This window comes from Microcystis flos-aquae FACHB-1344, from assembly GCF_014698375.1.
Taxonomy (GTDB): Bacteria; Cyanobacteriota; Cyanobacteriia; order Cyanobacteriales; family Microcystaceae; genus Microcystis; species Microcystis aeruginosa.
In genome coordinates this window covers 1-57,671 of the sequence record NZ_JACJSW010000094.1, presented here as the reverse complement: position 1 = coordinate 57,671, position 57,671 = coordinate 1, and the positions used below count along the sequence as shown (strand labels likewise).

The following is a 57,671-nucleotide window of genomic DNA, read 5'->3' as shown; positions in this document are numbered from 1 at the left end:
CCCGGCGATTCTACCGGATTCGAGGGCTTCAATTAAAGCCAACTCATCGATAATGCCGCCTCTGGAACAGTTAATGATGCGGACCGTGGGTTTCATCTTAGCGATGGTTTCCCGACCGATGAGATGCTGGGTTTCGGCAGTTTTCGGGACGTGGAGAGTGATAAAATCGGACTCAGCAAAGAGTAATTCTAGATCCACCAGGGTGCAACCGAGTTGATCGGCGCGTTCTTTGGAAATAAAGGGATCGTAGGCGAGAATTTTCATGCCTAGGGATCTAGCAACGGCGGCGACGTGGGAACCAATTTTACCTAAACCGACGACTCCTAGGTTCTTTTTATAAACTTCTGTGCCGATAAAGCGATTTCTTTCCCATTTATTCGCTTTTACCGACTGATTGGCATCGGGAATATGACGGGAGAGGGATAACATCATGGCCAAGGCGTGTTCGGCAGCGGCGATCGTGTTACCTTCGGGAGAGTTAACGACAATAATACCCTGACGAGTGGCCGCGGGAACATCGATATTATCGACTCCTACCCCCGCGCGGCCGATAATTTGCAGTTTGCTGCCCGCTTCGACGATTTCTTTGGTGACGCGGGTACTGGAACGGAGCATCAGTGCGTCGTATTCGGGGATAATTTGAATGATTTCCTCAGCGGATAGTCCTGTTTTCACGTCCACTTGGGCAACCTGTGACAGAATTTCTACTCCTACCGGATCGATCGAATCGGATACCAGAACTTTGGCCATAATCTTTATAACGTGCTTTATTCAGTCTACGGGCAAATGCTAGACCAATATTCGGGTCTAGCCGCAATGGCCTATTTTAGGAGCAAAGGGTGCAGTCCAGGGCAAAATTAGCGAAAAGATTTTAGGTTGTCATTCTTAATTGTCGTCCATGGTGTTGATGTCAGCCTCTTGCCGTTGTCACTGAGATATTGCTAATTTAATCACGGTGGCGATCAAGTTTTCCGCTTCTTTTTCTAGGGCCTTTTCTAGGGCTGCCATTGCTTCTGTTTGACAATTTCTAAGTAGCTGGTTATAATTAAATTAAGAATAGATTTTAGGTTCGATCCCCCCTGCCCCCCTTGATAAGGGGGGTGCCGATAGGCGGGGGGATCCCCCTTAATAAGGAGGCATCTGATAATTTTTAACGCCTACCTACTTATGATATTCACACAGTAGAGAAAAAGCCAAAAACCTCCGTTATACTTAACGGAGGCTGGTTAATTAATTAACAATTTTCAGCTACAATTTCGCCCCACATTCAGGACAGAATTTATTATTCCAACTGTTAACCGCGCCACAACTGGGACAATTGTGCATTTCACAACCCCCGGTGACAATTTTCGGTAAACCAATCATACGGGCATTACTTTGACCGGGGGCGACCATGGGATAACAATTTTCGTCCTTAGTCACGATCGCATTGACCAAAACCGGACCATCATGGGCCAACATTTCGGCAATTTTTGCGGCTAATTCATCTCGATGGCGAATAGTAATGCCTTTAATGCCGTAAGCTTGGGCTAACAGTTCCACATCCGGCATTCCCGCTTCCATATTGGAATTAGAATAACGTTCCCCATAGAAAGCTTCTTGCCATTGACGTACCATACCCTGCCAACCATTATTAATAATAATCGTCTTGGCATGAATATTAAATTGGGTTAGGGTGGCCAATTCCTGTAGATTCATTTGGAAACTGGAATCACCACTAATACAGATGACCTCCTCATCGGGAATAGCCACCTTTACCCCCATCGCAGCAGGTAAACCGAAACCCATCGTCCCCAATCCCGCGCTAGAAATCCAACGTCGGGGACCATTTTTGAGGAATTGGGCCGCCCACATCTGATGCTGGCCCACATCGGTGGTATAGTAGGCGTGGGGTGCTTGACGACCCACCTCAACGATTACTTCTTGGGGGGAAAGTCTGCCTTCCGGTAGGGGGACTTGCAGGGGATAATCTTGCCGCCAGCGCTCGATCTGGGCTAACCAAGCTTGGGTGCGATCGGAATTAGTGGGATAATCAAATTCTCTGGCTTTTTGGAGTATTTGTTCTAAAACTACCCGCACATCCCCGACAATCGGCACGTCAGGGGCGCGATTTTTGCCCACTTCCGCCGGGTCGATGTCCACATGGATTACCTTAGCTTTCGAGGCGAATTCGTCCAATTTCCCCGTTACTCGGTCATCAAAACGAGCGCCGACGGCAATTAATAAATCACACCCGGTCACGGCAAAATTAGCGTAGGCAGTGCCGTGCATTCCTAACATTCCCACCGAGAGGGGATGATGTTCATCAAAAGCACCGATACCCATTAACGTGGTGGTAACGGGTAACTGAAAACGCTCGGCAAACTCGGCAATTTGGGCGTGGGCATTAGCTGCGATCGCACCTCCGCCAACGTAAAGTAAAGGTTTTTCGGCGGTTTCCAAGAGGTGCAAAGCGGCCTCGATTTGACGGCGATTACCCTTAACCGTGGGACGATAACCGGTTAGTTTCACATCTCCCGGTTCGACGGGGATATAATCGCATAGTTCTAAACCGACATCTTTGGGAATATCGACTAAAACCGGTCCCGGTCGTCCTGTACTGGCGATGTGGAAGGCCTCAGCGACGATTCTCGCTACTTCCCGGGCATTTCTAGCCACATAGGAATGTTTAACAATCGGGAGAGTAATACCATAAATATCGGTTTCTTGGAAAGCATCGGAACCGATGGCCGCCCGGCTGACCTGACCGGTGATAATTACCATCGGGATGGAGTCCATGTGTGCGTTAGCGATGCCTGTCACCAAATTGGTCGCCCCGGGGCCGGAAGTACCGAAACAGACTCCCACTTTGCCGGTGGCCCTAGCGTAGGCATCGGCGGCATGGGCGGCCGCTTGTTCGTGGCGCACTAAAATATGTTGTAATTCTCCCCGCTCTTCAAAGCGGTAGAGTTCGTCATAGATGGGCAGGATCGCACCTCCGGGATAACCGAAGATGTGCTTAACGCCATGACGTTTGAGACTGTCCATCAAGGCATAAGCACCAGAACAACGCTGGGGAACCGTTGTTAAAGAGTTATTGGGCTTGGGAAGTGATGAAACCACAGGGCAAACCGTCCAATTTCTAACTAGAGGGATAATTGCAATTCTGTTGCCTAGGATGCAACTTGAAAAATAGCAAAATTGATAACCTTATACTTTTAGTGTATTCCATCTCACCTTTTTGGCTGCAGTTTTTTTTCTTTTTGCATCTTACCCATGCAATATCTGGGGAAGTGGGAAGTGGGGTGATGGGGGATAAGATGATAGATGCTGGTGATTTCACCTGATCTTGACTGAGCCTGGGAGTTTTATGAATAGTCTTTTGATTGCGGCTACGGATACCGATGCGGGTAAAACCGTTGTCACCACTGCTTTAGTGGCTTATTGGCAAAAATACTATCCCTCCAAGGCCTTGGGGTTGATGAAATTAATGCAAACGGGTCAAGGCGATCGAGAATGGTATGAGGGCTTATTTCAGGGTCAATTAGAAATGATCACACCGCTGCAATATCAAGCACCCTTAGCGCCTCCTGTGGCTGCTGATTTGGAAGGTCGAGATATTCCTTTAGGGACAGTGTGGCAAGCTCTGCTGAACCTACAAAAAAGCCAAGATTTGGTTTTAATTGAGGGTTTGGGGGGTTTAGGTTGTCCTGTCACTCACGAGCTAACTTTGGCGGATTTAGCGGCTCAATGGCGGTTAAAAACCCTTTTAGTGGTGCCGGTGAAATTGGGAGCGATTTCCCAAACGGTGGCTAATATTGCCCTAGCAGAGCAGAAAAAGGTCAATTTGGGCGGAATTATCCTTAATTGTCTCGAACCGCGCACGGAGACGGAGATAGAGCAGTTAACACCGATCGATTTAATTCAATCCTTGACTAATTGTCCGGTTTTAGGTGTTTTTCCCTTTATCGAAGATCGTCGGGATTTGGATAAATTGGCCTCGGTGGTAGCTAGTTGGCCAGAAATTAAGCTGCCCGCGCATTTAAATTGCTTGTTGAGATGAGGCAAAAGGCACAAGGCAAAAGGCAAAGCTGATTCCCAGCATCTTTCAATTTGACAACACCCATTGTAGGGCTAATTCATGAATTAGCCCTACAGGACATCGGGGGGGTAAGGGTAGGGTTGATTCATAGTAGGGTTGATTCATAGTAGGGTTAATTCATAGTAGGGTTGATTCATAGTAGGGTTAATTCATAGTAGGGTTGATTCATTGTAGGGTTGATTCATTGTAGGGTTGATTCATAGTAGGGTTGATTCATTGTAGGGTTGATTCATTGTAGGGTTAATTCATGAATTAGCCCTACAGGACATCGGGGGGGTAAGGGAATAAATTAGGGGAAGTCCAGATATTCTTGTTCTGTTAGGGCAAATTCTGGATCGATGATTTTTACTTCATTATAGGTGAGTTGATAGAGTTTGTAAACTAAGTGATCGATCTGCTTTTCTAATTCGCTTGTGTCAGCGTTAGGATCGTCTTTTTTTGCGGTGAGAATTTTGTCAACTAATAACTTAATTTTTATTTGATATTTGTGATCTACAATTTTAATAGGAATCGGCGAAATAAATTGTTTATTCGCTTCAAAAAAACCATTGTCTTTTGGCTTGCCAACTAATTTAAAATAAAAATTTGCAACTTTAGAGTTTAAAATACCCAATAAATATTTTATATCTACTTCATCTTCATTGATAGGTTTAATTCCATTAACTCGAACGTTATTTAAGAAAAAATCTCCTTTTTCATCAAGAAAACATTGTAAATCAGAGACAGTTTGAGCAACTCCTATTTTTGATAAAGTTTGTTTGTCAAGATTTTGGTTCCTTCCAAATTGATACCAATAATCATCATTATTAAATTTATTGTTTTCTCGACTTCTCAAAATAGCTTCATTATCTTTTAAATATCTAAAAGCTTTTGGATAATTATTTTTCAATAAATTAATGTCAAGCAAAGCAAAATTACCACTCGCTTCATAAGGATGAAGCAAATATTTATTTGTATTTGGAATTTTATACCGTTTAGCATCTGTTCCTGAAATTAGTGGTTTCATAATAGCGTCTTCAATTTCAACTTCTTTATCTAGTATTTTTGAAAAATATATTCCTTGCGAAATTTTTTGTAAATGATAAATATTGTCTGCACTTGTTTGAATCCCAACAAAAATTTGCGCTATTTCACCTAAAGGTTTTGAATTTAACTCAAGCTTTTCTTTGATTAACAAAATATGTTCTTTCCCCAAACTCCAATTATTTTCATTTAAGCTAGAAAAATAAATTTCCGAAAATCCTTCAGTCTCAAAGTTATCAGCTTCTGTTTTTAAATATCTAAAAAAAGGTCTAGGTCTTTTACTAAATTGTTGACAAGCAGTATAAATAGTTGCATCAATAAAAACTTGGGTAGAGCCAAAATCTAAAAATCTTAATAAATAATGAGATTTAATCATTAAGCTTCTTAGGGGTTTTCCGTACTCGTTATAAATCCAAAGAGAAGGCATTATAAAATCAACTATACCGTGCGAATTTAACAAGCTTAATGATTTTTCAACGAAAGGAAGATAAATATCAAAGTTACCTTTTTTTGCTGTTTGATAATTTTTAGAATAATAATCACAAACCAAAGAATTAGATTTTTTTAAATCTTGTATTGAAATATAGGGAGGATTCCCAATTACAACATCAAACCCAACAAAATCTCCGTTATCATTCAACACTTCAGGAAACTCAAACCGCCATTCCAAAGCATTCTTATACAGCTTACCGCTTTCAATATCTGCAATTTCAGCAGTTAGCTTATCAATCTCATTATTTAACTTAGTTACTTTTTTCTCCCGCGCTTTTTGCTCCGTCTTAGTCTCCTCAAACAATAAACCCTGATTTTCCAGATTATAAAGTTCCCCTTGTAATTGACGTAACTTCACTTTCTTAGGATCACTAATTAATAAATTAGCACTAAACCCAGCCTTAATCTTAGCAATCAGCGTTTCCATCTCCCGCTTTTGTTCCTTATTTTCCGCATTGCGATAAGTCTGTACCGCATTGCGATATTGCTCAATACTAAACTTCTGCTTCTGTAAAACCTGTTTAACATCCACATCCAAAGCAAAGCGACTAATCAAAGAATTACCACACTTGATATTAATATCAATATTTGGCAAAGTTTCTAAATTGCCATCCTCTCGATAATAAGCATTTTTTAAAAGCTCAATCCATAACCGCAACTGACAAATCGTCACCGAATTAGGATTAATATCCACCCCAAATAAACACCCTTCAATAATCGTCTGTTTCTCATGAAATAAGGCTTGCTGTACCCGTTGCTTTTCTTTATTATTCGGATGATAAGCAAATAAACTCCCCTCATCATCGTAAACCAATAACTTATCGTTTCGCACCTCTACCCGATAATCTTTTAGCGACTTACCCGAACTATCTAATAAAACCCGTAACTCACTCTTAATCGCGATTATCTCATTCAAAGCTGAAACTAAAAAATGTCCCGAACCCACCGCCGGATCGCAAATCTTCAGGCTATTAATAATAACATTTGCCTCTCTTTTGTCCTCAATTCGTTCATATAAATCATCTAAAGTTTGACAATTCCAGCCTTTTACTTCATTAAACTTCTGCACAATCGCTCTTCGTATCGTTTCCCGACACATATACATGGTAATAAAACTCGGCGTATAAAAAGAACCGTCCTTATAACCATTAATCTTTTCAAAAATTAACCCCAACACCGAAGCATTAATTAACTTTTCGCTATCTTCTTGAGGATTTTCTAACTCATCTCGATCGAATTTATAAGCATCCAAAAACTCAAACAAATAAGCCAACGCATTTAACTCGCCTACTCGCTTATTACCCTGATTATCTTTTAGCACCGTCGCTGTAAAAATGGGTAAAGTTCGCTCCCGCAAATTGCCAATAAAAATCGTTTGCTGTTCCGTCTCCGTTGGTTCAAATAGCGAACTATTTAAATAAGGTACATGAGCAAAAGTCGTTTTAACCTTAGCCTCGCGCTTATTTGTCTCCCTAGCTAACACATCAAAAAACAAACTATCGAGATCATCATAACTGGGAACTTTCGCCAAATTGAGAAAGGCAAAATCTCGATCGCCTTGATGATATTTAATTAACTGCGCTTCCAATAATTTGAGAAATAAAACCCGATTAATCCAATTAATTGATAACCGCAACGCCACATTATAAAGCCGTTCCTCATCCGTAGTTCCAAACTCTTCAGGATTTTTTAATTGTGCAATTTTATCTAAACTATCCAACCGACTAATCGCATTTTCAATCAGGGAACCATCACAGCGATCGCCTTCTTTCATTCGTCCGATTAACTTCTTCCCTTTATCCTTAACTTCCGTCAAACCGATAATATACAAAAGCTCATTATAAAAAGGCTTATTTAAAGTATTGCTATCATTAACAAAAGGTAACTTAAGTAAATGTTCTGGCGAAAGAATCTTGTAAATATCAAGCAAATCTAAATTTTCCAGATCTCGCAGATCAAAATGGGTAAATTTAATTTGCTCAATAACTTTAGTGATCGCTGGTTCTGCAATTTGTTGATAGAAAAAATCCGTTTTCGTACTACTCAGTCTCCCTGCTTCAAAATCGCAAAACTGGTTAACTAGAGCCTTATTAGCAAAAAACAACTCCTCAAAAATCTTCGCATCGAAAATAAACCACTCATAAATATTGGTCACGATCAAGTGTTTAATATTAAGATTTTTATCCGTCACCCTTTCGCGGAGAAAATATAAAACTAACTGCTGAAAAGCCTTAGTATTGAGATGATCCAGTCTTGGCATTTCTGCATTTATTGTCTGAGTAGGCTTCTTCGTCTCAAAAATGACCCCCACTGGACTTTTAACATCCTGGTTATTATGAATCACCAGATCAATGCGCTCTTTTGTATTGATAAAATAGCGATCAGCATAATAGGTATTTTTTAAAAAATCTATCAGCAAATTTTTATTAAACTCTTCCGACTTTTTGCTGTCACATTGGTCTAACAAGCGCGTTAAATTAGCTTGAAAAACCTGAATTGTTTCAGCATCAGGCTTGATTTTTAAGTACACCCGATTTAAGGCTTGCTTGAGTTCTCGCTTATTGACAATCATAAAAGTTTACCTCTAGGGAAACTACCGACTAATTTTATTATAAGTAGGGAGGCACAATTATTTGTAGGATGGGTTAGCGGTAGGACTTAATTAGTCGTCGCCGGCAACTTGTCGAGATGCGGACTGCCGAAAAGAACCGACGGGAACGCGCTCGCGGTAAAGCTCGATATCGAAGCCCATCTTGAGTATCTCGATAACTGCCTTGAAAAACTCAATCAAGAAATTGAGGAATTGACCCAAGCTAACCAACAATGGCCCGAGAAAGTCAAGTAATTTCTACTACTCTCGTCTCCGACTTACCAGAACTCGGTCAATTAACCGCCAAACAAATCTCTCGCTTAGTTCCTAGAGATTCACACTTTTTGTTATCTCTAATCAAGGGTTGCGCTTGCTTTGGTTTAACCTGAGCAGCTTAGCTTTTGCTGCGCTTTTTTCCGGCTTGAGATTTTGAGTTTTACGGCAACTGCTTGAGTTTTTTTGAATTCCCCCTTGACCATCAAGACAGTCGCTACACTATACTCGTTGTCAAACAGCCAAGTTATGGTTCACAATTGTGCCATTTTATGGGTAAATTCACAAAGTGTCACAACCGTTAGTGAAACTTGATCAATCTTTTTCTAACATAAAAGAAAGAGAAATAAAAATGGGGGGATTGAGATGTTTTTAAGCTATCTAGGATTTATCGGATTTTGTGTGATTTTTGGAGCCTTAGTCTTACTAGCTTTTGGAATTTTACAATGGTTGCACATCCCGTCAGGAAATTTAATCGATTGGTTGATTGGGATCGCCAGTTTTTGGTGGTTGTTAGTGATTGTGACTGTTCCTTGGAACATTTATTTTGATGCCCAGGAAGTCATCGCAGAAGCAGCAATTTCTCAAGAAAAAAATATTCCCGTAGATCGGAAACAAGTTGATTATGTTAAGACAGTAGCGCGTTGGTCAATTCGGCTCGCAATCGCCTTACATTTGCTGTCAGGAATTGGACTTTATACCTTAGCAGCAACGGGAATTAGTGCAGTAGGATATGTGAGTTCCGGTGCAACTTTATTATTGACAGCTTTACGTCCGGCGATTCGGGCTTATCAATATTTAGCCGTGCGTTTGTCAATGATTCGAGAACAGATTAAGTATCCCAGAGAGGATGTAGTAGAGTTGCGCGTTCGCGTCTCTAATTTAGAGGCTAATGTGGCAATAATTAGGGAAAAACTCGATACAGAAGCAAATATACAGCAACAAGAAGTCAAAATAACTCGCCAAGAATTAGCCCGTCTGAAAGCCTTACTAGAAAAATTAGAAGCTAAAAATCAGGTTGAACATGAAACCTTATCTCAGGAAGCACAAAATGCGATCGCACAACTGACAGAAGACAGTCAATTTCTCAATCATGTACGAGAGATTATTCGCTTTTTCAAGACAGCTTAGATGAGATTAATTTCTTAAGAGATCTAACCAAGGCTGAAACCTTTACTGTTCCCTGTTCCCTTGTCTCCACAGTTAACTTTACCTTTACCTTTAAGTGGTCGGACAAAAGTAAAGTTAACCGTGGGAGTCAGGAGTCAGGAGTCAGCAAGAATTGCCAGAATTACATTTCTTAAGACAGACGAGAGAATTTATGTCCGACTACTTATCTGATTACTTATGTCCTTTCAAGAGAAGCGAATCATCCCAATAGAAATCGTCAATCCCAACTCGCCAGCCGAACTTTTACTAGCTCTCAATCAATGGCTAGAATTAGAGTTGATTGCCGACAAAAGACTAGAATTAGCAATAAATGCGAGAGAAAATTCAGTTCAAGAAACCCTCGCTCTGACAATAACCACCAGCGTCCCTATATCTAACTTTTTAGAAGGTTTGGGGCAATGGCAGGAGCGAGGCTGGCTGACTGCTTCTCAAATCCGGGTTGTTATAAGAGTGAGAGCTTCCCATCCCTCTCTACTACAAGGTTTAGAACAATGGCTCCAATTAGGATTACTTGGGGAATCTCAAGTCAAGCAACTGTGTCGGGAAAACCTCTCCTGTGTCATGCCTATACTGACAACTGCCCCTACCAGAGAGCCGCTGCCAGACCCCATCTCCTCCCAGCCGCCTCCCCCACCCGCGCTACCTTCTCGACGGCCAGAAGCTCCCCGTAGAATCCCGCCACAGCCGCCAACATCTCCTCGACGGCAGGAAACTCCCAGCCAGTTTGGACAAATGTTACAGTCTCTGATGGCAGAATTGAGCGTCCTCTGGCTGCTGCTGTTGGGAGTCTTCATGGTGGTCATCTCCTCTGGTGTCCTCGCCGCCAACTTTTGGGAAAAATTCTCAAGCGCCGGACAGTATGGGGTTTTGTGGCTTTATACTTTAGCTTTTTGGGGAGCCAGTTTTTGGAGTAGCCAACAGCCGGGCCTGCGCCTGACCAGTCAAGCTTTGCGCCTGGTTACCCTGTTGCTAGTGCCGATGAATTTTCTGGCCATGGATAGCTTGGGCTTGTGGCGCAACCCTCTAGCCTGGTTGATTGTGGTAGTGGCTGCCCTTTCCCTTACCGCCGTAACAGTTCAACTATTCCGGGGGAGGTACGGGGGAACTGGCCCGGCAGGATTTTCTCAAAGTCTGCCGAATCATTTGGGATTGAGCTATCTGCATTGGGGATGGGCAATTGGGGGGTTTCCCTTGCTGGCAACTTACTTGGGCATGGTGGGAACAACTTTGATCTCCCTTTCCCGTCTTCCTGAAAAAGCTAGACAAGAAGGAGAATCAAGCAGAGAGAGATTAGCCCCTTTTAGCTTAAATGAGGCAATTGTCGTCTATGGGCTAGTTATCCTGCTGGTGCGGGCAATTTTTATCGCTCAGGTAGAGATTAGCCAATTGGGGCTGGCTGTGGGGATTTGCGGCTGGTTAGCCAGTTGGCAGACCAGACAATCTGTTTCCTTGTGGCAGCGTATCGGCGGTAGCTTGCTGCTGCTAGGTTGGTTACTGTCGGTGGGTGAAACACCTTGGCAAGCCCTAGCAGTGAGTGGTTTATCACTCCTGTTTTTTGCCCGACGCATCGGTTACTCCTGGCGGAAGTTCGACTTGGCAGCAGCCTTGCTGATTGGGTTGCAGGGGTTGTGGCTGGCTTGGCGCTTACTTCCAGATACTTTCAGGCAAGGGGCAATCACCTTGGGGACTGGTTTAACTGGCGCTGAAGCTACCCCTTGGGCGTTACTAAGCTTAGTTCTCTTTCCTTACCTAGTCTTAATCCTATTCCTGACAGATTGGTTCTCCCAATTGGGCAAGCGGGAATTAGCCTCTTTTACCGGCTCGATAGCCTTGTTCTGGGGAACAACCTTGACCTTTTGCTCCTTAGTCAATCCTGCCTTGAGGACGCTCAACTTGGCAGCTTCAACCCTGGCGTTAGTAATTTTCAGCCAACGGCAAGTCAAACTAGCTTCCCTTCAAGAGATTTCCCGCCGTTTTCTCTCCCTGGCCTATCTCACTCACCTAGCTGGCTTGCTCACCCTAATTTTGGCGATTGACTGGGGATGGCCAAGGCTGAGTTGGGCAGTTTGGGGCGTGATTTTAATCATGCTGGCGGTGCTGGAATTGGCATTCAGCGTGAAACAGCCCTTTCCTCCTACTTCCTTGCTCCATCTCCTACACCACACAACTTGGAAGCTGGGACTAATCTTGGCTGGGCTATCCTATGGCTTGTTTATCCTCAATCAGGTGGCAGTTTTCGCCCAGTTGACCTCTGTGTTGGAGCGCCCGCTTATGGGGCTAGAGTGGGGCTTAGTCTGGGGTTTGGCTCCCCTGGCCCTGACTGGGGTGGGAACTTGGAATCTGGCTCGGCGGGAAGTTGCCAGTTGGTTGAGTATAGACGCTTTAGCCCTGTGGCAGTGGCTTATCTTAACAGCCCGACCCCCGCAAGGGTTGGAACCAGGAATTGCCTCAATTAGCTTAGGGATAGCTACAGGATTGATGTTCGTCAATAGCCGTAACTTAGAGCAGGTAGCAGCAGCAGCGATTACCGTAGGTTTTGGCTTGAGTTGGCTGGCACTGTCTTTGTGGGATGGCAGTTTTGGTTGGGCATTGCGGCAAGAAGCAAGCTGGCTGTTGGCAGGGGTAATTACTGCGACAAGCTTGTGGATTCTCCGCCAATGCTTAAGGGCATTACCGAATAATTTGGCGAGAATTTATGCCCAGGTTAGCGATGGTTGGGCAACTTGCCTCTCGCTCCTGATGTTATTGGCGCTTTCTGGTAATGTCCTTAATGCTCCAGACGGTAGAGAAGCGATCGCCACTTGGCTGCTGATGGGGGCGACAGCTTATCGCAGTTGGCAACCCTCGCGCCAACCTAACCTAGTCATTTGGTTGAGCATCTCAGTCCTGCTAGTTGCCCAAATTCCCACCTGGGTAGGGGAAGAAACTCGTCTCGTCACCCTGGCGATCGCCACTGGGTTGATGTTCTTTCAGACTCATCGCCTACAAAAATTAGCAGCGGCTGCCATCACGGTAGGCTTGTCCTTGGGCTTGAGCGTTGCCTTACTAGAGAGATTGCCTCTCCCTGGATTAGATTGGCTGTTGGCGGGGGCAATCGCCCTTATCCCCCTCTGGCTGTTGCGCTATTGGTTGAGCCAGCGTACTTCTGCACTTGCCCTCCTCTATGCCCGCGCCTGCGATGGCTGGGCAATCACCCTCTGTAGTCTGGAGTTGTCGATTCTGGTAGCTAACACCTCGATAGTGCAGGAGCCTTTCCGTACTCTCCTCTTGTCGCTCTTGCTTATGGGAGCAACCGCCTATCGCAGTTGGCAACCTCCCCGTTTTCCCTCAGCAATCTGGTTGAGTATTGCCACCTTATCCCTAGTCCAGTTGCCCTTGCTAGGGCTGACAGGGTACAGGCTAATCGGCTTAGGAATAGCAACTGGGTTGATGCTGGTTCATGCCTATTATTTACAACAAGGGGCGGCAGTTACCCTTACCATCGGCTTCGCTCTGGCTTTGTGGGGAACTTGCCTGTGGGATGGTTGGGCGGGATGGGCTTTGCGTTCAATTGACGGCTGGTTGCTGGCAGTTGCCTTGCTCTTAGCTGTCCTCTGGATGCTGCGGAGTTGGTTCTTGCGCCGCCAGAGCCAACTTGCCGCCCTCTATACCCAGTCCCTCGATGGCTGGGCAATTGCCCTCTGTAGTCTGGAGTTAGTCGCCCTGACTCTCCATTCTCTAGCCGTTTACTGGGATTGGATGGCGGCCTCAAGCCTCTCTGTCCTAGGGGCTGCCCTGACTTTAGGGGCGATCGCCTATCGAAGCTACCTCGAGCCGAGTAACTGGGGCATCTACGGGGTAGGCTGGAGCTTGGAACTGTTCACCATCGAAGTTCTCAACCTAACTAAGCAGTCTTTAATTGCCCTAGTGATCGCCAATATTCTCTTGGGATTGCTTACCCAACTGTTGGGAGATTGGTGGCACAGAGATCACAGGCGGGAAATGCTCAATAGCTGGAATATCCTACCCTTGCTCTATGGGGCCTTAGGAGCGGCTCTGCGTTGGGGATTTTTCAGTAGTTGGACTGGCTTGAGTTCTCTGGGACTGGTACTGATTGCCATCGGAGTTGGGCGGCGCTCTCCGGCCGGGAAGCCCTTGTTGTACCTGGGAATTGGCGGGATCTCCATCTCAGCCTACGAGCTATTGTTTTATCAAATTGCCGACCTGTCCCAAGGCGATCAATTTTTGGCAATGGCAGCCCTGGCCGCCAGCTTGGTTTACGGCTATCGATTGCTCTCTCCCTGGTTGGCTGGCTACTTGCATCTGACGGCCTCAGAATTGAAGTTGGTTGCCCACCTGCACTGGGCTTTGGGCAGTTGCCTGTTACTAGGGGCTTTATTCTATCCCGTTGCAGTCAATCAACTGTTGGGATTGGCAACCGGTATCTTTTTGACTCGTTATGCTATCTGGCAAGGGCGCAACCATCCTGACCAGGCGATCGCTGAAATCTGGGTCTATCTGGGTATTCTAGAAGCCACTGGGATTGGGGTTTATGCTGCCAATACTATTCCTCCGATGGAATTCTTCTCTCAATACCTAGTTTCTTGGTTGGGAGTAATCGCCTCTGGGGTGGCTGTTTTCACCTATCTGCTCCCTTGGCGGCTTTGGGGCTGGCCGCCTCGTCCTTGGCAATTCCTCGCTCTTGTTCTTCCAGGACTCGCCCTTGGGGGCAGTTTAGACAAGCTCAATCCCCTAAGTTTGCTGGTGGTGGCTGGATTCTATGCTTGGCTGGCTTGGCTGCGGCAGCAACCCCGGTGGCGCTATCTTACCCTCTTGTTAGTGAATTGGGCGATCGCCCTTTGGCTGGCGGATTTCTCTCTGGCAACTCCCTTCGCCTACAGCAGTCTTGTCGGACTGTCTATCCTCTGTCTTGTCTGGATAGAACCTACCTGTCAGGGGAGGCAAGGCAAATCCTTGCGCCACCTGCTTCGCCTCTTGGGAACAGGCATTATTGCTAGTGCGGCTCTCTGGTTTCATCATCAGACGGGGCTCCTGCCTGGCATCCTCAGTTTAGTGGCAATTTTTGCCGGATTAGCCTTACGAATTCGCGCCTTCCTCTATCTTGGCACTTTTACTTTTGTGGCTAATGCTTTCTATCAGTTGGTAATTTTGATTTCCCTTTATCCTCTGCTTAAATGGATTATCGGATTGCTGGTGGGGGTTAGCTTGCTCTCAATTGCTGGCAATTTTGAAACTCGCCGTACTCAATTAACTAGCTTGCTGCAAAATTGGCTCAGAGACTTACAGGAGTGGGATTGACATACTCCCACCGTCACAGCCTAACTTGACGGGGGGAGTATGTCACTGTTGTAATGCTTTTAAGAAGCGTCCCATAGTGGCAAATAAACCGAACTTTTTGGCTTTATTAGCAGGATTAGAACTATCATTAGGAGTATTACTAGAAGCTTTCAGAATCAGATTTTCTAAAGCTTCGCCCATGGGTTTAGTGGATTGTTCGGAAATTAACTCGTAACCGTCTTCTTTTTCGAGCCAAACTTGCCACAAGGAAGGATAGGAACGATACACAATCGCCGATTCCAAGGGACGAAAATAATAACAACTTTCTAGGGTACTTAAAAATCTTTCTCGCAATTGTCGGGCTGCGTAACCGATACCCACTACCGATACATCTTCCAATTGGGGAATCAGAAGAACCACGGGGCGATCTTCGGCCAGGTTACAGAGTTTTTCTACGGAATTAATCTCAACCGAGGAGGGACAAACAACTAAAAACGCTTCATCTTCGGGCTTAATTTTGTTTTCGATGGGAATAAAACGACTACCTAAATCTCCCAGTTGAAAAACTGTTTCGCCCCAATCCCGTCGGGCTAACATGGCAGCCCCGGTATCGGGAAAAATCACCCTTAAACCAGAACCATAACTGTCAAAAATAGATGTAAAATCAAGGGCTAAAGCTTGCGCTTGTAGAGCAATTTCTGGGATAACTAATTCCACTTGTATGCGTCTGTCTCCCGATTCTAGAGCCAGTTGAGCGGCGGCTTTCGCTTGCAGGATCGTTTCTTCTAGGGAATTGGGTAGGGTCATTTCAGTTATCAGTTATCAGTTATCAGTTATCAGTGACTACCACTGGTCGTCGGTGGCTTAAAATCAGAAAGATTTTAATTTTTATAAAAGGTAGGGTTGATTCATGAATGAACCCTACGTCCTGTAGGGGCGAAGCATTCGGGCAATAACCTATCGGTGAAACCGTAGATTTTCTATCCGAATGCTTCGCCCGTACTTTTTGCCGCAAACCCTACTTAAGTTTAGATGAAGTATGACGGGATTTGGCATCATCCCCAGCATTAAGATAAATCCTATAAAATACCTTTAGTTTTTAACAAGAAAATTCGCTAATCGGAGAAAAGGTGAGGAGAGAAAGCTTAGGAAAGCCGATAGGAGCCGTGACGTTGGGCATAATAATCGAGAATTGCCGTCACCAGAGGGCGATCGCTTTCCTGAAAAGTCTCGGTATAGTTAATTTCTAGACTACCGATCTGACTTTGATGATAATCGAATTGTTGGAACTGCTGGGGAGTGAGATGGGTTTCCACACCCTGAACCTGTTCTAAATGGCTGGCTAACTCCCGATAGATAGCCAAGGGCATTCGCGGATAAATAATGGTTTGTTTTTGTTGAATAGCAATCGATCGCACGGGTTTTATTCTCCTGATTCGGAAATATTATAGCTGATCGAGGCTTGCGGTGCGGCGGCGGGTTCGGGGACACCATCCCCTAAACGACGGGTAATAGTTCGACCGTATTGTTCTAGGACAATATAGGGGTTATCGGGATTAGTATCGATCGCTTTAACTAAAATTAAACCATTAGAGAGGGTAGAACCGGGGATAACTCGACGTTCCGTGGCTTCTCCGGGGGCTTTCACGATCGCCATGGCAGTGGTAGGTAACTGGACGATGCCCGATACTTGCACTTCTTCCGCTTCCGTTGGTGGCGGTGGCGGCGGTGGCGCTTTAACTATCGGTCGTCTGGGAGTGGGACGATTGCCTACGGATGCGGATGGGGGTGCGGCTGCGGTAGCCGCCGGAGTCCCAGCTGGGGGTTTTTCTTCCGCTGTAATCGTAATATTTGGTTGTAGGGGAAAGGGAGCAAAGGGATCCCTGCGACCGCGATTAATTTCTGCCCGTTTTTGGTCAGGATCGGTAGCGGGAATCAATCCCGCTACCCTTGGGGGGGTTGGTTCGGTGGCCGGTTGCACAGCACCGCTAAAGGCAGGTGGTTGGGCAGCCGGGGGACTGGGAGAGGGGGTGGGGGTTTCTTGGCTGGGCGGTGGGGATTGATTAGCTTGGTTAGAAGCTGGACATCCCACCAACAATAAAGCGACACTCCCCACCGATAGGATTAGCGGCAATTTTTTCATACGGAAACAAAGACGAAATAGCCCGGTCGGATAACCTTACATACTAACATAACCTATGTTTCCCAGAAATCTCGATGATAGGGGGAAAGTCAGGAGCTTTGCCCCGCTAGTCCAGTTTTAATACTGACTACCGGATTTGCGATGACCGATGGCGGTGACACCGTTACTATCCAAAACTTGACCCCGCTCGACGGTAGCATAGACTAACCAGCGATCGCCGCAGAGTTGTCGCTCTTTGACCGTACACTCTAGATAGGCGAGACTTTCGCTTAAAATCAGACAGCCATTTTCCCCGACTTGGGTTTCTAATCCCGTAAAGACATCGCCGCCAGATTTGATGCGATTGGAAAAATGGCGGCGTAAATTGCGCCCTTCCTTGAGAATATTCAAGGTAAAGGCGGTTCCGGAGTTAATTAGGCGATCGGCGGCTTGTTCGTCAGCAACGGCGATAATTAGCCCCGGGGGGTTAAAACTGGCTTGGGATACCCAAGAGGTCAGGAAACCAGCATGATCCTCGCCCTGACGAGTGGTGAGAACAGAGAGGGAACCGACAATCCGACCAACGGCCTGGGCAGTGCGATCGATTTGTGTTTCGGTCATTCCCTGTTGGGGAACCCGCAATTTTTTGGTTTTTTTCAAGGTCTGGGCGAAGGTTTCTCCAGCTAAATAACCTGCTTGTAAACAGCTTTCTGTGGGGCTAAAACGCACGCGCAAGGATTCAAAACCGAGGCGATAATTAGCATCTTTGAGTTTAGTTTCAATTAAATCTACAGCTTCCCCACTCCAACCGTAGGAACCAAAAACCCCGGCTAATTTAGTTTTTGCTGCCGTGGAAAGAACGATTCCTAAAGCGGTTTGGATCTGGGTAGGAGCGTGACCGGCTAAGGTGGGAGAACCGATAATAAATCCGTCACAATTTTCGATCGCTTGACTAATTTCGGCGGGGGTGGCAAACTCACAATTTATTGATTCTACGGCCAGATCATTTTCTAATAATCCTCGTTCGATCGAGCGGGCCAGGGTGGCAGTATTTCCGTAGGCAGAAGCATATAATAAAGCCACTTGTAGAGGTCGAGTTTTTTGTTCTTGACACCAATAACGATAATCGTGGGCAAGACGACTAAGACTATAACGAATTATCGGACCGTGGGCAGGTGCATAATATTGGGCGGGAAATTCTTTAATTTTGTCGAGGGCTGTTTCTACCGCTTTGGATTGCACGGCATGGAGACAATCAAAATAATAACGACGATCCACATCTAATTCTTTCCAATTTTTATCCCAAAGAGCGTCACTGCACAGATGTACACTAAAGAATTTATCGCTGTATAAAATTTGGGTTTTTTGGTCAAAAGTGCAGATACCATCAGGCCAGCGGGGCGTAGGGACATTAATAAAACTTAGTTGATGACCTTGCCCTAAATCAAGGATTTCATCGCTTCGTATGCCCAAAATTTGGGCATCGGGAAAGGCATTTTTAAGGGTATTGACGGCAGATTTAGAACAGAGGATGGTGATTTGATGGGTGGCGGCTAATAAGGCCTTTAAAGTGACGATACGGTTGGGATTAACGTGACTGAGAATCAGATAATCGAGACGATGTAAGGAGATATATTGACGAATTTCTTCTAAATAAATTTCCGTGAAGGATTCTCCAGGGGGATCGATTAAGGCGGTTTTATCGCCACAGATAAGATAGGAATTAGCGGTGGTTCCCCGTTGACGAGCATATTCTATTTCAAATTTTAATCTGTCCCAAGTACGGGAGCGAAAAACCCAAGTTTTATCGGCAATTTCTGCGGTTTGAACATCGCGGGAGCGATTATTGATAGCAGGATTGGGAATTAAGGTATTAGTGGTCATAATTGTTAAGTTGGGTGTTGGGTGTTGGGTGTTGGGTGTTGGGTTTTAGGGTTTTAGGGTTTTAGGGTTTTAGTTGAAATTCCCCTATCTCCCTATTTCCCTATTCCCCCATTTCCCTATCCGGAAACTAAAACCTAATTGGTTAAGCTAAAAGCTTTGATGTGCTTAGTTTCTAACCTTCTTTTTAGGTAGGAGAATTGTCAGATTCTGTCTTTTGCCTCTTGCCTTAAGAAGCTGATAACTGACTAAATTTTGCTGTTTATTTCAGTTAATTCTTTAACTAAATGTTGACGATAACGTTCAGAAACTTTTTGTTCAGGATCGATACCTTCAAAGGTGGGAGGAAGCCAAACTCTTAACACCATTAATGTACCGAGAACTATTAGAAAAGCACAGGCAGCTAATACTTGTGTCCAATTAGTTTCTAGGACTCCTCTGACAATTAATTCTCGCAAAACCGAGACGATAGAAACTTCCACGGCAACACCGATAGAAACTCGTTTTTCTTGCAAATAAATAATCAACAATCGGAACAATTCTACTAGAATTAAGAGGAATAAAATATCGGCGGTAATAATCCGAAATTGAATCGGTGGCAGCAGAGACATAAACATTTCTCTGACTTCTAACACCATGAAGCTAAATAAACCGATACAGAGAGAAATGACAATTAAATCTTGAATCATTTCTAAGACTTGCACTACTCGCACCATCATTGGGGAAGGGTTTTTAATTGGTTCGTACATTTTATTTCTCCTAAGATTGATAGAATTGGGTGTTAGCTGTTGGGGGGATTTTTCAGTGAGCAGTAACCAGTAACCAGTGAAAAGAAAGCGGCAACTTCCTACTTAACACTATCCACTGAACAATCAAATCTGATAACTAAGTAGGTGGGTGGAATTAAATATAAGATGAACGTAGGTTGGGTTGAAGCATGAAACCCAACGCTCGATTATGTTACGCTACCGCTAACCCATCCTGCAAATAATTGTGCCTCCCTACTTAATAACTGATAACTGATAACTGATAACTGTTAATAATGGTTGCCAACTTTGCGATGATGGACAGCAGTTAAGACATCTAAACGGGCAACTCGTCCGGTATTAACGGTACAATAAACTACCCAATGATCGCCGCAATCTAAACGACTGGTGACTTCACATTCTATGTAAGCTAAGGCATCCGCTAAAATTGGTGATCCATTATTGGCAGTATAGGTTTTAATGCCTTCAAAACGATTGGCACCGGGAGAGAAACGCTTGAGGAAATGTTTCATTAATTTCTGGTAATTATCCTCAGCTAAAACATTTAAAACAAAGGTATCGCTAGGCTGTAAAAAGGATACCATTGCCCGATCTTTGGCCACTGCAATCGCCACACCTAAAGGATTTAAACTTGCTTGTGTCACCCAAGAGGCAATCATGGCACTAGATAAATCGGCTTTTTGGGAAGTAATTAGATACAATCCGGTACTAATACGGCCTAAAGCTCTTTCTAAGTCGTTGTTAATCGATTTAATTTGTTTAATCGTTTTTTCTCGGCTTAACCATTGGCCGAGGTCGGTTCCTGCTTCATCGGCAATAAAATCGAGGGATTGATTGGGATTGTCTTTAACTAAAAGAGGAGGAAAAGCTTCGATGGCGACCATTTCCTGTAATTTATTTCTTAAGGGAAAAATTGGTTCATCTTCCCCACCTCCTGACTCAAATAATCCTACAGCTTGTTTGCCATTAACTGCAGCAAGAATTGTGCTTAAAATCGTCTGGTTAGTCAGGGAAGATTGGGGAGGCATTCCGATGACAACTCCCTTAGACTGATTGATTAATTCTCTGACTTCGTGGGGATCAGCATTATTCATATCGACTAATTCTGTCACCACATCAGTTTTAGTCAAACCCTGACTAATCATAGTAGCTAAATGTTCGCTTTGTCCGTAATCTTGGGTAAAGAATATAGCCACTAAAGTATCGGCAGAAGTTTGTTCTTGACTCCAAGTTTGATAGCGTCCCACCCAATCAGAAATATGGTGTTTTAATAGGGGACCGTGACCAGTGGCAATGAGATTAATCTCAAATTTCTCGATTCTTTTAATTGCCCCTAAAACTGAACGAGCATTCGGTCGCATCAGACAGTTATAATAGGTTTGAAAATCGGCTTCTAGCAGGTCTTTTTCTCGATCGTAGATTTGATCATCACAAAAGTGCATTCCGAAGGCATCACAGGTAAAAAGGGTGGCAGTTTTAGCATCAAAAGTGAAGATAGTATCAGGCCAATGAAGATTAGGGGCTGAAACAAATTCTAAGACATGACCATTGCCTAAATCTAAAGTATCACCACTTTTAACGATTAACTGTTTAAAGGGTCTGTGTACCATGTTTTCGAGGAATTGCATGGCAACTTTTGCCCCAACCACGGTAACTTCTGGGACTAATTCCAAAACTTCTTTGACTAAACCACTGTGGTCGGGTTCGGTGTGACTGATAATTAAATAATCAAGATGATTGATGTTGATTAGTTTAGTTAATTCCTCCAGATAAAGGCGATCGAATTTGCGGTGAGATGTATCAATTAGGGCGGTTTTTCCCCCTTGAATAACAAAAGAGTTATAAGTGGTACCGTTTTCTAAACCAAATTCGATATCAAAACGATCGCGATCCCAATCCAAACAGCGCAAGGTAAAAGTATTTTCGGCGATTTCTTGGATTTGTGTGGTTAAACGGCTGGTTTTAGCGGGTTTTGGGGTGATTAAAGCAACCATAATTTTTATCTCCCACAGGATTTGATTCGGAACTGCATTTGCTTAATTCCTATGGTGACTTGCTTTCAGCGATTTGTAAAATACCAATTACTCAAGTAAATGATTAGCTAGATTTATATAACCTTTTCTCTATGATTGCGAGTATTAATTTGAGTGCTGGCCTTGCCGAATCAAGATCTGAATACTAAATCCGGTTATTAAAGACTGATTATTTATTGCCCCTTTTGCCTCTTGCATGAGTAGCTTTTGCCTGTCCTGATATGTAGCCTATACTCAACGGATTTAGTATGAATAATAATTGTGCGTCGTATCCACAAGTTAGCTTAGTCCTCGGTTTTTAAAATTGCACTTTTACATATTTGTCAAGCTTTTTACATAATTCTTAATATTTATCTCGTTTTTGCTCTCTCGCTCTCCTCGGTTTTCTCGACCGAATCGCTAAAATGATTAGGGGTGTTTTGTTTTCGATGTCAGTCTATGGGTGAACCTGTAACCCTTGAGGATATTTACCAGCTATTCTGCGCTGGCGAAACGTTTTTTTGTCTTAAAGTCAAGAAAACGGGTTTCTTCGAGAAACCCGTTTTCTTGGTAAACTTCGGGAAAGAAGAAGCATAAAAACGCTTCAAAATATTCGCTTAATGCTTTTTTTCAAGGTTCATCATAATTGGCGGTTTCTGATGTCATGTTTATTAAGATAATTTATTTAATATTATAGCCTTTTTCGTTTATGAGTAATTTCTGGAAGTCCCTAGCCAAAATAAATAAGACGCTAAACTATCTCCCGGTAACGCATAAAAAAACGTTCATCTGTTGTGACCATTGGACAACTTTTTATGCAATGCAAAAGCCCGATAAACACAATCATAAACCGTCTGTTGGATTCTCACAGCAATCTCTCCAGCTAAAGGAACTAACTGACTGGATTGATAAATTTGCGATAGATGTAACTAAGGATAATCCGACCAGGGAACTAAGGGCTAAAGATTTTAACAACATTTTCCTGTCCTCTTGCTGCTGGGTGCAATGAAAACATTTTCCTTATGATAATTTCTGGAAATCTTGTCAACAGACAGCCCGTCAAACTTTAATTTTTGTTGCGGATAAGAAAAACCATCTACTAATTAAAGATAATAATTATTTACTTATCTAACATTTTATCTAATCTTTCCTGAATCAATAAAGCCAGGGAAGAACGCAGAAAAAATAAACCAAATAACCCGGCTAAACTGAAGGGAATAATGGCTAGTTTGCTATAGTTAGTGCCTAATAAAAATATGGCTGAGATAATGCTAAATCCCAATAGACAGACATTAATTAATACTTTAATTCCCAGATAAATTCTTTTCAGAAGTCGTTCATTTTCCCGTGACTTAACTTGAAAAACTAAATTTCCTCGCTCGATTTTTTCCTCTAATTGACGGATCATTCTCTCGTTTTTATTACCTTTTTGCCATTGCTGTTTAAGAAAAGTGCGCGCTTGATTAGCTAGGGTAAGCATGGTGTTGGTAGTTCCTCCCGATACCGCTAGACTTTTCACAAAAGGTTGACTAGCTGCTAATAAATTATACTGGGGATCTAAGGAGCGGGCAATCCCATCCAAAGTGGTGACAGATTTAATAATAAAAGTCATTTGTGGAGGTAAGCGAAAAGGTTGCTGTTTAAACATTAAATACACTTGATCGCTAATTTTTTCAAAGGCCCTCACATCTACCGGTTTATCGCGAAATTCCTCTAAGAGAAACTGCACGATATTTCGCACGGGTTGCAGCTCTGCAACGGGTTCAATTAACCCCATATACATCAAGGTTTTTAAGACTGTTTCCGTATCCTTTCTCAAGATAGCGAAAAAGGTTTCGATCATTTGATCTTTAGCGACGGACTTTAACTCGAACATCGTGCCGAAATCGTAGAAAATTAACTCCCCTTCCTGACTAACTGCCATATTACCCGGATGGGGATCCGATTGGAAAAAACCATCCTGTAATAGTTGTTTGAGATAGGAACAGATACCCAGTTGGATAATCCCATCTACGTTAATACCATTAGCTAGTAAAGTCTCTCGATCATCAACTTTAATCCCCGGCACATACTCCAAAGTTAAGACCCTGCGGGTGGTATATTGCCAGTAAACTAAAGGAACTTTTACCTGAGGATAATTCTTAAAATTTTCCCGAAAGCGATCGGCATTTTTGCCCTCATGAATATAATCGATTTCTTGAAAGAGTAGCTCAAAGAATTCTTGGTAGATAGCTTCTAAATTATATTTTTTCACCACGGGGAAAATATTTAACCAACGGGTGAGACGATGCAACAATTCAAAATCGAGATTAAATAGTCCTTCCAGATTCGGTCTTTGCACCTTAATAACGACTTCTTCCCCACTTAATAACCGCGCTCGATGCACTTGTCCTAAACTGGCACAAGCGAGGGGAGACACGGTAAAACTTGCAAATAAATTATCTAGGGTTTGTCCTAATTCTGTTTCAATAACTCGGATCGCTTCTTGACTATTAAATTCGGGAACTCGATCCTGTAATTGGGTTAATTGTTCGATATATTCGAGCGGAATTAAATCTGCTCGCGTCGATAAAGATTGTCCAATTTTAATAAAAGTTGGTCCCAAATTCATGAGGCGATCAACTAACCATTTCGCTCTCCTTTGCCGTTTTTTGCCCCCATTAGCCCCCGTTAAACGATCCCAGAGCAAAAAAGTCAAAAACTGCATTGTAAAGCTAAATATCTCCAATTGACGAACAATCGGCGCTCGCAAGCTTTGCTGCCAATGTAAAGATTTGGGGGAATCAAAGGGAGTAAGCATCAGTTATCAGTTATCAGTTATCAGTTATCAGTTATCAGTTATTAGTTATCAGTTATCAGTTATCAGCAAAACCGATCTACAGCGTTTCTCGTCAAGGTGAAGTATAAATTAAACCTTGCCGAAGTAAAAACTCCAGTCGCAAAAATGTACCTCATCTATCTGAGAAACGCTGTCAAGTATCCCCTTCCCGTTTGCGAATTCGCCGCTAAAAATCCTGATTTTCAGCTTTTAATCTCTGGGACGGGGTAAACCCAGATCTACCGCTAGACGATGACTGCAAGCAAAACCAGAAAAGGCCACCGCATTTAATCCTTGACCGGGGAAGGTACTGTCTCCCACACAATAAAGATTAGGAATAGCTGTGCGATTAAAGGGCATTCCTAATAAACCTAACAGTTTTCTTCGCGGTATTGGGCCGTAACTGCCATCGATTCTATTCAAAAAGCGGCGATGGGTGCGGGCCGTGCCAATTTCGATATAATCTAATCCTGTATCTAGTTTGGGAAAGAGTTTTTTCAGGCGCTCGATGAGACGATGAGCAGCGGCCTCTTTTTTCTGTTGATATTCTTGGGGGGGCAGTTTTTGCCATTGATCAATCCAGCTAGGGGTGAAAGTATGAATGATATGATGGTCCGGGGGTGCGAGGGAGGGATCGAGTAAGGTAGGAATAGAAACAAAGATAGTTCCCTGTTCTGCTTCCATATTTTCCCAATCTTCTAGTAAAATATGGTGACATTCGCTTCCTGACGGTAATACATCGGCCTTGACTCCCAGATGCAAACTGAGGAAACTGGGGGATTTTTGATAGCGTTTTTGCCAATTTTTTTCACTGCGGGGGAGAGATTCCGGGGGGAGTAGTTTCTCGAAGGTATCCCAACGGGTGGCATTAGAAACAATCTTTTTAGCGTAATATTCCTTACCATTGGTCAATCTTACCCCGATCGCCCGTCCTGCATCTAAAATAATCTTATTCACTCTCGCTTGATACTGGATTTCACCACCAGCTTTTTCCAATCCCGCGACTAACTTGAGAGCAATCTGTCCTACTCCCCCTCGGGGATAGTTAATTCCGCCGTAATGGCGATCGCTAAAGACCATTCCCGCATTAATCATCGGAGTGCGATCGGCGGGTACTACCGACCAACAATAACATTCCATATCGATAAATTTCAATAATTTCGGGTCTTTAATATATTTTCTGGCCACATCTCCCGCATTTTGGGGTAAATACTTGACCAATCCCAAACAGGATAAAGGATGCTGGAAAAAAACCCTAGTCAGATAGCGGGGTTCTTCCAATGATAGTAAATCCATACTATTGAGGCAATTAAACACCTGCCAGCATTCATCGTAAAAGCGCCGGATACCGGTTTTTTCTGCGGGAAAATGGCTAATTAATTCCTGTAAAAATTGTTCGTAGTCGCGATGAACTTTTAAGTCTAATCCGTCCGGGAGATGATAATGAATCTGGACGGGATCGGCAATGGTTTCGATACTCATATCCACCGCTGCCAAAGCTTTGGTTAAGAGGTTAGTCGTCCCCTTTTTGCCAAAACCAAAAATCATCGAAGCACCCACATCAAAACGATAACCCTCTCGTTCAAAATAACCTGCGCTGCCCCCCGGAATCAGATAACTCTCTAAAACTAAGACTTTTGCCCCTTTTGCCGCTAATTGCGTCGCTGTCACCAATCCCCCGATTCCCGACCCAATCACGATCGCATCGTACTGATTACTCATAACTTGACTCGATAAATTTTTGTGTCAATTCTTGATTTTAACCTTGACTAGCGGTGATTTATCGGCTAGTTTGCGGGAGCAGAAAATTTTTGGGGAGAGATGAAAAGTTGGTCAAAGGAAAAAAAGTCTTGACAAATCCCGCCACTTGACATAGTTAGATTTGGGTGATATCATCTCCGGAAAGACGGGCAGCTCGGCAGCTCTACTGTTATCAAGAATATTAGCTCTTCTCGTTTCTGTGTGGAAGCAAGAAGAATAGGGATAATTTTCTGGAAAGATAGTCTTCAAAGCCTTGCCTAGCAAGACTACTAGAAACGATAAACACTGATTATCACACCAAGTCGGGGAGAGCCAAACATCATTTTACTTAAAATTAATTAATCAATTGGATAATGTATAGAAAACTGGCCAACAAAATCCTTAAATTAGCTAATTCCCTATCTAGGTCATCGAAGCGCTCTCTTTTAATGGTCACCGATTGCCTTATTTTTTGTCTAACCATATATCTAGCCTTCTATCTTAGGTTTAATCTTAGCCTCGAATATCAGCAAATTAGACCTTTTTTAGGGGAAATATTGGGCTTAATTGCCATTAAAACTCTAGTTTTCTATCTCAAAGGTATTTACAGTCCCGTAGTACGTTATACAGGGTTAGAGTTTCTTTCGTCGGTACTGCAAGCGGTTCTCTATAGTTCAGGGGTTTTAATCAGTCTGGCCTACTTTCAAAGGGATGCCTTTTTGCCGCGTTCAGTCCTGATTATCGACGCATTGTTAACCCTAGTATTGGTTATCGGGGTGAGATTATTGATTCGTTCTGTCTTTCACCGTCTTAACATTTACGTCAGTAGTGTGGATAGGGAACCGACAATTGTTATCTATGGTGCGGGGGTTGTGGGTTGTCAATTAGCACGTTCCCTACAAAATGACCCCCACTATCGTTTATTGGCCTTTGTTGATGATAATCCCGATTTGCAGCAGCGAGTTATCCAAGGCATTAGGGTTTATTCCCCCTCTCAATTGGCACTACTGCACCAAAAAAGGGCCTTTAACTGGGTTATTCTCGCTATTCCGAATGTAGCCAAGGCCAAAAAGCGGCAAATCATCGAAAGTCTAGAAACTTTACCCATCGTCATTAAAACCGTCCCTCCCCTCTCAAAAATTTTATCGGGAGAAGCGGCCATCAATCAGATTCGCAGTGTCGATGTCTCGGAATTATTAGGACGGGAAGAAATTCTACCCCATCCCGAACTTTTGGGAAAAAATGTCACGGGTAAAGCGGTGTTAGTCACCGGGGGTGGCGGTTCCATCGGTTCGGAATTATGCCGACAAATCGCCTTCCTCAAGCCAAAATGCTTGGTAATCTACGAATTAAACGAGTTTTCCCTCTACAAAATCGATCTCGATTTAAGTGAAAATTATGCCGATTTACGCAAGTATGCCTATCTAGGCAATGTTCTCGACCGCAATCATCTGGCCCGAGTCATCCAACAACACCAGATTGAGACAATTTATCACACGGCCGCCTATAAGCACGTTCCCCTTGTGGAAGCCAATGCTAGTCAAGGGATTTACACTAATGTTTGGGGAACCTTAAATGTCGCTCAGACCGCGATCGAGAATTCAGTTAGTAATTTAGTTCTCATTTCCACCGATAAGGCCGTCAGACCGACTAACATTATGGGGGCCAGTAAACGCTGTGCTGAGTTAGTTATACAAGCTTTGGCCGCTTTACCCGACACTTCCACCTGTTGCGCTATCGTCCGCTTTGGCAATGTTCTCGATAGTAGCGGTTCCGTGGTGCCGCGTTTCCGGGAACAAATCGCCCAACGTAAGAATATTACCCTCACCCATCGCGATATTATTCGCTATTTTATGTCTATTCCCGAGGCGGTGCGTTTGGTTATACAAGCAGGAGCCATGGCCCGAGGGGGTGAGGTATTCCTGTTAGATATGGGTGAACCGGTAAGAATTTACGATTTGGCCCTACAGATGATTCGTTTAAGTGGCTTGGAATTAGGGCAAGATATTGATATTGAAATCACGGGATTAAGACCAGGGGAAAAACTCTACGAAGAATTATTAATCGATACCGATAAAGCTCGTCCCACCGCTCATCCAAAGATTTTTTGCGCTCATGAACACTTTCTTGCTTGGGAAAAATTACAAATCAAATTAGAGCAATTGCTTAATTCTATTCAACTTAATGACCGTCAGGGCTTAGTTAAATCTCTACAAGATTTAGTTCCCGAATACCGGCCTCCGCAGCCAATGGCAAGTAATTTGTCAAGTCAAAAGTGAAAAAGAGGAGTTTTAGCGAGTGCATCCCACATTTGCAGAAATACCGACAATTAGCAATTATCAGTGACTCTTAAATTAGTACAAAAATATGAACAATCGCGTGTAAGCATCCCACCGAAAAACTAATGCGCTCCGGGGTTTGGGCCCCAACGGGGGGTTTGGGTAGGGTTGATTCATGAATCAACCCTACTATCACTCAAACCTAGGGTTGAGTGATAAAACCGAAAGTAACGCCCAATTTTAGGAGAAAGTTTCCCCTTAAAAATCCCAAATTAGTAGATTTACAAAAATGAGATGCACCCGTTTTAGATATCCTCTTTTTCACCAAATTTATTAATCTAATTGAACCGAATGCTCTTGTTTTAATTGCTTTTGGATAGCTTTTACCGTCTGCTCAATTTTATTGATTCCGCGAGAAGAAGGCCGATTTACTCTATCAGCTAGAGGAGAAGTTTGTTGAATAGCAATGCTTAAATAAAGAGGAAAAGCGAGGGTAAAGGCTAAAAAAAGACGTTGTAACATAATCCACTCCCACAAAAGTTTTTCAGCGATTATTTTAGCCGGCTGAAACTTTTACCAGAATAACGACTAACTAGGAAAATTTCAGCTAGTTTGTGACAGTCCGGCAATTGGTGGGGCAATCCTAAAGAATTAGCGCTGAAACCCTCAACCCTAGACCGAGAGTCTGATAGATTGATCTAGAAACATGATCGATCGCCCTATCTATGCACAAAATTCCAGTTACTGTGATCACGGGTTTTCTGGGTGCGGGAAAAACTACCCTCATCCGTCATCTACTGCAAAATAATCAAGGCCGACGGGTGGCCGTTATGGTCAATGAATTCGGAGAAGTGGGAATTGATGGTGATTTATTGAAAAGTTGTCAGACCTGCGACGACAACCCCAACGATAATATTGTGGAATTGACCAACGGTTGTCTGTGCTGCACAGTACAGGAAGAATTTCTCCCCACCATGCAGAAATTGCTAGAGCGACGGCAACAGTTGGATTGTATGCTGATCGAAACTTCGGGGTTAGCTTTACCTAAACCTCTGGTTCAAGCTTTTCGCTGGCCGGAAATCCGCAACGGTGCGACGGTGGACGGAGTAATCACCGTGGTGGATGGTTTTGCTGTCGCTAGGGGTCGTCTGGTGGCGGATTTGGACGCTTTAACGGCACAAAGGCAAGCAGACCCCAATTTAGAACACGAAACGCCCATTGAGGAGTTATTTGAGGATCAGTTAGCCTGCGCTGACCTGGTACTCTTAACTAAAACCGATCTCATCAGCGAAATCGAATTAGAAAAAATTATTAGTTGGCTGAAAACACAACTGCGATCAACGGTCAAAATAGTTACTTGTGCCGATGGACAAATTAGCCCCGATGTGCTATTGGGATTTAATGCCGCCGTCGAGGATAATTTAGCTAGTCGTCCTAGTCATCATGATCACGAGGAAGAACACGATCACGATGAGGAGATCAATTCTGTGCAGTTTTGCCTCGATTCTCCCGTAGATGCCCGAATTTTGACCCAACGGATTAAAGAATTGGTGGCCCGAGAAGAAATCTATCGGGTCAAGGGATTTGTTAACGTGGCCAATAAACCGATGCGTATGGTGTTACAGGGAGTCGGCGATCGCTTTGATTCTTTCTTCGACCGACCCTGGCAATCCACGGAAATGCGGCAAACTCGCTTGGTCTTTATCGGCCGCTCCCTCGATAGTCAGAGAATCGAGCAGGCCTTAACTAGGGTTTGCTGAATAAATGTGAAATGTAGGCAAGGTAAGAGTTTTGTGGCTTTTCTCGCTCCCACAGGTGCAAGATTTTGAGAGAATCGTCGTTCAAAACCTTGCGTCTTCATCGGCCCGCGTCCTGTAGGGGCGAAGCATTCGGGCAATAACCTATCGGTGAAACTGGAGATTTTCTAACCGAATGCTTCGCCCGTACTTTTTGCCGCAAACCCTAACTAGGGTTTGCGGCAAAAAGTTTTTCGTGGGGGTGTGGGGTAGGGAGATTATTTTTATTTATTCTCCCTTCTCCCCCTCTACAATAATTACTCGCAGCCAGAAATACGTTGGGTACTATCATACTTTGTGCTTTTTGTCAAAAAAAATTTTTTTTTGCAATAAAACTACACAAAAAAAAGATCATCGTTGTGGGTGAAATTGACTGATTTGACCGTCTTAATTAGGATCACATTCTAGGTGTGGCAAGGGTTTCAACCATTGCTGCCCAAAAAAGCACAGAATAACCCATTATGAAATTCAGTAAAATCGCTGTAACCATTGTAACATCGTTGTTAAATAAAAATCTTTCTCAATTAATTCTTAAGAATTTGTAAATATTGCGGAATGTTAATTTAAATATTCTCAAGTTTTTGCAGTCAATAAATAATTTTTGCTTATCTTTGATCAACAGAGGCAGTCCCAATGAAAAAATTTTCACCCCACAGATGAAAGAGGTTTCTTTCCCTACACCCTAAACCCCACACCCTACACCCCACACCCCACACCCCACACCCCACTGAAAAAGCTCCGGCGTTTGATCGCCCGGATAGATGGTCGGGGATTTGGGTTAGGGTAGTAAAAGATACAGATTACCCACCCTTCCAGACCAAAAATTATGACGAACACCAGTAACCCGCTGCTTGCCGGTCAAGGATTACCGGCTTTTGACCAAATCCAACCCGGCCTAATTGTCCCTGGCATGACGCAACTTTTGCAGGAACTGGCCAGAGAATTAACCGATCTAGAAGCGCAGATTGCCCCCACCTGGGAAAAATTGGTCGAACCCCTCACCCGGATCGAAGAACGTTTAAGCTGGAGTTGGGGGATTATCGGTCATCTGATGGGGGTAAAAAATAGCCCGGAATTGCGTCAAGCTTACGAAACCGTACAACCACAGGTAGTCGAGTTTATTAGCCGTTTAAGCCAAAGTAAACCCATTTATGAGGCATTCTCGTCCCTGCGTCAAGGGGAAAGCTGGGGGCAATTAGACGAGGCACAACAGCGCATTGTCGAAGCTTCCCTGCGGGATGCCCAATTGGCTGGGGTGGGATTAGCAGGGGAGAAAAAAGACAGATTTAACGCGATTCAACTGGAATTAGCGGAAATCACCACGAAATTTTCTAATAACCTCCTCGATGCCACCAAAGCTTTTCAACTGAAACTAACAACCCCAGAAGATATCGCCGGTTTACCCCCTAGTCTCCTCAGTTTAGCCGCCCAAACCGCCCGGGGCCAGGGGGAAACTAACGCCAGCAACGAAACCGGCCCCTGGGTGATTACCCTCGATTTTCCCAGTTATTTCCCCTTTATGAAGTACAGCGATAATCGGGAATTGCGGGAAAAACTCTATAAAGCCTACGTTAGTCGGGCTGATCTGGGAGAATTGGATAATAATCCCTTAATCGATCGCATTTTGCAACTTCGTCAGGAACAGGCCCATCTTTTAGGTTATAGTACCTACGCCGAGGTCAGTCTTGCCAGGAAAATGGCCAATTCTGTGGATGAAATCGAGAAATTGCTTGACAATTTACGCCAAGTAAGCTATGAAGCGGCAAAACAGGATTTAGAGGCCTTAAAAACTTTTGCGGGAACCGACGATCTCAAGCATTGGGATATAGCCTATTGGTCAGAAAAACAGCGTCAGGCCAAGTTCAACTTTAGTGCCGAGGAATTACGCCCCTATTTCCCCCTACCACGGGTTTTAGAAGGCATATTTAGCCTCGCTAAACGGATTTTTGGGGTAGAAATTATCGCTGCCGACGGTAAAGCACCTATCTGGCATCCTGATGTGCGTTATTTCCAGATTAACGACGAAAAGGGCGAAAAAATCGCCTATTTCTACCTCGATGCCTACAGTCGTCCCGCCGAAAAACGCGGCGGTGCTTGGATGGATGTCTGTATCGGTCGCGCCAAAACCGGTGCCGAGGTGCGTTTACCTGTGGCTTATTTAATCTGCAATCAAACGCCTCCAGTGGACGGAAACCCCAGTTTAATGACCTTTGAGGAGGTAACTACCCTATTTCACGAATTTGGCCACGGTTTACAGCATATGTTAACCACTGTGGATTATTCTGGCGCGGCGGGTATTAATAACGTTGAGTGGGACGCGGTGGAATTGCCCAGTCAATTTATGGAAAATTGGTGTTATGATCGCCCTACTTTAATGAGTATGGCCAAACACTACGAAACCGGCGCCACTCTCCCCGAACATTACTACCAAAAACTGCTTCTAGCTAAGAATTATATGAGCGGTTCGGCTATGCTGCGTCAGTTACATTTGTCTTTAGTAGATTTGGAATTACACCATCGTTATCAACCCAATGGCGGCGAAACTCCTAAACAAGTCAGACAGCGTTTAGCGGCGACGACGACAATAATTCCTCCTCTACCGGAAGATGCTTTCTTGTGTTCTTTTGGGCATATTTTCGCTGGCGGTTATGCGGCGGGTTACTATAGTTATAAATGGGCAGAAGTTCTCAGTGCCGATGCTTTTGCCGCTTTCGAGGAAGTGGGATTAGATAACGAAGAAGCAGTGAAAGCGATCGGTCGTCGTTTTCGCGACACTGTCTTAGCTATGGGGGGAAGTTCCCATCCTATGAATGTTTTTAAAGCTTTCCGCGGTCGCGAACCTAGTACCGAGCCTCTCCTCCGTCATAGCGGCTTATAAAAGTAACCAAACACTTTTCTTTGTGGTGCGTTACGGCAATATTTAGCTCTTGATTTTTTCCCTAAAAACAAGGGATTGTCTGACGCACCCTACTTAAATCTATTGTGATAAGTAGGTAGGCGTTAAAAGTTGTCAGACACCCCCCTTATTAAGGGGGGCAGGGGGGATCCCCCCGCCTATCGGCACCCCCCTTATCAAGGGGGGCAGGGGGGATCGAACCTAAAATCCATTTTTAATTTAATTATAACCAGCTACTTAGCATATCAGGAAAAAAGTTAACTAACAGGAGGAAACTGTAATGAGTATCGCATTTTTTCAAGATATTATCGAATCGGTAGAGAGTCTATCCATTGAAGACCAAGATTATTTGTTTGAGCTAATTCGTAAAAGACGCATTGAGAAACGCCGGGAGGAGATGGCTAAAAATGGCGAAGAAACCTTAAAATCTTTAGCAATGGGAACAGCAAAAAAAGGCAGTGCTGAAGAGATAATGGCTTATTTGTTAGAGGATGAAGAAGAATGAAATTAGTTGCTGACAAAAGCTTTAAAAGAGCTTTTCAACGCTTAATCAGCAAAAATCCTCAACTACAAAGCAAGGTATCAGAGGTTCTACATTTGTTAGCGGATAACCCCTTCACTCCTTCTTTAAAATCTCATAAGCTGACAGGTAGATTAGAAGGTTATTGGTCATGTTCTGTTAGTTATGATTGCCGTATTATTTTTACTTTTCGTAAAGATACTGATTCAGGAGAAACTTTAATTGTTATAGTCGATATTAGAAAACACGATCAAGTTTACTAATTTATCTCTTTAATTTGTTCTTTCTTATCAATTGTATAATCACAGTCAGTCCAGTAGGGTGCGTTAGCGTAGCGTAACGCACCAAAAACCTTTCTTTGTGGTGCGTTACGGCAATATTTAGCTCTTGATTTTTTCCCTAAAAACAAGGGATTGCCTAACGCACCCTACTTAACTTAACTGCTGAAACAATCCAGTAGTAACGCACCAAAAACTAAATTATGACTCTTAAACTATATTATTGTCCTTGAGTAAAAAATGCAAGTTGTAGCCGTGCAAAGTATAAACAATTTTTGCTGATTAAATTAAATGAAGTCCTAGAAGCTCTTAACAAATTTTACATCGTTGGCTATAATGGTCTTCGCAAGGAAATTTTGGCTACCCTCACCGAGGTGGGAATTAATGAAGTCGAAGGTGAAGATAAGGAAACCAAGAACAATATATCCCAAAAGTTATGGGAATTTTTCACAAAAATAGTTCCAGAAAAAGCACAAAAGATTAATCCGCCAATTAGTCTCCTTGTAAATATGGATAAGCTTGCAGAAATGTTCAAAATTTTACCTCCAGGTAATTAACAAAAAAGGGTTGCTATCATATTTAAATCTTAGATTTTGGTGTGTTACACTTCGCTAACACACCCTACTGTATATTTTTATTAAGAATTATCCGTCCCTTGTAACATTAAATCTTAATTCTTAACAAATTACCCTAGATTCTCAGAGAAAAACTGATTATAATAAAGGGAACTGAACAGAACTGCTCGATCGATAGATAACTGATTAATTAAAGTTTTATTACTTTTGATGGCCTGGGATTAAGAGAAGTAAATTTATTCTCGATCGCCCCCTGAAAGTGAGAAGAAATAGTTTTAATAAACAAAGAGTTTTCAACTTGGCAAAAATCCTCTGGGGGCAATACACATGGAAGTTATAACCGAGACAATTAACCCAACTTCGCTCGAACGGGAACCGATCCATCTCTATAACCGAATTCAACCGCACGGGGTGCTTTTAGTTCTCAGCGAACCGGAGCTAAAAGTCAGCCAAACTAGCAGTAATAGCCGCAGTTTATTGGGTATTTCTCCGGGGGAAATTATCGGTAAAACCCTAGAGGAAATCTTCGATCCCTTTCAGATCGATCCTCTAAAATCAGCCATAGAAAATAACGATTTTGATGCTATCAATCCCTCCAAAATTTGGGCGCGGGTTAAAGGGGATGATTTTGCCGTCTTTGATGCTATTTTTCACCGCAACGCCGAACAAATGCTGATTTTAGAGTTAGAACCAGCTATTTCCTATGAAAACATTCCTTTCCTGAGTTTCTATCACCTAGCCAAAACTTCGATCGATAAACTTGAAGCTACCCGTAGCCTGAAAGATTTCTGTAATATCATCGTTAAAGAAGTCAGAAAAATGACAGGATTCGATCGAGTTATGTTATACAAATTCGACGAAGAAGATAACGGTGATGTGATAGCAGAAGACAAAATAGAGCAACTAGAACCCTATCTCGGTTTACGTTATCCCGCTTCCGATATCCCTCTCCCGGCACGAAATTTATTAAGTGCTAATTGGATTCGACAGATTCCCGATGCTACCTCTGAACCCGTCGATCTAGTGCCTAGTCTTCATCCCGAAACCCAACAACCCTTAAATTTAACCCTGTCCAGTCTTAGAAGTGCTTCTCCCTGTCATTTAGAATACCTGCATAACATGGGAGTGGGAGCATCTCTAACGATTTCTCTGATTGAAAATAAACGTCTCTGGGGTATTATTGCCTGTCATCACCGCACCCCTAAATATGTACCCTACGAACTCCGTAAAGCCTGTGAGTTCTTAGGAAGGGTAATTTTTTCGGAAATATCGGCACGGGAAGAAACCGAGGATTATGACTATCGAGTAAAATTAAACTTTGTGCAATCGCAATTAATCGATTATATGGCTGAAGCTAATAACTTTATTGATGGATTAATTGCCCATAAACCGAATCTTCTTGATCTAACTAAAGCCACGGGAGCCGCTATTTGTTTAGGCGGCAATTATACCTTAATTGGAGTAACACCGAGCGAAGAAGAACTAAATTATCTGATTACTTGGCTAGAAAAAAACGTCCATGAAGATGTTTACTATACCAATTCCTTACCGCGAATTTATGCCGATGCGGGTAAGTTTAAAGACATTGCCAGTGGTTTACTAGCAATTCCCATTTCTAAACGTAATTATCTCCTCTGGTTTCGTCCGGAAGTAATTCAAACCGTGAACTGGGGTGGTGATCCTGCTAAAGCGATCGAAACGACTGCCATAGATGGTGATATTCGTCTCTGTCCGCGTAAATCTTTCTCCCTCTGGAAAGAAACTGTTCGTCTCAAATCTTTACCCTGGAAAGCAGTAGAAATCAACGCGGCACTAGAATTACGAAAAGCGATCGTCAATATCATCTTAAAACAAGCCGATGAATTGGCGCGTTTAGCGCGGGATTTGGAACTATCAAACGCCGAATTAAAAAAATTCGCCTACGTCGCTTCCCACGATTTACAGGAACCCCTCAATCAAGTCGCCAACTATGTGCAGTTGCTAGAAATGCGCTACACCGAAGAACTGGACGAAGATGCTAAAGAATTTATTACTTTTGCCGTCGAAGGTGTCAGTTTGATGCAAACATTAATAGATGATGTGCTGGCTTACTCAAAAGTGGATATGCAGGCGGTAGAGTTTAATACCATCGATGCTAATCTGGCACTGGAAAAAGCTCTCGCTAACCTGAAAGGGAGAATTCAAGAAAGTCAAGCTATAATCACCGTTGATCCCTTGCCAATTGTCATGGCAGATAAAACCCAGTTAATGCAATTGTTCCAAAATCTCATCGGTAATGCCATTAAATTCCGGGGAAAAGCAACCCCCACTATTCATATTGCTGCCCAACGTCAAGAGGAGGAATGGCTGTTCTCTGTCACCGATAATGGAATTGGTATCGATCCCCGATTTTCCGAACGCATTTTCGTGATTTTCCAACGACTACACACCCGCGACGAGTACCCCGGCACAGGTATGGGTTTGGCGATTTGTAAGAAAATTATCGAGTGTCATCGCGGACGAATTTGGGTAGAATCCCAATTAGGTAAAGGAGCGGTTTTCTATTTTACAATTCCCCTAGGAGGTGACGAGCGTGAGCGCTGGCGAGGACGTGCCACACAAAATTATCTTATTAGTGGAGGACAGCAAAGCTGATATTCGCCTCATCCAAGAGGCATTAAAAACTAGCACCGTCCCGCACGAATTAGTTATCGTTAGGGATGGTGTCAACGCCATGGATTATCTGCGTCGAGAAGGGGAGTATATCGATTCTCCCCGTCCTAATCTGATTCTTCTCGATCTGAATTTACCCAGAAAAGACGGACGGGAGGTGTTAGCGGAAATCAAAAACGATCCCAGTTTAAAAAGAATTCCTGTGGTGGTTTTAACCACTTCTCGCAACGAGGAGGATATTTTTTATAGCTATGAACTGCACGTTAATTGTTATATAACCAAGTCGCGCAATCTCAACGATTTGTTCAAAATTGTCAAAAATATCGAGGCTTTTTGGTTAGAAACCGCTACTTTACCCGGGGAGTGAATCATTATCAGTTATCAGGTTTGAGTTTTCAGTTAATAGTATCAAGTGGCAAGTTCGGAGCTTTCTTTTCACTGTTTACTGTTTACTGGACGGCTACGCCGTGCCTTTGGCAACACTGAAAAATCCTCCCAAATCCCTAACTTCCCAAATCTCTTTAACTCTTGATTAAAAAATGGGACTCTCGCAGGATATAAAAGTTCTTTTAATCGAGGATAATTTAGCCGAAGCTCGATTATTAAAGGAAATTCTTAAGGGTAATGAAAAAAAAGAATTTCATCTGGTTAATGTGTCAAGATTATCCGAGGCTATTTCTTTGTTACAACAAACAGATTTTGATATAATTTTATTAGATCTAACTTTACCAGATAGTCAGGGTTTGCAATCCTTAGCTCCCCTTTTAATTACGGCTCCGAAATTGCCAATCGTGGTTTTAACTAATACTAATGATGATAATTTGGCCTTGCAAGCACTGCGTCAAGGAGCGCAGGATTATTTAATTAAAAGAGAAGTAAGTTTAGAAATTTTAACTCGATCGCTATGTTATGCGATCGAGCGAAAACAGATGGAGGAAGCTTTACGAGAATCGAACGAAGCTTTAAAAGTGAGCGTGATTGAACGCACTAATCAACTGGAAAAAGCTCAGGAATTAAATCAGTTAAAAACTGAATTTGTTTCCATGTTATCCCACGATTTTCGCAATCCTTTAAATAAAATTTTACTCTCGGCTGGATTATTAGAAGAAAGTCGCGATCGGTTGACAAAAGATCAGCAAGTTAGCTATTTTCGCATGATTCGATCGGCCATTAAAGACATGGATCAATTGCTCACAGAAGTGTTATTAATTGGCCGGGCCGATTCCGGGAGATTATACTGTCAATTTGATCCGGTGGATTTGCTGGATTATTGTCAGAAATTGGTAGAATCTTTTACGGTTAAGCCGGAGCCGCAATTAGCAATTATTTTCCAAATTGAGGGCAGCTTAGAAAGAGGACTTTGGGATATAAATTTAATTAAACATATCTTGACAAATTTACTGGGAAATGCTCTCAAATATTCACCACAAGGAAACCCCGTAGAATTTAAGATTATTGTCGAATCCGAGCAGGTAGTCTTTAAAATTATCGATCGAGGAATTGGTATTCCCAGCAAAGATAAAGGAAATTTATTTAAACCTTTTTATCGCGGTAGCAATGTCGATAATATTCAAGGAACGGGATTAGGATTAGCCATTGTCGGACGCTGTGTGGAAGCGCACAAAGGACAAATTTACCTGGAAAGTGAGGAAGGAAAAGGCACAAAGATCACGGTGATTTTACCGATTATTACCGACATTGAACACCTAAATTGAGATGAACAATAGGGTGGAACCAGAATTTTTTTTCTGCTGCCCTCGCTCCCTATCTACCTATTTCTTGGATCAAGGGAACGAACGACAAAAATACCGATGGCTTTGTCCACTTTAGTGATATATTTTTCTAGGTCTTTAGCAATGGTAACTTGACCAGCAGGAGAGGCATGAATTAAGCCAATTTTGCCATCGGGAAAGCGATAAACTAGACCGGTATGGGTGGTATCTAAACCAGGGATATTAGTCACGACACCGATAATATCGCCAGCTTGCAGTTGTGGATAAATATCTTTAATCTTAGCGGTGGGAATATAGGTTAAGGATACACTTTCTAATTGCCGTTCTAACTGTTGAATACAATCGTAATTACTTTGAGTTTTTAACTGGGGATATAGATGGCGGTTTTTGCTGATAAAGTTGAGCTTTTTGTCAAGAGTAATTCCTCCTAATTTGTGAGTAATATTTTCTAGATTGCCTCGTTTTTGGTTGTCATTAATCCAATCGGAAAAGTAATGCAGGCGACTACAATAACCGTCGAGAATACCGTGGCGATAACGCTGATTTAAAACCTGCTGACTAAAAGCAGAATACTGATAATTTTTTAAAGCAAAATTGTGACTCAAAGCGAGAACTGTTTCCACAAAGAGGACACAATCAAACTCTTTTAAAGAGATAAATAATTTTTCTGTAGGAGAGCGATCGAGTAATCCTGCTTGATATTTTGCTCCTAAAAATTGAGTGGCGATATTCTGGATTATATCAGCCATGGCTAGGCGATCAAGTTGTTGATTTTGGGCGTACTGCACCAGTTTTTGATAATTAGGATCGCTTACTTCTTGAGCAAGAATAGTTTCCGATCGAGCTATACTCAAGGGAATTAAAACAGGATTAATTAATAAATAGGGTAAAGTTATCCAATTAAAAAACATTGTTGATCGATTACTGAAAATAATAGGGTTTATCACCGACTAATACACATTAACTATCGGAGTTATCAACTGTTAAAATCTGCCAATGTTAGTTATTATTGCTTCATGTATTTTACTATTTATTCTACATAAAATTATTGTCGATATCCTCAAGTTATTGAGGACGTTTAACCCCACCACGACGTTTAACTTGAAACCCATATAGATAAATTTCAGGTATATTAATTCGACCATCGAGGAGACTTTCCACCACACCCAATTGTATTAGATATTGCATAATTTCTTCAGGTTCCTTAACAGGAGGTTGTTTTTCAGTACTCCAGTGAGTTGAGCGCACAGCCTCTAAAAAAGTTTCTTTTAATATAGGAGCTTCTAACCCTTTTAACTTAGTTTTTAGAGATTCTAACCAAGGATATTCTTCCTGTGCTAATTCTTTAATTCTATCCTCTGAAGTATCCATTAAAGCACTCTGGAGATCAGAGGGTTGTAGAAGGTATAGCTCAGTCAGTTGTTCAAAACTTTCAAAATGTTCTAATCTTTTGGCTGCCGCTTTGTCGAATAATTTTAGAAAAGAGCGAGGAGCAATTCTACCCCCAGTATCCTGAAGATGATTAGGTATCCATCGGTAGGTAATGCCTTTTTTAGGACTAGCTCCCATATATTTACCGATCATTATTTCGATTAATTCTTGAAATAATTGTTCATCACTTCTAACATTCCATCCTAGTTGGGTTGAGCTTTCATAAATTAAATTAGGGATAATCTGTAAATAGTCTCTCATTTCTTGAGCCGAATTAGCTAACCGTTTAATCCAGAGTTGATAGAGCCAAGAAGGTCGCCATTCTAGCCGATGGGATTGTAATTTAGAAGCATCAGGAAATCCCAAAAATTCCTCTCTAAATAGGTCGGTACGAAGAAATATTTTTGGTCGAATTCTCTCCCAACGACGAGAGCGATCGAGCCAAAAAGCTAATAATTCTCTAATCGGATTAGCTAGAGCATTATAAGTAGTCAATAACCGATCTAATTCATCATAAGTAATAAATAGCCAGTGGTCAGAAGTAATTAATCGTTCGTCTAATTTGTCAAGAACATAATTTAGATGTTCAAAATTATCTTTAACTAAAATTCTCCATTCTGATAAAAGCGATAACCTATTTTGAAGAATAGTAGTAATATTTGAATCTAATTCTTGACCTATAATGCTGGCAATATCAGATTCTTTTTCCTGTAAAATGACACCTAAAATCAATCCTAACCAGAAACTACGCCATTCAAGATTAGTAGCGTTTTGCATTTCTTCTTCTATAATTTCTGGTATCGGAAATCGTTTTTCAGTTTTGAGAGTGCGACCAAATCCTGCCATCCATCTGGTCTGATTTAAAGGAGCAAGACCTCGAATATTTAAACTATTAACTAAAGCTTCTCGTCCAGAGGGAATGGCTAGTAAACGAAATAATTCTGTTTTACCCACACCCCGACCACCTTGAATTAATAAAATGCTTGGTTCCAATGCCCGTTTATAATCAACCACAGGCAAGAAATTTTTGAGAAATACTTCTTCATTATCACTTTCCTGTTCGGCTGCTGCTTTTCCGGGAGCAATTTCTCTCATTAATTCCAGTAACTTTTTTTTATCGAATTCAGCCATAATTTTTTACCGATTGTTTATAATCACATCACGTCCAAATAATTGACAAAGCTTTTCAGCAATAGTTTGATAAGGAGAATCGGTCATAACTTTCACGAGATTTGCTAATCTCTCTTTTTCTTCTGGAGTTGAGTCACGAGTCAAGAGGGCAATATCCCCCCGCAGACTATTATCGTAAGGGACAACTATCGGGACAAATGATTCACCAGTATAATTATCATACTTTTCTTGGAAAATTGTATAGGCGGTTTCTCGAAACTTTCGTAACTCTATTTCTCGGCCAACTGTTCCTAAAGATGGAGCGAGAGCATGAACTAAAATTAATGGTAAAGGATCCTCAGGGTTAGATAGGGCTAAATGTTGGATAACTTGGGTTAATCCTGCCCAACTTTGTCGAGATTCCGTACCAAAAATAACCACTGCATGGGAAAAATAAGTAATAGCTAAACCACCAATATCATGAAAACCTGCTCTTGCATCCATGAGAATAAAATCCAGTGGTCCGTTTAACCTTTCTATTTCTTCTAGCATTTGTTTTAAAATGCCTTGTAGTTGACCATTGACAAGATTTTGAAAATCTAAACGAGCCAATTTTTCTAAATAATCTTGATCCACATTTCCTGCTGGTAGCAATTTTAATATTTCACCTTCATCTCCTAACAAATACAAGTCAGTAATAGTTTTTAAACTCAGTTTCCATTTGTCTTTTTGAACTTTCTTTTCTAGCAAATAGTCCATGACACCAGAATTATCGGCAAAATCCTCAGAAAAAATTGTGGCCAGACCGGGAGCTTCTAAATCAAGATCAACTATAGCGACTCGATGACCATTCCGCGCTAAAGTTAAGGCAGTAGCGGCCATAGTAGTGGTGCGACCAACTCCTCCTTTGAAGGAAAAAAAGGAGACAATAGCTGGTTTATATCCTTTTTCAACTTTTTCAAAATCCCAAGGCAATTGCTGCCCAATTTTATTCTCTGTCCATGCTTGTTTAGCCAGATGACGTTCTAGAATATACCATTTCAAGCTTGCCGATTCATCGAACCAAGGTGTCTGAACTCTTTCAGCTATGATAAGATCAATCAGGGCTTTATAAGCATCTCCTTCTCCTTTTTGCCACCAAATATCATGGCCATAGTAATACTCAAGTTTTTCAGACAGGAGTGTAGATAGATGATTTTCTTCGTTTGATTCTATCTTGTTTTCCTGTTTTAACTCTAGAAATAAGCGAATTTTTCCCTCAACATCACGAATAATAGTCACGGATTCTAGTTTGGCTACAAGAGAACCAAGACTGGAATCCAGAAAGCAGTCCCTTACCCTAGTAAAAGTTTCACTAAAACTAATCATCAGAATCTTAAATATCCTTACTAGAAATATAACCGTTTAGCACTAATCTGGGAATAATATCTCGATAAATTTCTTCAGCACATTCAACGGCCGAGTTAGCCTGATCTTCAGTCCCATATCCAGATTGATAATATCTTCTTTCTGGGTGATTTTGCCCTAAGACAGTTCCCCGGATGCGAGAAACTGGTAACTGTTGCTCTAAACGAGGATAGAGAATTCCTAATCTTTCCCTCGCTTTACCTTCTAATTCCTTGAGATCATGTCCGAATTTTTTAGCGGCTTTTTGATCATTTTTAAAATACTGTTCTACTAAAAGCTTAAAAGCGCATTCTACCACATAACCAGCTAGGTAAATGGCATTGTCCCAACGTTTTTTAGACAGCAAAATTTTGGCATCTTGCAAATGTCGTCCCGCTGCACTAGCAAATAACTCGGTCATAGACGTATCGAATCAAATAAAAACTTTTTAGCCATAAACCAATTCTACCACCATAACGAAACTTTAAGAACTTTACTTCCTTGTTGTTGATTTTTCAACCTAAACTTGCCAAATTTTCTGAAACTATTGCCTGATTTCCTCACTATAATTAAGCTGTTGACTGTCTAAATTACTCCTTAAGACTGCACTGGAGCGCCGGAGTTGCCAGTTCGAGCATTTGTACTAAAATTTCCCCTACTCAGTTTAAATCCAGTACAGCTTACCGGCTACTGACTTGAAAGTGGGTGTAGGGTGTAGGGAAGGAAACCTCTTTCATCTCTGGTGGTAAAAATTTTTTCATCGGGACTAACTCCTAACCCTAACAACAATTTTTGATTTTTACCAGAGGTCTAGGACAAGGACAAAAAGCTGATCTTGATCGAGTTATAGCACTTGCAGCTCTCTATGAGATGATCTCGAATCCTAACCCTGATCATCTTTGAACAGGGACATCTCGTCTGAGGTGCTAACTTTTAACATTTTTGTAATTAAAAGTCAATAGATTAAATATTAATTTTTGTAAAGAAACTCCTGAGCAGTTACTCAGAAAGCTCTTTACCATCTGTTACAAAATATGGCAATATATTTATCGAATTGTGTCAAAACCCAGAGTAAATGCTCATTAGGGTGACATTTTCTGATACAAAACAGAAACATATATCTAAACACCTTAAACAAAGGGCGATCGTCATCTGATGACGAAAATCACTTCATACCAGACTCAGCAATCCTAAGGAGAACCATCATATATGTTCACTCACGTCAAGTCCACCATTCGTCACATAGTTCCCGACGCGTTGAATGGTCGATCGCTGGTCAAGGTGGTCTATGTCGTGCTAGAACCTCAGTACCAAAGTGCGCTGAGTAGTGCCGTCAGGGAAATCAACTCTAACAACCCAAAACTAGCGATCGAAATTAGTGGTTATTTAATCGAAGAACTGCGCGATGGGGAAAATTATCGCAATTTTCAGGAGGATGTAGCCAAAGCTAATATTTTCATTGCATCTCTCATCTTTATCGAAGATTTAGCCGATAAAGTCGTGGCCGCTGTCAGTCCCCATCGGGATCAATTAGACGCGGCGATTGTCTTTCCCTCTATGCCCCAGGTAATGCGCTTAAATAAGTTAGGCAGCTTTTCTATGGCACAATTGGGACAGTCTAAGAGTGTCATCGCTAATTTTATGAAAAAGCGCAGGGAAAACTCTGGCGCTGGTTTCCAAGATGCGATGTTAAAGTTATTGCGAACCTTACCGCAAGTCCTGAAATACCTCCCCATGGAAAAAGCTCAGGACGCACGCAACTTTATGTTAAGTTTCCAGTATTGGCTAGGAGGTTCCGCAGAAAATTTAGAGAACTTCCTGTTAATGTTGGCCGATAAGTACGTCTTCGATAACAAGGATGACAGTGTAGTTTACAAAGAACCGGTAGTTTATCCGGATCTGGGTATCTGGCATCCTTTATCCATGAAAATGTTCGAGGACGTCAAGGAATACTTCGCTTGGTACAATAACCGCAGTGATATTGCCGATGACCTCAAAGACCCCTTGGCTCCCTGTGTTGGCTTAATTTTACAGAGAACTCACCTCGTTACTGGTGATGACGCTCATTATGTCGCTCTCGTGCAGGAATTCGAGTCTATGGGTGCGCGAGTCCTTCCCGTTTTTGCTGGGGGATTAGACTTTTCCAAACCCGTAGAAGAATACTTCTGGGATAAAAGCTTAAAAGGAGTGGAAGCGGTTGCTATCGTTGATACGGTAATTTCCCTGACAGGATTTGCTTTAGTGGGAGGTCCAGCACGACAAGATCATCCGAAAGCGATAGAATCTTTAAAACGTCTCAATCGTCCCTATATGTGCGCGTTACCGCTAGTTTTCCAAACCACTCAGGAATGGGAAGAAAGCGATTTAGGTTTACACCCGATTCAAGTGGCGCTACAGATTGCTATTCCGGAATTAGACGGTGCGATCGAACCTATTATATTATCGGGCCGGGATGGGGCCACGGGTAAAGCGATCGCCTTACAGGATCGGGTGGAAGCGATCGCTCAACGGGCGCTAAAATGGGCTAACCTAAGAAAGAAACCGAAACTGAATAAAAAGGTCGCCATCACTGTCTTTAGTTTCCCCCCCGATAAAGGGAATGTGGGAACCGCAGCCTATCTAGATGTGTTCGGTTCTATCTACGAGGTGATGCAAGCGTTACAAAATAATGGTTATGACTTGCAGGACTTACCCGCATCTCCCCGAGAACTGATGGAAGCGGTAATCCATGATGCCACCGCACAGTACCATAGTCCGGAGCTAAATATCGCCTATCGGATGTCCGTACCTGAATACGAACGTTTAACCCCCTATTCCGTCCGTTTAGAGGAAAATTGGGGACCACCACCGGGACACCTCAACAGTGATGGACAAAATCTGTTAATCTACGGCAAAGAATTCGGTAACGTCTTTATTGGGGTTCAACCCACCTTCGGTTATGAAGGGGATCCCATGCGTCTGCTATTTTCTCGTTCTGCTAGTCCCCACCACGGTTTTGCAGCCTACTACACCTATCTCAATCAAGTCTGGAAAGCAGACGCGGTTCTCCATTTTGGCACCCACGGATCCCTAGAATTTATGCCGGGGAAACAGATGGGAATGTCTGGGGAATGCTACCCCGATAACCTCATCGGGATGATTCCCAATCTCTACTATTATGCCGCTAATAACCCCAGCGAAGCGACGATCGCTAAACGTCGTAGTTATGCGGAAACCATCTCCTATCTCACTCCCCCCGCAGAAAATGCCGGACTCTACAAAGGGTTAAAAGAACTAAGCGAGTTGATCGGTTCCTACCAAACCCTGAAAGATAGTGGGCGTGGGGTGCAAATTGTCAATACCATTGTCGATAAATGTTTATTGGTCAATCTCGACAAAGATATAAGTTTACCTGATGTTGATACCGCCCATCTCAGTCAAGAGGAACGGGATAATATCGTCGGTTCCGTCTATCGTAAACTGATGGAAATTGAATCGCGTTTACTTCCCTGCGGACTTCATGTTATTGGGAAACCCCCCTCGGCGCTGGAAGCGGTGGCAACTTTGGTCAATATTGCCAGTTTAGACCGGGAAGAGGACGATTTACTTTCCTTACCCCGGATTATTGCTAACAGCATCGGCCGGGATCTAGAGGAAGTTTATCGCAATAGCGATCGAGGTGTGTTAGAGGATGTGGAATTACTGCAAAACATCACCCTCGCGACTCGCGCTGCCGTCGCAACTTTAGTCGAGTCCCAAACCGACGCAGAAGGTCGGGTATCGATGCTTTCTAAGCTGAATTTCTTGAATATAGGCAAGAAATCGCCTTGGATCGAAACTTTACGGTCGATGGGTTATCCAAAAGTCGATCCGGTCGCGTTAAAACCCCTGTTTGAATACCTAGAATTCTGTTTAGAACAGGTCTGTGCCGATAATGAATTAGGGGCCCTATTAAAAGCATTAGAAGGAGAATACGTTCTTCCCGGTCCTGGTGGCGACCCCATCCGTAACCCCGGAGTTTTACCAACGGGTAAAAATATCCATGCTTTAGACCCCCAGTCTATCCCGACCCTAGCGGCGGTAAAATCGGCTAAAATCGTGGTGGATCGTCTGTTAGAGCGGCAAAAACTGGATAATGGCGGTAAATATCCTGAAACCATCGCTTGTGTTCTCTGGGGAACTGATAATATCAAAACTTATGGGGAATCCCTAGCACAAATTCTCTGGATGGTGGGGGTTCGTCCTGTTCCCGATGCTTTGGGACGGGTGAATAAATTGGAATTGATTCCCCTAGAGGAATTAGGAAGACCGCGCATTGATGTGGTGGTCAACTGTTCTGGTGTCTTCCGGGATTTATTTATCAATCAGATGAATTTGCTTGACCAAGGGGTAAAAATGGCCGCGGAAGCAAACGAACCGATGGAGATGAATTATGTCCGTAAACACGCTATTGAACAAGCAAAAGAAATGGGTTTAACGGTTCGACAGGCAGCCACCCGCATCTTTTCTAATGCTTCCGGTTCCTATTCTTCTAACATCAATCTCGCGGTGGAAAATAGCAGTTGGGAAGATGAAAAAGAGTTACAGAATATGTATCTCAACCGCAAGGGTTTTGCTTTCGACTCGGATAATCCGGGGATGATGGCCGATAATCGTCAGTTGTTTGAAGCATCTTTAAAAACTGCGGAGGCAACTTTCCAAAACTTGGATTCTAGCGAGATTAGTTTAACCGATGTTTCCCACTATTTCGACTCGGATCCCACCAAAGTTGTCGCTAGTTTACGCGATGATGGCAAAAAACCAGCGGCCTATATTGCCGATACTACCACCGCTAACGCTCAAGTGCGTACTTTATCGGAAACCGTGCGCTTGGACACCCGCACCAAGTTACTCAATCCCAAATGGTACGAGGGAATGTTAAGTCACGGTTACGAAGGAGTCCGAGAATTATCGAAGCGTTTGGTTAATACCATGGGTTGGTCTGCAACTGCTGACGCGGTGGATAATTGGGTTTATGAAGATGTCAACACCACCTTTATTCAAGATGAGGAAATGTGTCAGCGTCTGATGAATCTCAATCCTAATTCTTTCCGCAAGATGGTGGGAACCCTGCTAGAAGTTAATGGTCGCGGTTACTGGGAAACTTCTCAAGAGAATTTAGACCGCTTACAGGAACTTTATCAAGAAGTGGAGGATCGCATCGAAGGAATCGAGTAGAATAGATAGATAAGACTTGAGAGACTGGCTAATTACCGGTCTCTTGAGTTTTGAACAAACATGAAAAATAACTTTTGGGGGTTAATTTGGTCCAGTTTTAACGAAATTCAAGGGGTTTTACTCGGCCTTCTTGGATTTTTAGGAGGTATTGCTTTAATTCGTTATTCCTTCAATACTTCTATTCCTTTAGACCTAGTAATTATTGTCAGTTTCTTCACCTTGCTGTTAATCGCTACTTTGTTAAGCGCTGTTAACACGCTTCTTAGACAGAACCGAAAATTAGAGGCAGAAGTTAAGCAACTTCAGGAGGTAAACCAAAATTTAGAAAATATTATTAAACAGGGAATTACTCCCAAGATTTTGAGATCTCAAAAGCAAGGAAATAATAATATTTTATGCCTTCTTGATTCCTCTAGTCTGTTTACGATCGAGTTACTTGTCTCTTTTTATTATACCGATGAAGATGGGTTTGAAAGATTAATAGGAGAGGGTTTTGTTGAATATATTAATCCAAAGGACGGCAAGATACACGCGATCATTGACAAACCTCAAACAATCTATCAGGCAATTCTAGATCGATTGGCGAGTAACGATTTAAAAATTATTCAAGAAACCAGAGTCAGACCTGGCGTTCTTAGAAAACATAGTTCACCATAGAGGAAAATATGGAAAATGTAGCCGAAAAACCCATTTTATCTCCTAAAGGAACCTTTCCCGCCAAAGTTGTCAAAGTTATTGACGACTATAAATTAGTGATCAATAGAGGTGAAATTAGTGGAATTCGAGAAGGTCAAAGAATGTTAGTTTACAATACAAGTGAAGAGGAAATAAAAGATCCTCAGACTGGTGAGTCTTTAGGCTATCTTGACTTAGTGAGAGGGACGGGGACAATTACTTTTGTTCAAGAAAAAATATCGATTTTACAATCGGATAGAACCAATAATAAAGGATCTAGATTGCTGCAGTTATTGCTTAAAGAACAAGAAACCCCGTCCGATTTGATAGGAAAATTCTTAAAAAGAGCCGTAGGAGCGAATTCTAAGAACGATAAAAAGCCAATATCCGAACTAATAGATACTGAATTGTTAAATAAACTGCTAATACGGGAATTATCCGAAACGTTACCTTTTGAAAACCCTCAAATTGGCGACTCGGTTAGACCTATTTAGACCTATTGATGGAACAACCAATATTAAAATACTTTCTGTCTCTTAAATATCCGATTTCAATTTATCCCGAAGAAGAAGGCGGATACACGGCATTAATTCCCGATTTACCCGGATGTATGAGTCAGGGTGAAACTTTAGAAGAAGTGATTATTAATATTGAAGAAGCGAGCGAATTTGGATAGAGACGGTTTATTTTGGTAGATCTTTTTGCGTAGGTTGGGTTGAACGAAGTGAAACCCAACAACTGAGGGTTTCTGTCGGGTTTCGTGACCTCAACCCGACCTACGAATTTACTTTTTTGCCCACTAAAGTATCCCATCTCGATTGCTCCTAAAGAAGAATTGAGGGAGCTAGAAAGTTATGGATAGAGACAGTTTATCATAGTGGTAAAAAAGTAATTCCTTCACCTTCTCAAAGATAAATTTTCTCACTATCGACTCACAGCGATCGCATCCTGCTGGAATTGAGGGATAACTTTCTCCGGTCCGCAAGCCGGAGGAGACAAAACTGGTTTATGCTAGAAAAAGTTACTCTTAACGTAACTTTACAAAGTCATCGATCGCCCACATTTATGGATTGCATCATCAATCGTCGAGCGCGGTTTTCAGCCAGCCATCGCTATTATCTACCAGAATGGGACGAAGCCGAAAATCAAAGACGTTTTGGTCTTGGTAGCCGTTTTCCCGGTCATGGTCACAATTACGAATTATACGTCTCCCTATACAAAGAACTCAATCTTTATGGCATGGTGGAGAATCTCTCCACCGTAAAACAGGTAATTAAACGAGAGATAACCAGTCAATTAGACTACTCCTATCTCAATCAAGTCTGGCCGGAATTTCAGCAAACCCTACCCACCACAGAAAATATCGCCAGAGTTATCTGGCAAAGATTAGCACCCTATTTACCATTAGTCAAAATTCAACTATTTGAACACCCCGAATTGTGGGCAGAATATCAAGGAAAAGATATGGAAGCAACTTTAACCGTCAAAACCCATTTTAGTGCCGCTCATCGTTTGGCTTTACCGCAATTAACCCTGGAACAAAACTCGGAAATCTACGGCAAATGCGCCAGGGTAAACGGTCATGGCCATAATTATCACCTAGAAGTATCCGTGGCGGGGGAAATCGATCCCCGCACCGGTATGATTGTAGATCTAGGGGATTTACAAAAAGCGATCGATGAATTGGTAGTAGAACCCTTCGATCATACTTTTTTAAATAAGGATATTCCCTACTTTGCCGAAGTGGTTCCCACCGCGGAAAATATTGCCTTACATATCGCTCAACTATTAGGGGAACGGATCCGCCAATTAGGAGCCGAATTAGATAAAGTTAAACTGATTGAAAGTCCCAATAATTCTGCGGAAATCCACTGTCGTGGTTTGGTTCAAGCTCCCCGACAACTTCTAGAAAAAACCCTGACAGCCGTTTAATTGCCTGTTGGTTAAGGTGATTAGGGTGAGCCACGCTCACCCTGATGGATTTAATTAAACCCTAGTTAAACACTTCTCGCCATCCTCGCTTTCCTTTGCTTTGGCGTAAGGGAGAGGCTAAATCGACAATTTTCTCGAGCAGTTTCGGGGCCAATTTTTGACACCAAAGAGCTAGATGACTTTGCCAACCGACGACAATTTCCGTTTTGTCCCTATTTAACCCGGTAATTAGGGTTTGGGCGACTTCTTCGGCGCTCATCGGTTTTAACCATCGAAATAACTGCAATTCTCGCACCATATCCGTATCGGTTAAAGAGGGTAAGAGGGTGACAACTTTGATGTTGTGTTCCCGTAATTCCGACCTGAGAGCTTGACTAAAACCCAAAATGGCAAATTTGGTGGCCGAGTAGGTAGCGAAGCTAGGAGCGGCAATTTTACCCATCATGCTGGAAACATTGACAATCGTTCCCTGTCCCCGAATTGCCATCCGGCGGGCAATTAAGCGAGTAACCGTGTACAGGGCCATCAGATTTAAAGATATTTCTGCTTGCACTTGCGAAAATTGCGAGCGCAGAAAGGGGGTTTGATGGGCAATACCGGCACAGTTAACGAGGATATCGATGCCACGGCATTCTTGCCAAACGCGGATAATTGAAGGACTAACAAGGTCATTTTCGGTTAAATCTAGGGCTAAAGGTGTGGCAATGACCCCTAGGGACTCAATTTCTTTGGCTAGTTTTTCTAATCGCTCTTGATCTCTGGCAACAATCACAATTCTGCTTAAACCTTGTCGGGCTAATTCTAAGGCGATCGCTCGTCCAATACCCCGGGATGCCCCCGTGACTAGGGCAGTTTTTCCCTGTAATTTCATGATCAAACTCCTGTTTTAAGCAACAGTACGGGAATTTATTGGTTTTGCTTCTGAAATCTTTGATTTGTGCATCTATACCCTACATAAGTAGCGAAGCAATCGAGGGATAGATGGATAGGTTAGGGTGCATGGGATTTTTCCTCCTTCAAAGCGCACTCTTGAACCCACGGTAACAGTTGTCTTTACAAACAGCAATCTTTTTTAACACTTTTTCCCCAAAATCACTCGATCGGATGAACGCTCAGGGTGATCCTCGATCGGATGGAAACCCCAGGGGACTTGCAGATATAGGTATTTTAAAGAGCTTAATACCGAGGGAGATAGAAAGTCTGGCAATGGACGCGACTACTATTGGCAGTACAAGGGACTTGACATCTTCACCGCACTGAAGTAGATCTTTTGGGCAATCTCCCATCTCCTAATCCCCAACCCCAATGAATAACCCCCCCGATAGTCCATTCAATTACAGAGAGGCTTTTATTGCCCTAGGCACGAGTAATTTCGATCGCTCGGTGCAGTTTTATCGTCAACTGTTGCAACAGGAACCAAACCCCTACCTTGCCGCCGTTTATGCGGAATTTAGGCTGATTAACCTTAAATTAGGTCTTTTTTGCCCTAAAGAGTCCCACAGAGACGAATTTAGCGATTCTAGGGGCAGTGGCATGAGCATTTGTTTCGAGGTGGAGAGTCTCGAAAAAGCCCTCGATCATTGGAGCGAAATCGGCTATGGTGCTAGGGGAGAAATTAGCCAGGCTTCCCACGGTCCGGAAATCTACATCTATGATCCGGATGGTAATCGTTTAATTTTCCATCAATCCACCGCTAAAACCAATCCTTTCAGGTAGGAACCTTCCGAGTGATAGATACTGGTGGGATGGTCCGCCGGTTGGCTTAAACGTGCTAAAATTCGCACTGGGCGAGCCGATTCAATGGCGGCAGCCATGACAGCCCCCTGAAAATGTTCTTCGTTAACCACTTGGGAACAGGAAAAGGTGAAAATAATACCTTGGGGGCGAATTTTCTGGAAAGCTTGGTGATTTAATCTTTTATAAGCCATAACCGCCTGATGACGGGATTGGATACTTTTGGCAAAAGCGGGGGGATCGAGGACAATCAGATCGTAATCCTCCTGACAGTCGCGCAGGAAGTTAAAAACATCGGCGCTGTAGGATTGATGGGGAACTTCACCGAGATTATTCAGGGCGATATTTTTTTCGGTAAGATCGATCGCACCGTGGGAACTATCAACGGAATGGACTAGGGCAGCCCCCGCTTGCATAGCATAGACGGAAAAGCCGCCAGAGTAAGAAAAAGTATTTAAAACCCGTTTATTCTGACAATATTGGGCTAATATTGCTCTATTTTCCCTTTGATCGAGGAAAAATCCCGTTTTTTGTCCCTTTTCCCAATCAATAATAAAGCGATGGCCGGATTCTAACACCTCATTGCCGTTTTTTTGACCAAATAAGTATTTATTCTCAGAGATATGGGCGCTTTTCGCCAAAACTGCGGCACTTTTATCGTAAACTGCCCGTAAATTGTCAGCGTAGATAGTTTTCAGACAATCGACAATCAGATCGAGACGTTGGTATAAAGCTAGGGAATAAGCTTGAATAACCGCCGTGCCATTGTACCAATCGACGATTAAACTGGGTAAACCGTCTCCTTCAGCGTTAATTAAGCGATAACAGTTAGTTTTCGGGTTATCCACTAAACCGATTTGTTGCCGCAGCTGATAGGCATTCTGGAATTTTTCGAGAAATAATTGAGCAATATCGCTGACTTTTGGGAAAGAAAGAATTTTAACGGCAATATTGCTAGGATTATACAGTCCAGTGGCTAGATATTCGCCTCGATCGCTATAAACCTCAACGATAGCACCCTCTTTGACTTCTCCCTCCATCTCTTTAATCGCCCCGGAAAATATCCAAGGATGGAATCGTTTAACAGCATCAATTTTATGGTTTCTCAGGATAATTTTCGCTAAATCTGGCATGGATAAAGAATCAGGGTTGATAGCTGACGACTACTAGACAATTCTATTATCCCCTGCCAGCAGCGCAAAACCATGGTTTGTTATCCCTCGATCGAGTGGCATCAAAGCAAGTCCTAACAATCGAGGGATAATCAGAGGGAATTCTCGCCTATAATAAGTTAGATTTTAGCGATAGTCCCTCGACAAATGCCAAGAAAAAGTGATGCTGCCGGTGGTTTAAGTTTATGGTTTCAACGTTTGGGGGCTGCCGGTTTGTTAGCGGGACAAACTTTTTTACATATTCTTAATGGCAAAATCCACCGGCGTAATACTCTGGAACAAATGAGTATTGTGGGGCCAGAATCCTTGACAATTGCCCTAATTACTGCTGCTTTTGTGGGTATGGTTTTCACTATTCAGGTAGCCAGAGAATTTATTTTTTTTGGGGCGGGTAGTTTTGTTGGGGGAGTCCTTTCCTTGGCTTTAACAAGAGAATTAGCCCCGGTTTTAACCGCGGTGGTGGTGGCGGGGAGAGTTGGCTCGGCTTTTGCCGCCGAAATTGGTACAATGCGAGTAACAGAACAAATTGACGCTTTATATATTTTAAAAACCGATCCGATCGATTATTTGGTCATTCCCCGGGTGATTGCCTGTAGTTTAATGTTACCCCTGCTCACTATTATCTCTTTAGTCACAGGGCTACTCGGTGGTTTATTTATTTCCGATAGTCTTTACGGTATTTCCTATTCCCTATTCTTACAATCAGCCCAAAATTTTCTGGAAACATGGGATTTAATTAGTTCTATGTTAAAGTCCCTAATTTTTGGGGTTTTAATTGCTATTATCGGTTGCAGTTGGGGTTTAACCACCACCGGCGGTGCTAAAGGAGTTGGTCAATCTACTACCACGGCTGTGGTAACTTCTTTGTTAGCGATTTTTGTGGCTAATTTTTTCCTCTCTTGGCTGATGTTTCAAGGGACAGGTAATGTGGAGCTAGGCTAAGACAGTAATCAGTAATCAGTAATCAGTAATCAGTAATCAGTGCCAAGAAAACGGCAATTTTCTACTTAATACCGCTCACTAAAAACTCAAATCTGATCACCGATTACTGATAATTGTCTATTCTCAAGATTAGGATTTGTTCAAGGGATTGAGAGTAAGACAAGTTTTAATTAATTCCTCCACTCCCAGGACTGGATAAATAGGGACTCCTAACTGATTAATAACAGTTTCTAGGGTGAGATCATCTAAAAATACCGATTCCCCATGCTTGAGCATGAGGGAGGGTAATAAAACCCCATCCCCAAGATTTTTACCTTGTAATCCTTTGAGAATATCTTGCCCGGTTAATAAACCCGTAACCGTGATTTCCTGCCCCCAATAATCACTATTTAAAGCCACTAATTCCACGGTTAAACCCTGCACCTTATTTAACTGTTTAACTAGGGGTTGAAAAGCTTTTTCTACCGCATTTCCCACCACCCATACCAACCGTCTAGAGGGAGTAATTTGAGCAGGCAATAACTTCTTAGCTGTCTTCTGAAAATCCCTAATAAATTGACGAATCGATCCAACTCCGTTACCGATTTGGGGATAGTCTTCGTAGTGAGATTGAGGTGGTAAATCGACTCGGGCAATTAAAAACCATTCATCGGCTAACCACACCACATTACTGCCAAATTCTTGACGAAATTTTTTCTGTAAAGTTTGGACTTGTTCAATCACTTCTCGCGCTTTTTCTTGGCTAACGGGAATTAATTCATCTTCTTGGGGACGAAAGCGGGTTAATCCCACGGGAACTACGGCAATCGACTCCACACAGGGAATATCTCCCCGATGAAAAGAAACCAGATCTAACAGGGTTCTTTCGAGATGAATTCCATCATTAATATTGGGACAAACTACCACTTGGGCATGAATTTGTAATTGTCTGGCTTGTAGCCATTTTAAATGGTCTAAAATTTGACCAGCGCGGGGATTTTTTAAGAGACGAATTCTCAGATCGGGTTCCGTGGCATGAACGGATACAAAAAGCGGTGATATGTGCATCTTTTCGATCCGCTGCCATTCTTTTGAGGTGAGATTAGTTAAGGTTAAATAACTGCCATAGAGAAAACTTAAGCGATAGTCATCATCTTTATAGTATAAAGTTTCTCTTTTGCCCTCTGGTTGTTGGTCGATAAAGCAAAAAGGACATTTATTATTGCACTGAATTAAGCCATCAAAAAGGGCAGTTTCAAACTCTAAACCTAAGTCTTCATGATAATCTTTTTCGATTTCTATCCGGTGAGTTTTGCCCTGACTATCAAGCACTTCTAGGGTTAAAAATTCATCGGCACATAAAAATTGATAATCGATTAAGTCCCGGGGACGATTACCATTGATAGAGAGGAGCGCATCCCCGATTTCAAAACCCACCTCGGCGGCGATCGAATCTGGGATGACACCACTAATTTTAGCTGGACGAATAGTTAATTCACTCATATTTTTAGGTCGCCATCCAATTATTTAACTGCATTTCCCAGAGAGTCTTTGGGGAGCATCTCACTTTTGTCAAGCTAATTCTACAGCATTTTAGGGCGATCGCTTTTAGGGATTGGGGAAAAAACCAAAAAGTTTAGCAGCCCCTCCTAAAATGGCCACAACCAGAGCGATGAGAATCCCCCGATTGGTAAATTCCTGATAGGCGACTCTTGCAGTTAACCCTTTAATTTCTGTGGTTAGTCGCTCATCTAAGGCTTTAATCTCCCCTTTGAGTTCGACTTGTCCTATTTCCACTTTCGTCAACCGTTCTTCTATCTTATCAAATCTCTTATCTACCTGATCAAATCTCTCATCGATCCGTTTTTCCAGAGAGTCAATTTTCCCCTCAATCCTTGTCAGAACTGCTTCTAAGGAATAAGTGACGGTTTCGTTAGCCATTTTCTGTCTCCTTTATCTCTTCTGGATTCACCATCGTGATCTCAATATCAGTATCGCTGATTTTTGCCTCCAAGTTTCAATCCCTAATAGGGATTAAGATTAATTGGAACTACCTTTTCTTGGAATCACTTGTATTTTTTGCATGACTTTTATTTAAATAAAGTTAAAAATATTATAACACCAACAAAAAAGTAAGTAATTAATACTCAAATACTAAGATTGGTTTAATAATCTTAATAGTTATAACGTACATAATTTAAAAATGTTATAAAAATTTTTCAGTAAAAATACAATAAGGCGTTGTGGAATATTTGTATTAGTTTTGAAGTTGTATATGATTAAAGCTTTGTCCACATTTTTGTTGGTTGCCATGCAGTAAGCAGTAATAGCTAGTCCAGTTAATACTCTCACTGGATCTATGACAATATTTAAACAAGTAATGCCAATTAATAATCAATGGCAAGTCGGTAGTCCGTGTATAGCAACTGGCGGATTTACGGATATATACAAAAATGGGACAATTGTTTTAAGAAATACTGATAATCAAATAGTGGCAGTCAGCGAATTAGAAGAAGGCAGATTAGGAATAATTTTGTCTTATTGGGTTTGTACTTTTGATTTCTCTTTAGCTACAGAAGACTTGAGAGATTTTCAGGGTTGCCGATTTTTACTTGATGGCTACCGGCAAAAGATAGCCACCAGCAATTGTATCAATTTGTCAAAGTTTGAACCTTTCCTATTCCCTTTGAGTTGCTTGTCTAACCTGTTCGATATCTAATTCTAAAGCTTGTGCTATCTGTTCAAAGTTTAATCCTAATGCCAATAAACGAGGAATAGAGGCTAATTTTGCCGCTAATTCGCCTTCTTGTCGGCCTTCCTCTCTACCTTCCTCTCTACCTTCTTCTAAAGCTTCCTGATACACTTTAGTTTGTTTTAAATCACTTAAACTAAACATCGCTTCTATCTACTTTCTACTGACTTGGGGTAACTTATAAACCAAAATTGTCTCTATCAATTCTAAAAGTTCTGGCTGTTGTTTGAGATTAGGGAATTCTTCTCTAATCCGTGGAATTAATTGTTTTCCTTGCCATCAAATCATTACAGATATGCCAATAATCCCAGATGATAGAGAATAGATATTTCCGAAAATTAAATATGCGTAATCTGAAACCCTTGGTAGGGACAATTCATGAATTGT

Annotated in this window: 41 protein-coding genes and 2 pseudogenes (1 of these 43 running past the window's edge); 21 read left to right on the top strand and 22 right to left on the bottom strand. The window is 42.5% G+C overall.

The window, feature by feature from the left end; genetic code table 11:
- Together serA and ilvB are read right to left on the bottom strand one after the other, a co-directional pair.
- A protein-coding gene (gene serA / locus H6G48_RS07445; RefSeq protein WP_150975455.1) for a phosphoglycerate dehydrogenase crosses the window boundary here: on the bottom strand, nt 1-750 show its start. The gene continues 828 nt to the left of window position 1, outside the view; the window shows 750 of its 1,578 coding nt (coding positions 1-750); its start codon is at nt 748-750; its stop codon lies beyond the left edge, outside the window.
- A gap of 498 nt (nt 751-1,248) precedes the next feature.
- Entirely contained in the window at nt 1,249-3,102 is a 1,854-nt protein-coding gene (gene ilvB / locus H6G48_RS07440) for a biosynthetic-type acetolactate synthase large subunit (RefSeq protein WP_190720590.1), read from the bottom strand.
- Nucleotides 3,103-3,349: 247 nt separating this feature from the next.
- Between ilvB and bioD the strand changes: the two genes are divergently transcribed.
- The gene (bioD, locus tag H6G48_RS07435; protein ID WP_103112471.1) at nt 3,350-4,042 is read left to right on the top strand and encodes a dethiobiotin synthase; all 693 of its coding nucleotides are present in this window, start codon (nt 3,350-3,352) and stop codon (nt 4,040-4,042) included.
- 328 nt (nt 4,043-4,370) lie between these two features.
- On the opposite strand, the gene H6G48_RS07430 is transcribed toward bioD, so the two are convergent.
- A complete protein-coding gene (locus H6G48_RS07430; RefSeq protein WP_190720587.1) occupies nt 4,371-8,168 on the bottom strand; it encodes a type IIG restriction enzyme/methyltransferase in 3,798 nt (1,265 codons plus the stop codon).
- An 83-nt stretch (nt 8,169-8,251) separates the two neighbouring features.
- Between H6G48_RS07430 and H6G48_RS27410 the strand changes: the two are divergent.
- From H6G48_RS27410 to H6G48_RS07420, 3 genes and pseudogenes are all read left to right on the top strand, one after another.
- Nucleotides 8,252-8,512 (top strand): annotated as a pseudogene (locus H6G48_RS27410) (IS110 family transposase); the annotation flags it as partial.
- A gap of 313 nt (nt 8,513-8,825) precedes the next feature.
- On the top strand, nt 8,826-9,590 hold the full coding sequence (locus H6G48_RS07425) for a hypothetical protein (RefSeq protein ID WP_147070965.1): 765 nt from the start codon (nt 8,826-8,828) through the stop codon (nt 9,588-9,590).
- A 216-nt stretch (nt 9,591-9,806) separates the two neighbouring features.
- On the top strand, nt 9,807-14,927 hold the full coding sequence (locus H6G48_RS07420) for a hypothetical protein (protein ID WP_190720584.1): 5,121 nt from the start codon (nt 9,807-9,809) through the stop codon (nt 14,925-14,927).
- 42 nt (nt 14,928-14,969) lie between these two features.
- Here H6G48_RS07420 and H6G48_RS07415 read toward each other — a convergent pair whose 3' ends face one another.
- The 8 genes from H6G48_RS07415 to crtH all read right to left on the bottom strand — a co-directional run bounded on the left by H6G48_RS07415 (nt 14,970) and on the right by crtH (nt 26,228).
- Nucleotides 14,970-15,713 (bottom strand): DUF1995 family protein, encoded by a 744-nt coding sequence (locus tag H6G48_RS07415; RefSeq protein ID WP_190720582.1) that lies wholly within the window; start codon nt 15,711-15,713, stop codon nt 14,970-14,972.
- Nucleotides 15,714-16,051: 338 nt separating this feature from the next.
- Nucleotides 16,052-16,324 carry a hypothetical protein gene (locus H6G48_RS07410; RefSeq protein ID WP_190720580.1) on the bottom strand — a complete coding sequence of 91 codons (273 nt, stop codon included), beginning with the start codon at nt 16,322-16,324 and terminating at the stop codon, nt 16,052-16,054.
- A 5-nt stretch (nt 16,325-16,329) separates the two neighbouring features.
- Nucleotides 16,330-17,049, bottom strand: coding sequence for a hypothetical protein (locus H6G48_RS07405; RefSeq protein WP_190720577.1), 720 nt, complete (start codon nt 17,047-17,049; stop codon nt 16,330-16,332).
- A gap of 117 nt (nt 17,050-17,166) precedes the next feature.
- Nucleotides 17,167-18,912, bottom strand: coding sequence for a diflavin flavoprotein (locus H6G48_RS07400; RefSeq protein WP_190720576.1), 1,746 nt, complete (start codon nt 18,910-18,912; stop codon nt 17,167-17,169).
- 245 nt (nt 18,913-19,157) lie between these two features.
- Nucleotides 19,158-19,658: a phosphate-starvation-inducible PsiE family protein gene (locus tag H6G48_RS07395; RefSeq protein WP_002763297.1), complete on the bottom strand. Its 501-nt coding sequence runs from the start codon at nt 19,656-19,658 to the stop codon at nt 19,158-19,160.
- Nucleotides 19,659-19,945: 287 nt separating this feature from the next.
- Entirely contained in the window at nt 19,946-21,670 is a 1,725-nt protein-coding gene (locus tag H6G48_RS07390; protein WP_190720573.1) for a diflavin flavoprotein, read from the bottom strand.
- Nucleotides 21,671-22,808: 1,138 nt separating this feature from the next.
- Entirely contained in the window at nt 22,809-24,488 is a 1,680-nt protein-coding gene (locus H6G48_RS07385) for an ABC1 kinase family protein (protein WP_190720571.1), read from the bottom strand.
- 228 nt (nt 24,489-24,716) lie between these two features.
- Nucleotides 24,717-26,228: a carotenoid isomerase gene (gene crtH, locus H6G48_RS07380; RefSeq protein WP_190720569.1), complete on the bottom strand. Its 1,512-nt coding sequence runs from the start codon at nt 26,226-26,228 to the stop codon at nt 24,717-24,719.
- A gap of 392 nt (nt 26,229-26,620) precedes the next feature.
- Between crtH and H6G48_RS07375 the strand changes: the two genes are divergently transcribed.
- On the top strand, nt 26,621-28,525 hold the full coding sequence (locus tag H6G48_RS07375; RefSeq protein ID WP_190720567.1) for a polysaccharide biosynthesis protein: 1,905 nt from the start codon (nt 26,621-26,623) through the stop codon (nt 28,523-28,525).
- A gap of 333 nt (nt 28,526-28,858) precedes the next feature.
- Here the strand turns inward: H6G48_RS07375 and H6G48_RS07370 are convergent, their stop codons facing one another.
- A complete protein-coding gene (locus H6G48_RS07370; RefSeq protein WP_079205920.1) occupies nt 28,859-29,047 on the bottom strand; it encodes a hypothetical protein in 189 nt (62 codons plus the stop codon).
- Nucleotides 29,048-29,250: 203 nt separating this feature from the next.
- Here H6G48_RS07370 and cobW point away from each other — a divergent pair, with 203 nt between their 5' ends.
- The 8 genes from cobW to H6G48_RS07330 all read left to right on the top strand — a co-directional run bounded on the left by cobW (nt 29,251) and on the right by H6G48_RS07330 (nt 38,957).
- Nucleotides 29,251-30,285 carry a cobalamin biosynthesis protein CobW gene (gene cobW, locus H6G48_RS07365; RefSeq protein ID WP_185241083.1) on the top strand — a complete coding sequence of 345 codons (1,035 nt, stop codon included), beginning with the start codon at nt 29,251-29,253 and terminating at the stop codon, nt 30,283-30,285.
- Between the two features lie 862 nt (nt 30,286-31,147).
- Nucleotides 31,148-33,199 (top strand): M3 family metallopeptidase, encoded by a 2,052-nt coding sequence (locus H6G48_RS07360; protein WP_190720565.1) that lies wholly within the window; start codon nt 31,148-31,150, stop codon nt 33,197-33,199.
- Between the two features lie 298 nt (nt 33,200-33,497).
- Complete coding sequence (locus tag H6G48_RS07355) at nt 33,498-33,722, top strand: hypothetical protein (protein WP_002784870.1); 225 nt, start codon at nt 33,498-33,500, stop codon at nt 33,720-33,722.
- Nucleotides 33,719-34,000: a type II toxin-antitoxin system RelE/ParE family toxin gene (locus tag H6G48_RS07350; protein WP_190720563.1), complete on the top strand. Its 282-nt coding sequence runs from the start codon at nt 33,719-33,721 to the stop codon at nt 33,998-34,000. The genes H6G48_RS07355 and H6G48_RS07350 overlap by 4 nt, the downstream gene beginning before the upstream one ends.
- A gap of 290 nt (nt 34,001-34,290) precedes the next feature.
- Nucleotides 34,291-34,572, top strand: a complete 282-nt coding sequence (locus H6G48_RS07345) for a hypothetical protein (protein ID WP_242034566.1) — start codon at nt 34,291-34,293, stop codon at nt 34,570-34,572.
- Between the two features lie 345 nt (nt 34,573-34,917).
- Nucleotides 34,918-37,224, top strand: a complete 2,307-nt coding sequence (locus tag H6G48_RS07340; protein ID WP_190720561.1) for a sensor histidine kinase — start codon at nt 34,918-34,920, stop codon at nt 37,222-37,224.
- The gene (locus tag H6G48_RS07335; protein ID WP_002777485.1) at nt 37,163-37,609 is read left to right on the top strand and encodes a response regulator; all 447 of its coding nucleotides are present in this window, start codon (nt 37,163-37,165) and stop codon (nt 37,607-37,609) included. Before H6G48_RS07340 ends, H6G48_RS07335 begins: the two co-directional genes overlap by 62 nt.
- 172 nt (nt 37,610-37,781) lie before the next feature.
- Nucleotides 37,782-38,957, top strand: coding sequence for a hybrid sensor histidine kinase/response regulator (locus H6G48_RS07330; RefSeq protein ID WP_190720556.1), 1,176 nt, complete (start codon nt 37,782-37,784; stop codon nt 38,955-38,957).
- A 53-nt stretch (nt 38,958-39,010) separates the two neighbouring features.
- Here H6G48_RS07330 and H6G48_RS07325 read toward each other — a convergent pair whose 3' ends face one another.
- The 4 genes from H6G48_RS07325 to H6G48_RS07310 form a co-directional block, all read right to left on the bottom strand.
- Nucleotides 39,011-39,886 (bottom strand): N-acetylmuramoyl-L-alanine amidase-like domain-containing protein, encoded by an 876-nt coding sequence (locus tag H6G48_RS07325; protein WP_190720554.1) that lies wholly within the window; start codon nt 39,884-39,886, stop codon nt 39,011-39,013.
- Nucleotides 39,887-40,040: 154 nt separating this feature from the next.
- The gene (locus tag H6G48_RS07320; RefSeq protein ID WP_012264671.1) at nt 40,041-41,537 is read right to left on the bottom strand and encodes a P-loop ATPase, Sll1717 family; all 1,497 of its coding nucleotides are present in this window, start codon (nt 41,535-41,537) and stop codon (nt 40,041-40,043) included.
- A gap of 6 nt (nt 41,538-41,543) precedes the next feature.
- Complete coding sequence (locus tag H6G48_RS07315; protein ID WP_341275490.1) at nt 41,544-42,797, bottom strand: KGGVGR-motif variant AAA ATPase; 1,254 nt, start codon at nt 42,795-42,797, stop codon at nt 41,544-41,546.
- A gap of 94 nt (nt 42,798-42,891) precedes the next feature.
- The gene (locus H6G48_RS07310; protein ID WP_190720547.1) at nt 42,892-43,323 is read right to left on the bottom strand and encodes a HEPN domain-containing protein; all 432 of its coding nucleotides are present in this window, start codon (nt 43,321-43,323) and stop codon (nt 42,892-42,894) included.
- A 788-nt stretch (nt 43,324-44,111) separates the two neighbouring features.
- Between H6G48_RS07310 and H6G48_RS07305 the strand changes: the two genes are divergently transcribed.
- The 5 genes from H6G48_RS07305 (at nt 44,112) to H6G48_RS07285 (ending at nt 50,705) form a co-directional block, all read left to right on the top strand.
- Nucleotides 44,112-48,098 carry a magnesium chelatase subunit H gene (locus H6G48_RS07305; protein ID WP_190720544.1) on the top strand — a complete coding sequence of 1,329 codons (3,987 nt, stop codon included), beginning with the start codon at nt 44,112-44,114 and terminating at the stop codon, nt 48,096-48,098.
- 60 nt (nt 48,099-48,158) lie between these two features.
- A complete protein-coding gene (locus H6G48_RS07300; protein ID WP_190720541.1) occupies nt 48,159-48,755 on the top strand; it encodes a LapA family protein in 597 nt (198 codons plus the stop codon).
- An 8-nt stretch (nt 48,756-48,763) separates the two neighbouring features.
- Nucleotides 48,764-49,267, top strand: a complete 504-nt coding sequence (locus H6G48_RS07295) for a hypothetical protein (RefSeq protein WP_002782629.1) — start codon at nt 48,764-48,766, stop codon at nt 49,265-49,267.
- 8 nt (nt 49,268-49,275) lie between these two features.
- Complete coding sequence (locus H6G48_RS07290; RefSeq protein WP_002758496.1) at nt 49,276-49,449, top strand: type II toxin-antitoxin system HicB family antitoxin; 174 nt, start codon at nt 49,276-49,278, stop codon at nt 49,447-49,449.
- Between the two features lie 389 nt (nt 49,450-49,838).
- Complete coding sequence (locus H6G48_RS07285; RefSeq protein WP_147070703.1) at nt 49,839-50,705, top strand: 6-pyruvoyl trahydropterin synthase family protein; 867 nt, start codon at nt 49,839-49,841, stop codon at nt 50,703-50,705.
- A gap of 61 nt (nt 50,706-50,766) precedes the next feature.
- Here H6G48_RS07285 and H6G48_RS07280 read toward each other — a convergent pair whose 3' ends face one another.
- Complete coding sequence (locus tag H6G48_RS07280) at nt 50,767-51,576, bottom strand: SDR family NAD(P)-dependent oxidoreductase (protein WP_002758498.1); 810 nt, start codon at nt 51,574-51,576, stop codon at nt 50,767-50,769.
- Nucleotides 51,577-52,010: 434 nt separating this feature from the next.
- Between H6G48_RS07280 and H6G48_RS07275 the strand changes: the two genes are divergently transcribed.
- Nucleotides 52,011-52,421 (top strand): VOC family protein, encoded by a 411-nt coding sequence (locus H6G48_RS07275; protein WP_190720538.1) that lies wholly within the window; start codon nt 52,011-52,013, stop codon nt 52,419-52,421.
- Here the strand turns inward: H6G48_RS07275 and H6G48_RS07270 are convergent.
- Nucleotides 52,388-53,572: a class I SAM-dependent rRNA methyltransferase gene (locus tag H6G48_RS07270; protein WP_190720535.1), complete on the bottom strand. Its 1,185-nt coding sequence runs from the start codon at nt 53,570-53,572 to the stop codon at nt 52,388-52,390. The genes H6G48_RS07275 and H6G48_RS07270 overlap by 34 nt on opposite strands.
- A 186-nt stretch (nt 53,573-53,758) precedes the next feature.
- Between H6G48_RS07270 and H6G48_RS07265 the strand changes: the two genes are divergently transcribed.
- Entirely contained in the window at nt 53,759-54,553 is a 795-nt protein-coding gene (locus tag H6G48_RS07265; RefSeq protein WP_002758500.1) for an MlaE family lipid ABC transporter permease subunit, read from the top strand.
- 129 nt (nt 54,554-54,682) lie between these two features.
- On the opposite strand, the gene H6G48_RS07260 is transcribed toward H6G48_RS07265, so the two are convergent.
- Both H6G48_RS07260 and H6G48_RS07255 read right to left on the bottom strand, forming a co-directional pair.
- A complete protein-coding gene (locus H6G48_RS07260) occupies nt 54,683-56,035 on the bottom strand; it encodes a TIGR03279 family radical SAM protein (RefSeq protein ID WP_190720532.1) in 1,353 nt (450 codons plus the stop codon).
- Nucleotides 56,036-56,140: 105 nt separating this feature from the next.
- Nucleotides 56,141-56,473, bottom strand: coding sequence for a DUF4164 family protein (locus H6G48_RS07255; RefSeq protein ID WP_190720529.1), 333 nt, complete (start codon nt 56,471-56,473; stop codon nt 56,141-56,143).
- Nucleotides 56,474-56,891: 418 nt separating this feature from the next.
- Between H6G48_RS07255 and H6G48_RS07250 the strand changes: the two genes are divergently transcribed.
- Nucleotides 56,892-57,251: a hypothetical protein gene (locus H6G48_RS07250; RefSeq protein WP_190720526.1), complete on the top strand. Its 360-nt coding sequence runs from the start codon at nt 56,892-56,894 to the stop codon at nt 57,249-57,251.
- Here H6G48_RS07250 and H6G48_RS27405 read toward each other — a convergent pair.
- Nucleotides 57,210-57,428: an aspartate aminotransferase gene (locus tag H6G48_RS27405; protein ID WP_423202534.1), complete on the bottom strand. Its 219-nt coding sequence runs from the start codon at nt 57,426-57,428 to the stop codon at nt 57,210-57,212. The two genes, H6G48_RS07250 and H6G48_RS27405, sit on opposite strands and share 42 nt — an antisense overlap.
- Nucleotides 57,429-57,437: 9 nt before the next feature.
- Nucleotides 57,438-57,548: pseudogene (locus tag H6G48_RS27400) on the bottom strand (DUF2887 domain-containing protein); the annotation flags it as partial.
- Nucleotides 57,549-57,671 lie beyond the last annotated feature (123 nt).

Excerpts from the sequence above, each read along its gene's own strand:
- bioD (WP_103112471.1), top strand. The coding sequence starts at position 3,350 with ATGAATAGTCTTTTGATTGCGGCTACGGATACCGATGCGGGTAAAACC.
- H6G48_RS07430 (WP_190720587.1), bottom strand. The coding sequence starts at position 8,168 with ATGATTGTCAATAAGCGAGAACTCAAGCAAGCCTTAAATCGGGTGTAC.
- H6G48_RS07425 (WP_147070965.1), top strand. The coding sequence starts at position 8,826 with ATGTTTTTAAGCTATCTAGGATTTATCGGATTTTGTGTGATTTTTGGA.
- H6G48_RS07420 (WP_190720584.1), top strand. The coding sequence starts at position 9,807 with ATGTCCTTTCAAGAGAAGCGAATCATCCCAATAGAAATCGTCAATCCC.
- H6G48_RS07415 (WP_190720582.1), bottom strand. The coding sequence starts at position 15,713 with ATGACCCTACCCAATTCCCTAGAAGAAACGATCCTGCAAGCGAAAGCC.
- H6G48_RS07405 (WP_190720577.1), bottom strand. The coding sequence starts at position 17,049 with ATGAAAAAATTGCCGCTAATCCTATCGGTGGGGAGTGTCGCTTTATTG.
- H6G48_RS07400 (WP_190720576.1), bottom strand. The coding sequence starts at position 18,912 with ATGACCACTAATACCTTAATTCCCAATCCTGCTATCAATAATCGCTCC.
- H6G48_RS07395 (WP_002763297.1), bottom strand. The coding sequence starts at position 19,658 with ATGTACGAACCAATTAAAAACCCTTCCCCAATGATGGTGCGAGTAGTG.
- H6G48_RS07390 (WP_190720573.1), bottom strand. The coding sequence starts at position 21,670 with ATGGTTGCTTTAATCACCCCAAAACCCGCTAAAACCAGCCGTTTAACC.
- H6G48_RS07385 (WP_190720571.1), bottom strand. The coding sequence starts at position 24,488 with ATGCTTACTCCCTTTGATTCCCCCAAATCTTTACATTGGCAGCAAAGC.
- crtH (WP_190720569.1), bottom strand. The coding sequence starts at position 26,228 with ATGAGTAATCAGTACGATGCGATCGTGATTGGGTCGGGAATCGGGGGA.
- H6G48_RS07375 (WP_190720567.1), top strand. The coding sequence starts at position 26,621 with ATGTATAGAAAACTGGCCAACAAAATCCTTAAATTAGCTAATTCCCTA.
- H6G48_RS07370 (WP_079205920.1), bottom strand. The coding sequence starts at position 29,047 with ATGTTACAACGTCTTTTTTTAGCCTTTACCCTCGCTTTTCCTCTTTAT.
- cobW (WP_185241083.1), top strand. The coding sequence starts at position 29,251 with ATGCACAAAATTCCAGTTACTGTGATCACGGGTTTTCTGGGTGCGGGA.
- H6G48_RS07360 (WP_190720565.1), top strand. The coding sequence starts at position 31,148 with ATGACGAACACCAGTAACCCGCTGCTTGCCGGTCAAGGATTACCGGCT.
- H6G48_RS07355 (WP_002784870.1), top strand. The coding sequence starts at position 33,498 with ATGAGTATCGCATTTTTTCAAGATATTATCGAATCGGTAGAGAGTCTA.
- H6G48_RS07350 (WP_190720563.1), top strand. The coding sequence starts at position 33,719 with ATGAAATTAGTTGCTGACAAAAGCTTTAAAAGAGCTTTTCAACGCTTA.
- H6G48_RS07340 (WP_190720561.1), top strand. The coding sequence starts at position 34,918 with ATGGAAGTTATAACCGAGACAATTAACCCAACTTCGCTCGAACGGGAA.
- H6G48_RS07330 (WP_190720556.1), top strand. The coding sequence starts at position 37,782 with ATGGGACTCTCGCAGGATATAAAAGTTCTTTTAATCGAGGATAATTTA.
- H6G48_RS07325 (WP_190720554.1), bottom strand. The coding sequence starts at position 39,886 with ATGTTTTTTAATTGGATAACTTTACCCTATTTATTAATTAATCCTGTT.
- H6G48_RS07320 (WP_012264671.1), bottom strand. The coding sequence starts at position 41,537 with ATGGCTGAATTCGATAAAAAAAAGTTACTGGAATTAATGAGAGAAATT.
- H6G48_RS07310 (WP_190720547.1), bottom strand. The coding sequence starts at position 43,323 with ATGACCGAGTTATTTGCTAGTGCAGCGGGACGACATTTGCAAGATGCC.
- H6G48_RS07305 (WP_190720544.1), top strand. The coding sequence starts at position 44,112 with ATGTTCACTCACGTCAAGTCCACCATTCGTCACATAGTTCCCGACGCG.
- H6G48_RS07300 (WP_190720541.1), top strand. The coding sequence starts at position 48,159 with ATGAAAAATAACTTTTGGGGGTTAATTTGGTCCAGTTTTAACGAAATT.
- H6G48_RS07295 (WP_002782629.1), top strand. The coding sequence starts at position 48,764 with ATGGAAAATGTAGCCGAAAAACCCATTTTATCTCCTAAAGGAACCTTT.
- H6G48_RS07290 (WP_002758496.1), top strand. The coding sequence starts at position 49,276 with ATGGAACAACCAATATTAAAATACTTTCTGTCTCTTAAATATCCGATT.
- H6G48_RS07285 (WP_147070703.1), top strand. The coding sequence starts at position 49,839 with ATGGATTGCATCATCAATCGTCGAGCGCGGTTTTCAGCCAGCCATCGC.
- H6G48_RS07280 (WP_002758498.1), bottom strand. The coding sequence starts at position 51,576 with ATGAAATTACAGGGAAAAACTGCCCTAGTCACGGGGGCATCCCGGGGT.
- H6G48_RS07275 (WP_190720538.1), top strand. The coding sequence starts at position 52,011 with ATGAATAACCCCCCCGATAGTCCATTCAATTACAGAGAGGCTTTTATT.
- H6G48_RS07270 (WP_190720535.1), bottom strand. The coding sequence starts at position 53,572 with ATGCCAGATTTAGCGAAAATTATCCTGAGAAACCATAAAATTGATGCT.
- H6G48_RS07265 (WP_002758500.1), top strand. The coding sequence starts at position 53,759 with ATGCCAAGAAAAAGTGATGCTGCCGGTGGTTTAAGTTTATGGTTTCAA.
- H6G48_RS07260 (WP_190720532.1), bottom strand. The coding sequence starts at position 56,035 with ATGAGTGAATTAACTATTCGTCCAGCTAAAATTAGTGGTGTCATCCCA.
- H6G48_RS07255 (WP_190720529.1), bottom strand. The coding sequence starts at position 56,473 with ATGGCTAACGAAACCGTCACTTATTCCTTAGAAGCAGTTCTGACAAGG.
- H6G48_RS07250 (WP_190720526.1), top strand. The coding sequence starts at position 56,892 with ATGACAATATTTAAACAAGTAATGCCAATTAATAATCAATGGCAAGTC.
- H6G48_RS27405 (WP_423202534.1), bottom strand. The coding sequence starts at position 57,428 with ATGTTTAGTTTAAGTGATTTAAAACAAACTAAAGTGTATCAGGAAGCT.